Source organism: Pseudoalteromonas sp. CO109Y (genome assembly GCF_004208935.1).
GTDB lineage: Bacteria > Pseudomonadota > Gammaproteobacteria > Enterobacterales > Alteromonadaceae > Pseudoalteromonas > Pseudoalteromonas shioyasakiensis.
The window spans coordinates 57,672-115,342 of record NZ_SGPD01000032.1 but is presented as its reverse complement, the minus strand read 5'-3'; the positions used below and the strand labels follow the sequence as shown (position 1 = coordinate 115,342).

General features: G+C 41.9%; 53 protein-coding genes and 1 tRNA gene (2 of these 54 cut by a window edge). 19 read left to right on the top strand and 35 right to left on the bottom strand.

Translation table 11 applies throughout. The features are described 5' to 3' along the window. From secF to queA, 5 genes are all read right to left on the bottom strand, one after another. Nucleotides 1-11, bottom strand: the 5' portion of a protein-coding gene (gene secF, locus EXT43_RS13910) for a protein translocase subunit SecF (RefSeq protein WP_063528501.1). Its footprint begins 937 nt before the window's first position; the window shows 11 of its 948 coding nt (coding positions 1-11); the start codon lies at nucleotides 9-11; its stop codon lies off the left edge, out of view. An 8-nt stretch (nucleotides 12-19) separates the two neighbouring features. Continuing rightward, the gene (gene secD, locus EXT43_RS13905) at nucleotides 20-1,879 is read right to left on the bottom strand and encodes a protein translocase subunit SecD (RefSeq protein WP_130167227.1); all 1,860 of its coding nucleotides are present in this window, start codon (nucleotides 1,877-1,879) and stop codon (nucleotides 20-22) included. A 22-nt stretch (nucleotides 1,880-1,901) separates the two neighbouring features. Further along, entirely contained in the window at nucleotides 1,902-2,240 is a 339-nt protein-coding gene (yajC, locus tag EXT43_RS13900; RefSeq protein WP_036973302.1) for a preprotein translocase subunit YajC, read from the bottom strand. Between the two features lie 29 nt (nucleotides 2,241-2,269). After that, nucleotides 2,270-3,397: a tRNA guanosine(34) transglycosylase Tgt gene (gene tgt, locus EXT43_RS13895; protein WP_058583935.1), complete on the bottom strand. Its 1,128-nt coding sequence runs from the start codon at nucleotides 3,395-3,397 to the stop codon at nucleotides 2,270-2,272. Between the two features lie 410 nt (nucleotides 3,398-3,807). Continuing rightward, complete coding sequence (gene queA / locus EXT43_RS13890; protein WP_054563537.1) at nucleotides 3,808-4,839, bottom strand: tRNA preQ1(34) S-adenosylmethionine ribosyltransferase-isomerase QueA; 1,032 nt, start codon at nucleotides 4,837-4,839, stop codon at nucleotides 3,808-3,810. Between the two features lie 214 nt (nucleotides 4,840-5,053). Here queA and EXT43_RS13885 point away from each other — a divergent pair, with 214 nt between their 5' ends. Further along, entirely contained in the window at nucleotides 5,054-7,564 is a 2,511-nt protein-coding gene (locus tag EXT43_RS13885; RefSeq protein WP_130167226.1) for an EAL domain-containing protein, read from the top strand. Nucleotides 7,565-7,797: 233 nt separating this feature from the next. Then, the gene (locus EXT43_RS13880; RefSeq protein WP_054563535.1) at nucleotides 7,798-8,001 is read left to right on the top strand and encodes a hypothetical protein; all 204 of its coding nucleotides are present in this window, start codon (nucleotides 7,798-7,800) and stop codon (nucleotides 7,999-8,001) included. A 22-nt stretch (nucleotides 8,002-8,023) separates the two neighbouring features. Here EXT43_RS13880 and EXT43_RS13875 read toward each other — a convergent pair whose 3' ends face one another. The 10 genes from EXT43_RS13875 to EXT43_RS13830 all read right to left on the bottom strand — a co-directional run bounded on the left by EXT43_RS13875 (nucleotide 8,024) and on the right by EXT43_RS13830 (nucleotide 18,857). Further along, nucleotides 8,024-8,932 (bottom strand): hypothetical protein, encoded by a 909-nt coding sequence (locus EXT43_RS13875; RefSeq protein ID WP_063528176.1) that lies wholly within the window; start codon nucleotides 8,930-8,932, stop codon nucleotides 8,024-8,026. Nucleotide 8,933: 1 nt separating this feature from the next. Further along, nucleotides 8,934-9,533, bottom strand: a complete 600-nt coding sequence (locus EXT43_RS13870) for a hypothetical protein (protein WP_062566612.1) — start codon at nucleotides 9,531-9,533, stop codon at nucleotides 8,934-8,936. Further along, entirely contained in the window at nucleotides 9,526-10,068 is a 543-nt protein-coding gene (locus EXT43_RS13865) for an RNA polymerase sigma factor (protein WP_063528174.1), read from the bottom strand. Before EXT43_RS13865 ends, EXT43_RS13870 begins: the two co-directional genes overlap by 8 nt. A gap of 140 nt (nucleotides 10,069-10,208) precedes the next feature. Beyond that, complete coding sequence (locus EXT43_RS13860; RefSeq protein ID WP_063528173.1) at nucleotides 10,209-11,138, bottom strand: hydrogen peroxide-inducible genes activator; 930 nt, start codon at nucleotides 11,136-11,138, stop codon at nucleotides 10,209-10,211. A gap of 76 nt (nucleotides 11,139-11,214) precedes the next feature. Beyond that, nucleotides 11,215-12,483: an inorganic phosphate transporter gene (locus EXT43_RS13855; protein ID WP_058583939.1), complete on the bottom strand. Its 1,269-nt coding sequence runs from the start codon at nucleotides 12,481-12,483 to the stop codon at nucleotides 11,215-11,217. Nucleotides 12,484-12,526: 43 nt separating this feature from the next. Further along, nucleotides 12,527-13,204 carry a TIGR00153 family protein gene (locus EXT43_RS13850; protein ID WP_054552477.1) on the bottom strand — a complete coding sequence of 226 codons (678 nt, stop codon included), beginning with the start codon at nucleotides 13,202-13,204 and terminating at the stop codon, nucleotides 12,527-12,529. Between the two features lie 150 nt (nucleotides 13,205-13,354). After that, nucleotides 13,355-14,056 (bottom strand): phosphate signaling complex protein PhoU, encoded by a 702-nt coding sequence (gene phoU, locus EXT43_RS13845; protein WP_054563528.1) that lies wholly within the window; start codon nucleotides 14,054-14,056, stop codon nucleotides 13,355-13,357. Between the two features lie 47 nt (nucleotides 14,057-14,103). Then, nucleotides 14,104-14,931 carry a phosphate ABC transporter ATP-binding protein PstB gene (gene pstB, locus EXT43_RS13840; RefSeq protein ID WP_062566615.1) on the bottom strand — a complete coding sequence of 276 codons (828 nt, stop codon included), beginning with the start codon at nucleotides 14,929-14,931 and terminating at the stop codon, nucleotides 14,104-14,106. A gap of 26 nt (nucleotides 14,932-14,957) precedes the next feature. Beyond that, nucleotides 14,958-16,607 (bottom strand): phosphate ABC transporter permease PstA, encoded by a 1,650-nt coding sequence (pstA, locus tag EXT43_RS13835; protein ID WP_130167225.1) that lies wholly within the window; start codon nucleotides 16,605-16,607, stop codon nucleotides 14,958-14,960. Between the two features lie 15 nt (nucleotides 16,608-16,622). Continuing rightward, a complete protein-coding gene (locus tag EXT43_RS13830) occupies nucleotides 16,623-18,857 on the bottom strand; it encodes an ABC transporter permease subunit (RefSeq protein ID WP_063528170.1) in 2,235 nt (744 codons plus the stop codon). Between the two features lie 348 nt (nucleotides 18,858-19,205). Between EXT43_RS13830 and EXT43_RS13825 the strand changes: the two genes are divergently transcribed. From EXT43_RS13825 to ppx, 3 genes are all read left to right on the top strand, one after another. Beyond that, nucleotides 19,206-19,712 carry an ACT domain-containing protein gene (locus EXT43_RS13825; RefSeq protein WP_054563525.1) on the top strand — a complete coding sequence of 169 codons (507 nt, stop codon included), beginning with the start codon at nucleotides 19,206-19,208 and terminating at the stop codon, nucleotides 19,710-19,712. Nucleotides 19,713-19,872: 160 nt separating this feature from the next. Beyond that, nucleotides 19,873-21,954 carry a polyphosphate kinase 1 gene (gene ppk1 / locus EXT43_RS13820; RefSeq protein ID WP_054563524.1) on the top strand — a complete coding sequence of 694 codons (2,082 nt, stop codon included), beginning with the start codon at nucleotides 19,873-19,875 and terminating at the stop codon, nucleotides 21,952-21,954. Further along, complete coding sequence (gene ppx, locus EXT43_RS13815; RefSeq protein ID WP_054563523.1) at nucleotides 21,947-23,434, top strand: exopolyphosphatase; 1,488 nt, start codon at nucleotides 21,947-21,949, stop codon at nucleotides 23,432-23,434. The genes ppk1 and ppx overlap by 8 nt, the downstream gene beginning before the upstream one ends. Nucleotides 23,435-23,710: 276 nt before the next feature. Here ppx and EXT43_RS13810 read toward each other — a convergent pair whose 3' ends face one another. From EXT43_RS13810 to EXT43_RS13780, 7 genes are all read right to left on the bottom strand, one after another. Next, nucleotides 23,711-24,166 carry a hypothetical protein gene (locus EXT43_RS13810; RefSeq protein WP_054563522.1) on the bottom strand — a complete coding sequence of 152 codons (456 nt, stop codon included), beginning with the start codon at nucleotides 24,164-24,166 and terminating at the stop codon, nucleotides 23,711-23,713. A gap of 142 nt (nucleotides 24,167-24,308) precedes the next feature. After that, nucleotides 24,309-27,413 carry an efflux RND transporter permease subunit gene (locus tag EXT43_RS13805; RefSeq protein ID WP_130167224.1) on the bottom strand — a complete coding sequence of 1,035 codons (3,105 nt, stop codon included), beginning with the start codon at nucleotides 27,411-27,413 and terminating at the stop codon, nucleotides 24,309-24,311. Continuing rightward, entirely contained in the window at nucleotides 27,410-28,867 is a 1,458-nt protein-coding gene (locus tag EXT43_RS13800) for an efflux RND transporter periplasmic adaptor subunit (RefSeq protein WP_130167223.1), read from the bottom strand. Before EXT43_RS13800 ends, EXT43_RS13805 begins: the two co-directional genes overlap by 4 nt. After that, nucleotides 28,860-30,182, bottom strand: coding sequence for a TolC family protein (locus EXT43_RS13795; RefSeq protein ID WP_130167222.1), 1,323 nt, complete (start codon nucleotides 30,180-30,182; stop codon nucleotides 28,860-28,862). Before EXT43_RS13795 ends, EXT43_RS13800 begins: the two co-directional genes overlap by 8 nt. A 104-nt stretch (nucleotides 30,183-30,286) precedes the next feature. Next, on the bottom strand, nucleotides 30,287-30,640 hold the full coding sequence (locus tag EXT43_RS13790; RefSeq protein ID WP_062566622.1) for a hypothetical protein: 354 nt from the start codon (nucleotides 30,638-30,640) through the stop codon (nucleotides 30,287-30,289). Between the two features lie 43 nt (nucleotides 30,641-30,683). After that, nucleotides 30,684-31,298 carry a paraquat-inducible protein A gene (locus EXT43_RS13785; RefSeq protein ID WP_130167221.1) on the bottom strand — a complete coding sequence of 205 codons (615 nt, stop codon included), beginning with the start codon at nucleotides 31,296-31,298 and terminating at the stop codon, nucleotides 30,684-30,686. Between the two features lie 54 nt (nucleotides 31,299-31,352). Next, on the bottom strand, nucleotides 31,353-32,630 hold the full coding sequence (locus EXT43_RS13780; protein ID WP_240701504.1) for an HDOD domain-containing protein: 1,278 nt from the start codon (nucleotides 32,628-32,630) through the stop codon (nucleotides 31,353-31,355). A gap of 183 nt (nucleotides 32,631-32,813) precedes the next feature. On the opposite strand from EXT43_RS13780, the gene EXT43_RS13775 reads away from it, so the two are divergent. Then, nucleotides 32,814-33,380, top strand: coding sequence for an alkylphosphonate utilization protein (locus tag EXT43_RS13775; protein WP_058583950.1), 567 nt, complete (start codon nucleotides 32,814-32,816; stop codon nucleotides 33,378-33,380). A 150-nt stretch (nucleotides 33,381-33,530) separates the two neighbouring features. After that, nucleotides 33,531-34,340, top strand: a complete 810-nt coding sequence (locus EXT43_RS13770; RefSeq protein WP_130167220.1) for an META domain-containing protein — start codon at nucleotides 33,531-33,533, stop codon at nucleotides 34,338-34,340. 57 nt (nucleotides 34,341-34,397) lie between these two features. Here the strand turns inward: EXT43_RS13770 and rlmJ are convergent, their stop codons facing one another. Next, on the bottom strand, nucleotides 34,398-35,237 hold the full coding sequence (rlmJ, locus tag EXT43_RS13765) for a 23S rRNA (adenine(2030)-N(6))-methyltransferase RlmJ (RefSeq protein ID WP_055020897.1): 840 nt from the start codon (nucleotides 35,235-35,237) through the stop codon (nucleotides 34,398-34,400). Nucleotides 35,238-35,477: 240 nt separating this feature from the next. Here rlmJ and zapB point away from each other — a divergent pair, with 240 nt between their 5' ends. The 9 genes from zapB (at nucleotide 35,478) to EXT43_RS13720 (ending at nucleotide 42,676) form a co-directional block, all read left to right on the top strand. Next, nucleotides 35,478-35,708: a cell division protein ZapB gene (gene zapB, locus EXT43_RS13760; RefSeq protein ID WP_054563591.1), complete on the top strand. Its 231-nt coding sequence runs from the start codon at nucleotides 35,478-35,480 to the stop codon at nucleotides 35,706-35,708. Next, a complete protein-coding gene (locus EXT43_RS13755; protein ID WP_054563511.1) occupies nucleotides 35,708-35,995 on the top strand; it encodes a cell division protein ZapA in 288 nt (95 codons plus the stop codon). Before zapB ends, EXT43_RS13755 begins: the two co-directional genes overlap by 1 nt. A gap of 68 nt (nucleotides 35,996-36,063) precedes the next feature. Next, nucleotides 36,064-37,050 (top strand): MBL fold metallo-hydrolase, encoded by a 987-nt coding sequence (locus EXT43_RS13750; protein ID WP_130167219.1) that lies wholly within the window; start codon nucleotides 36,064-36,066, stop codon nucleotides 37,048-37,050. Nucleotides 37,051-37,078: 28 nt separating this feature from the next. After that, on the top strand, nucleotides 37,079-38,575 hold the full coding sequence (locus EXT43_RS13745) for a LysM peptidoglycan-binding domain-containing protein (RefSeq protein WP_130167218.1): 1,497 nt from the start codon (nucleotides 37,079-37,081) through the stop codon (nucleotides 38,573-38,575). Nucleotides 38,576-38,638: 63 nt separating this feature from the next. After that, entirely contained in the window at nucleotides 38,639-39,127 is a 489-nt protein-coding gene (locus EXT43_RS13740) for a peptidylprolyl isomerase (RefSeq protein ID WP_054563509.1), read from the top strand. Nucleotides 39,128-39,136: 9 nt separating this feature from the next. Beyond that, nucleotides 39,137-39,862, top strand: coding sequence for an SDR family oxidoreductase (locus EXT43_RS13735; protein ID WP_130167217.1), 726 nt, complete (start codon nucleotides 39,137-39,139; stop codon nucleotides 39,860-39,862). After that, the gene (locus EXT43_RS13730; protein WP_130167216.1) at nucleotides 39,859-40,701 is read left to right on the top strand and encodes an amidohydrolase family protein; all 843 of its coding nucleotides are present in this window, start codon (nucleotides 39,859-39,861) and stop codon (nucleotides 40,699-40,701) included. The genes EXT43_RS13735 and EXT43_RS13730 overlap by 4 nt, the downstream gene beginning before the upstream one ends. 44 nt (nucleotides 40,702-40,745) lie before the next feature. Beyond that, on the top strand, nucleotides 40,746-42,293 hold the full coding sequence (locus EXT43_RS13725) for a S41 family peptidase (RefSeq protein WP_130167215.1): 1,548 nt from the start codon (nucleotides 40,746-40,748) through the stop codon (nucleotides 42,291-42,293). An 8-nt stretch (nucleotides 42,294-42,301) separates the two neighbouring features. Next, nucleotides 42,302-42,676 (top strand): hypothetical protein, encoded by a 375-nt coding sequence (locus EXT43_RS13720; protein ID WP_130167214.1) that lies wholly within the window; start codon nucleotides 42,302-42,304, stop codon nucleotides 42,674-42,676. Between the two features lie 66 nt (nucleotides 42,677-42,742). Here EXT43_RS13720 and EXT43_RS13715 read toward each other — a convergent pair whose 3' ends face one another. From EXT43_RS13715 to EXT43_RS13700, 4 genes are all read right to left on the bottom strand, one after another. After that, nucleotides 42,743-43,918: a mandelate racemase/muconate lactonizing enzyme family protein gene (locus EXT43_RS13715; protein WP_054552450.1), complete on the bottom strand. Its 1,176-nt coding sequence runs from the start codon at nucleotides 43,916-43,918 to the stop codon at nucleotides 42,743-42,745. A 9-nt stretch (nucleotides 43,919-43,927) separates the two neighbouring features. Further along, entirely contained in the window at nucleotides 43,928-44,695 is a 768-nt protein-coding gene (locus EXT43_RS13710; RefSeq protein WP_054552449.1) for a class II aldolase/adducin family protein, read from the bottom strand. Between the two features lie 129 nt (nucleotides 44,696-44,824). Further along, the gene (locus tag EXT43_RS13705; RefSeq protein ID WP_058583960.1) at nucleotides 44,825-45,148 is read right to left on the bottom strand and encodes a c-type cytochrome; all 324 of its coding nucleotides are present in this window, start codon (nucleotides 45,146-45,148) and stop codon (nucleotides 44,825-44,827) included. A gap of 103 nt (nucleotides 45,149-45,251) precedes the next feature. Further along, nucleotides 45,252-45,791 (bottom strand): DUF2058 domain-containing protein, encoded by a 540-nt coding sequence (locus EXT43_RS13700; protein ID WP_063529912.1) that lies wholly within the window; start codon nucleotides 45,789-45,791, stop codon nucleotides 45,252-45,254. Between the two features lie 232 nt (nucleotides 45,792-46,023). Here EXT43_RS13700 and EXT43_RS13695 point away from each other — a divergent pair, with 232 nt between their 5' ends. Further along, a complete protein-coding gene (locus tag EXT43_RS13695) occupies nucleotides 46,024-47,160 on the top strand; it encodes an MFS transporter (RefSeq protein WP_054563500.1) in 1,137 nt (378 codons plus the stop codon). Here the strand turns inward: EXT43_RS13695 and EXT43_RS13690 are convergent. Next, entirely contained in the window at nucleotides 47,127-47,627 is a 501-nt protein-coding gene (locus tag EXT43_RS13690; protein WP_058583962.1) for a prolyl-tRNA synthetase associated domain-containing protein, read from the bottom strand. The genes EXT43_RS13695 and EXT43_RS13690 overlap by 34 nt on opposite strands. Beyond that, complete coding sequence (locus EXT43_RS13685) at nucleotides 47,628-48,014, bottom strand: hypothetical protein (RefSeq protein ID WP_054563498.1); 387 nt, start codon at nucleotides 48,012-48,014, stop codon at nucleotides 47,628-47,630. Nucleotides 48,015-48,179: 165 nt separating this feature from the next. Here EXT43_RS13685 and EXT43_RS13680 point away from each other — a divergent pair. Continuing rightward, nucleotides 48,180-48,255: transfer RNA gene (locus EXT43_RS13680), tRNA-Ala, on the top strand. Between the two features lie 158 nt (nucleotides 48,256-48,413). Here EXT43_RS13680 and EXT43_RS13675 read toward each other — a convergent pair. After that, the gene (locus EXT43_RS13675; RefSeq protein ID WP_058583963.1) at nucleotides 48,414-49,661 is read right to left on the bottom strand and encodes a glutamate-5-semialdehyde dehydrogenase; all 1,248 of its coding nucleotides are present in this window, start codon (nucleotides 49,659-49,661) and stop codon (nucleotides 48,414-48,416) included. Then, on the bottom strand, nucleotides 49,658-50,764 hold the full coding sequence (proB, locus tag EXT43_RS13670) for a glutamate 5-kinase (RefSeq protein WP_130167213.1): 1,107 nt from the start codon (nucleotides 50,762-50,764) through the stop codon (nucleotides 49,658-49,660). Before proB ends, EXT43_RS13675 begins: the two co-directional genes overlap by 4 nt. A gap of 909 nt (nucleotides 50,765-51,673) precedes the next feature. Between proB and EXT43_RS13665 the strand changes: the two genes are divergently transcribed. Continuing rightward, complete coding sequence (locus EXT43_RS13665; protein WP_130167212.1) at nucleotides 51,674-53,533, top strand: sodium:proton antiporter; 1,860 nt, start codon at nucleotides 51,674-51,676, stop codon at nucleotides 53,531-53,533. Nucleotides 53,534-53,583: 50 nt separating this feature from the next. Here the strand turns inward: EXT43_RS13665 and EXT43_RS13660 are convergent, their stop codons facing one another. The 4 genes from EXT43_RS13660 to hflK form a co-directional block, all read right to left on the bottom strand. Further along, the gene (locus EXT43_RS13660) at nucleotides 53,584-54,192 is read right to left on the bottom strand and encodes a tetratricopeptide repeat protein (protein WP_054563494.1); all 609 of its coding nucleotides are present in this window, start codon (nucleotides 54,190-54,192) and stop codon (nucleotides 53,584-53,586) included. A 116-nt stretch (nucleotides 54,193-54,308) separates the two neighbouring features. Next, entirely contained in the window at nucleotides 54,309-55,622 is a 1,314-nt protein-coding gene (locus EXT43_RS13655) for an adenylosuccinate synthase (RefSeq protein ID WP_054552439.1), read from the bottom strand. A 225-nt stretch (nucleotides 55,623-55,847) separates the two neighbouring features. Next, nucleotides 55,848-56,726 (bottom strand): protease modulator HflC, encoded by an 879-nt coding sequence (gene hflC / locus EXT43_RS13650; protein ID WP_062566639.1) that lies wholly within the window; start codon nucleotides 56,724-56,726, stop codon nucleotides 55,848-55,850. A gap of 5 nt (nucleotides 56,727-56,731) precedes the next feature. Further along, on the bottom strand, nucleotides 56,732-57,671 hold the 3' portion of the coding sequence (hflK, locus tag EXT43_RS13645; RefSeq protein ID WP_054563492.1) for an FtsH protease activity modulator HflK. 227 nt of this gene lie beyond the right edge of the window; 940 of the gene's 1,167 nt are visible here — the last part of the coding sequence; the start codon falls outside the window, past its right edge — the gene reads right to left on this strand; the stop codon is at nucleotides 56,732-56,734.

Below are 57,671 nucleotides of genomic sequence, written 5' to 3'. Positions count from 1 at the left end.
AAAATTTGCATGCTGACTCCTAAATCGACAACTTATCAATACGTTTACCGCCAATGAATAAGTTGATTACCGCTCGGGTACCAACAATAGCTGTAAACATAGAGGTGATAATACCAATCGCTAGTGTTACTGCGAAACCAGCAATAGGACCAGTACCCACTGCAAATAGGATCACTGCTGCGATAAGCGTTGTGATGTTAGCATCTAAAATTGTGCTAAACGCGCTGTCGTAACCAAAGTGAACGGCTTGTTGTGGACTACGGCCATCAGCAAGTTCTTCACGAATGCGCTCGAAGATAAGTACGTTGGCATCAACGGCCATACCGACGGTTAATACGATACCAGCAATACCCGGTAGCGTTAACGCTGCACCAGGAATAAGCGACATCACACCGACGATTAATACTAAGTTTGCGCCCAGTGCCAAATTTGCCACCATGCCGAAACCTTTGTAATAGAAAAGCATAAATACAAGAACAAACACAAAACCAAGCACAACCGCTGTCATACCTGCTTCAATGTTTTCTTGACCTAAGCTTGGACCTACTGTGCGCTCTTCAACGATTTGAATTGGCGCCACAAGTGCACCGGCACGAAGTAATAGGCTTAGGTTATGTGCTTCAGCTGGGTTATCGATACCAGTAATACGGAATGAACGGTCAAGACGTGCTTGAATCGTCGCTACGTTAATCACTTCTTCAACTTTAATTGGTGGAAGTGCTTTTCCGTTTTCATCTGTTTTACCTGATGGCTTGTATTCAATGAATACCGTTGCCATGCGTTTACCGATAGCACGCTTAGTGAACGCATTCATTTTTGCGCCACCTTTGCTGTCTAGCGTAATGCTAACTTGTGGACGTTGATACTCATCCATACCTGATTGCGCGCCAGTGATGTGGCTACCTTCAAGAATGATGCGCTGCTTAAGTACCACAGGGTAACCTTCACGCGCCATGATCATTTCTGTACCTGGCGGTAAACGGCCTTGCAGGGCTGCACTAGCATCTGCATTTTCGTCAACTTCGCGGAATTCTAGTGTTGCTGTTGCACCCAGAATCTCTTTAGCACGCGCTGTATCTTGTACGCCCGGAAGCTGCACGATGATACGCTCAGCACCTTGACGCTGTACGTTAGGCTCTGCAACACCGATTTGGTTAATACGGTTACGGATAATCGTTTCGTTTTGTTTGATAGCGTAGTCACGAATCTCTTTAAGCTTTTGCTCGCTCATGCTGGCAAAAAAAGCATTGTCGCTGCTGCTATCATCAACGTAAACGTTTAATGGGTAACGAGTTGATAAGAAACGCTCTGCTGCATCTTTATCTTCTTCGTTACGCATTTCAACACGTAATCGCTCACTGTTCGCTACACGGCGAATAGTACGATAACGCAATTTTTCTTCACGTAAGTCACTTTTGAAATCTTGTTCCATTTGCTCAAGCTGAGTATCAACCGCCGTCGCCATGTCGATTTCCATAGTAAAGTGAACACCACCGCTTAAATCTAGGCCTAGTTTCATTGGGTTACCACCCAATGACTTTAACCACTCTGGTTGAGCAGGCGCCATATTGATTGCAGAGATATAATCTTCACTAAGGGAATCACGCAGTAGATCTTGCGCTTTTAGTTGGTCTTCAACATTCTTAAAACGAACGAGGATTTGTCCGTCTTCAAGTTTGCTTGATTTAACAGTAACGTTATGTTCTTTGAGAGTCGCATTTACTTTATCGAGTACGCTGAGGTCAGCATCAGTACCTTTAGTGCCCGATACTTGTATGGCCGGATCTCGGCCATACAAATTTGGAGAGGCATATAAAATACCAACGACTAACACTACAAGAACAAGTAAATACTTCCATAATGGAAACTTGTTTAACACGTGTGAGTCCTTATTTTTATTGTTATAGCGACTTCATAGTGCCTTTTGGCAATACTGCAGAAACAGCTGATTTTTGTACTGTTACTTCTGCTTGGTCGTTTAATGAAATCACGATGAAGTCTTTGTCATCAGCGATTTTAGCAATCTTACCTACTAAACCACCTTGCGTTAGTACTTCGTCGCCTTTCGCCATTGCGCTCATTAGGGCTTTATGCTCTTTTACACGCTTAGCTTGTGGACGGTAGATTAAGAAATAAAATACCAGACCGAAAATACCCAACATGATTAGCATTTCCATGCCACCACCTGCTGGTGCTGCACCTGCCGCACTTGCGTGGGCGTTTGAGATGAATAAACTCATTTCACTTCCTCTTTAATTTTTCTAAAAATTTAATCTGATGTATCTGCAAGCTCTGGCACTTCTTGACCACGGCGTGCATAAAAATCTGCAACAAATTCGTCTAGTTTGCCATTACTGATGGCATTACGTAAGCCTTCCATCACGCGTTGATAATAACGTAAGTTGTGAATCGTGTTTAGACGTGCGCCTAAGATTTCATTACATTTATCAAGATGATGCAAGTATGCACGTGAATAGTTTTTACACGTATGACAATCACACTCAGGATCCAGTGGACCGGTGTCTGTTTTATGTACTGCATTACGGATTTTAACAATGCCGCCAGTTACAAATAAATGACCGTTACGGGCATTACGCGTAGGCATTACACAGTCAAACATATCGATACCACGGCGAACGGCTTCAACTAAGTCTTCTGGTTTACCAACACCCATTAAGTAACGAGGCTTGTCTTCTGGCATTTTGTAAGCACAGTGATCAAGAATATTGATCATCTCGTTTTTCGGCTCACCAACCGATAAACCACCTAATGCATAACCATCAAAGCCAATTTCTTCTAGGCCTTTTTGTGATTGTGCACGAAGCTCAGGGTACATACCACCTTGGATAATACCAAACAGCGCAGCTGGGTTATCACCATGACCTTCTTTTGAGCGTTTAGCCCAACGAAGTGATAACTCCATAGAATCTTTAGCTTCTTTTTCTGTCGCAGGGTATGGCGTACATTCGTCAAAGATCATCACGATGTCAGAACCTAAATCACGCTGAACTTGCATCGCTTTTTCTGGCGAAAGCATGATTTTTTCACCGTTAACTGGTGAACTGAACATCACGCCTTCTTCAGTGATTTTACGCATTGCGCCTAAGCTGAATACTTGGAAACCGCCTGAATCAGTTAGAATTGGACGATCCCAATTCATGAAGTCGTGTAAATCACCGTGCTGCTTAATGATTTCTGTACCAGGACGTAACATTAAGTGGAAAGTGTTACCTAGGCAGATTTGTGCACCAGTATCTTTCACTTCGTCAGGCGTCATACCTTTAACAGTACCGTAAGTACCTACAGGCATAAATGCTGGTGTTTCTACAACACCACGTTCAAAAATCAAGCGGCCGCGGCGCGCTTTACCGTCAGTGCGGTCTAATTCAAATTTCATATTATCCTCAGTGTCGGAAAAACAGTCCAACAAGCTATAATTTAACCGCTCGATTCTACCCTGTTTGCGGGTTTATTACTATAAATTGGGCTAAATTCGAAAATAAAAAGCCCAGTTAAAAAACTGGGCTCTATATACCCAAACCACCTCAAGATGCGAGTTTCAGTTGGAATTAAAAGCGATTTAGGCAAGGCATTGATTGCAAGTAATAGTGGTTCTATTATTAAAATCAATAACGCAGTATAAATCGCTTTTAAACCAACCCTTTGGGCGCTTCACAGGCACTCACTCTCATCGTTGTTACTTCTTAAAAGGGACTGCCATTCTTGCAAAGTAACGCCTTGATATTAAGCACCTGTGAAACGCTGAATTCTGCACTTTGAGGAGGCTTGGGTATAAACTATTTGTTGTTATTTGCGCGTTAAGAACATCGCATCACCATAACTAAAGAAGCGATACTGCTGCTCAATAGCCGTGTGGTAAGCACCCATTATGTTCTCTTGACCTGCAAAGGCACTGACTAACATGATTAACGTTGATTCAGGTAAGTGGAAATTTGTCACCATGGCATCAACCACATTGAACTGATAACCCGGGTAAATAAAGATATCGGTATCGCCAAAGTAAGTATCTAGTTTGCCGCCATGCACTTTAGCAGCTGACTCTAATGAGCGAACTGATGTAGTACCTACAGCAATGACACGACCACCTTTTGCTTTCGTTTCGGCTACCGCTTTAACCACTTCATCTGGTACTTCGATGTACTCTGAATGCATAACATGCTCATCAACTGAGTCAACGCGCACAGGCTGGAAGGTACCTGCACCTACGTGCAAGGTCACAAAGGCCATGTTAATGCCCTTGTCTTTTAAGGCTGCCATTAATTTATCATCAAAATGCAGGCCTGCCGTTGGCGCTGCAACTGCACCTGGTTTTTCACCGTATACAGTTTGATAGCGCTCACGATCTGACTCGTTATCAGGACGGTCAATATAAGGTGGTAATGGCATGTGACCGATGTCGTTTAGGATATCTAATACATTTTCGTCTTTGGCAAATTCAAGCTCAAAAAGTTCGCCATGACGCGCAACCATGATTGCTTCGGCTTTACCTTCAAGAATGATTTTTGAGCCTGGTTTTGGCGATTTACTAGCTCGCACATGCGCAAGAACACGGTGTTCGTCGAGTACACGTTCTACTAACACTTCAAGCTTACCGCCTGACTCTTTTTGCCCGAACATGCGAGCAGGGATCACTTTGGTGTTATTGAAAATTAATAGGTCATTTTCATTAACGAGCGATAAAATATCACTAAATACTTTATGCTCAACTTGGCCTGATGGGCCATCAAGCGTCAGTAAACGACTGCTAGTTCGATCTGCTTTAGGAAAACGAGCAATTAATTCATCAGGAAGGTCAAAGCTAAAATCAGCTACGCGCATAGAGCATATCTCTCATTAATAAAAACGCGCCAAGTTTACTCTGATACGCCCACCACCTCAAGCAAAGCCCTGCGTCAACTTGGTACTAGCTTAAAGGATTACAAACTTAAGTACTTATTAACCGCTTTTGGGTAAAGTTTGCTTGTAGATTAGGCAAAATGTCATTATTCTAGCTTATTCACTAAACATGGGTTAAGTAAGAGGTAGTAGCGCCATGGCAAAGCAGTTAAAGCTGCTAATTTTGAACGCGAGCGTTGCTGAGCGTGAAACAATTAAGACCACATTAAACAAGCTTAATGTCTTCACGTTTATCGAAGCCAGTGACTCTCAAGATGCGCTTAAAATTCTTAAAAGCCACCCGGTGGATATTATCATTACAGGCCTTGAGGTCGGTAAGATTGATGGTTGGCGCTTTTCGCGCATGATCCGTTCAGGGTTATTAAAAACACCAAAAAACACACCAATTTTACTTACTCCACCAATCTATTGTGAACGCATAGCCGAAACCACAGCGCGCAGCTATGGCATTGATGCAGTATTGCCATTTGAGCGCCAAGATATGCTGCCGCAAGTGCTTGCCAACGTATTATCAACTCACCTTGAAAAAAGTAGTCGTCTTAATTTATTACTACTTGAAACCGATAACCGTAAAGCAAAAGATATCAGCGAACAGTTAAAACTTAGCTTCGCGATAACCCATACCACTTCAACAAAAGCGACACTTGCGACCTATCTGCAGCAAAAATTTGCCATTGTATTGATTGACGCCACCGAATCTCATTCTGATACCGCAGCTGGGTTAATTAGCGAAATATTACAACACAACCCAAAGCAAGCGATTGTAACTATCATTGATAACAATGATGCAGATTATGCTGAGCAGTTGTTACTCTCTGGCGTTACTGATTTTATTCGCGCCCCTTACGATCACTCGTTATTGAGTAAAGTGTGTGACCACGCTGCCCGTCGTGAAGATTTCATGGTGAGCTATGCAGAGTTTGCGCAAAAAGTAGAGCAACTAAGCCAAAGTCAAAGCCGCTATAAAGAGCTGTTTTCTGCCCACCAACGTATTTTATTACATCTAAATACTGTGGTACTTGAGTTTAACCAAGAGGGTAATATTCGCTTTATTAACCCTGCCTGGGAGCACCTAACAGGCTATGGCATTAAGTCTAGTTTAGCAAAGTCATTAACTGACTTTTGTTTACCTGAGTGTAAAACAAAGCTACAAGATACCATTCAGCGTATTCTGCATGGTGGTGAGCAACAGCAACAGGTAGAGATCCAGCTAAAACATAAAAATGGCAATGCCATTTGGGTTGAGTGTCGCTTACAGCTGATTAAAAACAGCCAAAACTCAGCGACTATTACCGCCACCATAGATAACATTCATGAGCGTAAGCAGGCAGAGTTACAACTTCGTCATTTAGCCTTGCACGATACGCTCACAGAGCTCCATAACCGTTACTACTTTGACCAACAATTACAACGTATTTGTAAAGCACAATACACCAGTAACGATACAGAGCACGCGCTGATTTATATCGATTTAGATCACTTTAAAATCATCAATGACAGTAAAGGTCACCAACAAGGTGACATCGTTTTAAAAGAAGTTGCCCAGTTATTCACTGCGAATATTAGTGATGAGCACTTAGTGTGCCGCATCGGTGGTGATGAATTTGCCGTGATCTTAAAAAATACTAACTTACTCGATGCACACTTGGTGGCAGAAAGTATTTGTATGGCGATTGAAAAGCACCGCTTTCATTCAGAAGGTCAAGAGTACTCAATTAGCTGTTCAATTGGTTTAACACAAATCACCGAGCAAAATAACGACCCAAGTGAGTGTTTAAAACAAGCTGATATCGCCCTTTATGTAGCAAAAAGCTTAGGCCGTAACTTAGTACACTGTTATTCAAAAGAAGATAGTCATCACAATAGTTTACAAGCCGGTCTTGAATGGGGTCATAGTATTCGCCAAGCATTACAACATGATGCTATCGAACTGCACTATCAACCGATTTGGGACTTTAAACGCGGCCACGTCGCCTACTTTGAAGCGCTATTACGCTTAAAGCTTGATAATGAACTCATCTACCCTAATCAGTTTATTCCTGCTTTAGAGCTTCTAAACGATACTTTCTTGATGGACCAATGTGTTATTCGTAATGCTATTAAGAGCGTTGCCGAGTACCCAGAGCTTAACCAAGTCGCAATTAACTTATCAGCACAGTCGTTTTTAGATGAACGTTTACTGCCGCACATTGAATCGAGCTTAAAAGAATACAATGTTGAACCAACACGCATTATTTTTGAGATCACCGAGTCTGCGAGTATTAACAACCTAGTTGCAACCCGTGCCATGATCGAGCGTTTGAACGGCTTAGGCTGTCACTTCTCTATTGATGACTTTGGTACTGGCTTTAGTACCTTCAATTACCTTAAACAGTTACCGGCTCAACACGTAAAAATTGATGGTTCATTTGTTCGCGACATGTTGAACGACCCAATCGATTTAGCGCTTGTAAAAGCGATTAATGATATTAGCCGTTCGCTTGATAAGCGCTCTGTTGCTGAATATGTTGAAAACAAAGAAATATTCTTAGCACTAAAAGAAATTGGTATCGACTATGGTCAAGGCTACTTTATTGCCCGCCCAGTACCGGTTGAAAAAATTAGCGACGAGCTGAAAAAAATATCTGAAAATAATCTTTTTAACTAACAAATATCTAGCCTTAAAAAGCCTAAATTTAATACATTTTTAAACATTTTTTCTTAGTTTTTAAACTTCCATACTGACAATACTCATCTATACTTAAATCCACAGCAAGATAAAATGTCGTGTTTTTATAGTGATTATCTATAATAAACATGACATTGCTTATTACATTAAACATACTGAGTATGACTTAACATCGTTAAGTCCATCTATTGGCGGTATAAAGGAGAAAAGTGATGACACAACTAATCGTTTTGTTGCTGATTGTGAATCTAGGGATAGCGTATCAATGTTACCGTAATGCGACCTTTAAGGGGTATCCGGTAAAAACATTTACAGGGCTAGGTTTAGTACCTTACTTTAACTTAGTCGTGTGGGTTTACTTGTTGTTTTTACCCGATTTAAAACCATTTTCAATGAATGAAAAGCAGCCACTTTAGGCTGCTTTTTAGTTGGGAGAATTTAAAAACTATAAGTTGATGCTTTTTCGAGTAATTGCGCGGCTTTTATATCGCCAACCACACACTTTTTAATGTCTGACTTTTTAAATACTTTTACTTGCTCAGTTTTACCTTCGCTAACACCACGGATGATAAAGCTCACATGTTCATCGTTAGGCAGGTTTCTTAAACCGCTACCATAATCACATAAAGTCAGTGATAAGCTCTTATCTACTTGCTTAGCTAAAGAAGCCAGCTGTTGCTTTTGCTCTTTTACACGAGCTTGTTTTTTCTCGGCTAACTCTTTGCGCATTTGTTGCTGCTTTTGTGATAACTTTTGCTGCTGCTTTTCAAGCTCTTTAATCGATGCTTGCAATGCTTGTTTACGCTTCTCGAGCTCTTGCTCTTTGGCATCTTTATCGTGGCGACGGTCAAATTCAAGGTCACGCTTTTCACGTTCAAGATCACGGATTTCACGGCTCACATCGCGCTCTTGCTCAGCAACTTCACGTACTCGCTCTGCGCTTTCGCGCATCACTTCCATGGCTTGCTGATAGGCTTCTTGCGTTTTCACGACTACTGCATCGCTGATCACTTGCACATGTTCGCCTAACACTTCGATTTCAGTTAGTTCTTCAAAGTCGATATCTGGCATAGGTGGCAGCGGCGCATCGGGTACAGAGGCAAACACTGTAGACCAGCGCGAACTGCCTCGTACATCAAAGCTAAACACCACACCTTGATGCTGCAAATAACTCGAAGACACATTTCTTACCTTGTTATCGGTATCTTGTTTTAACGCCGCTGAGAGGATTTTTTCCATGATCCCGACTTCACGCTGAATTTTATCTAATTCATCACTTGCTTGTGCCGGTAAGCTTACTGCTGTGCAAAGCAATAAGGCTGCCGTAGTTGATTTGTATTTTGACATCTTAATACTCCAAATTGTTGGCAACGGTTGGCAATGGTCCGCCATCCACTTGCTCTGCTAAATCATTTAACTGCATACGTAAGTACGCTTGGTCTTGGGCGCGCTGCGTCTTTATATATGCAAGTACGCTGGCAATATCTTCTTGGCGCTCGACTCGCCCAGTTTTTATTGCTTCTTTGGCCAGTTGGTACATCTGTTGTTGCTGCACTTCGTTTTGCGCAGTAATGATGTTTTGCAACTGATCAATTTGCTTTTGTTGTGACTCTAGTAAATTGGTTTGCTTGGCCACTTGCTCAAGTAACTGCTGATTTCCTTGCTGTGGATTACTAACAAAAACCCATGCGCAAAATACTATTGAAGCAGCCACTGCCCACATTCCAGCACCAAAAAACAGACTTTGTTTTTGCACTTTCGGCATCGTAGACTCTCGATCCCAATTTGGTACGGGCACTGTTTCATAATGTTGACTTTGCTGTTGCCACTGCATTGCATTGTTCATCATTGATGCATACTCAGCATTGGCTTGTAACAACGCAATTTGCTCATCAGTGAGGCTTTCGCCCTCTAACCATGCGGTAAATAATGAATCTAAATTAGCCATCTACGGCCTCCAAATGCACTTTTAACTTACCAAGCGCACTGTATAGTCTTGATTTAGCTGTATTGGTCGAAATACCTAATTGCTCAGCGATTTCTTCAAATGTACAGTGCTGAAAAAACTTTAACTCCACCACCAAGCGTTGCTCCCAGGGTAAATTGTTCATCATTGCTTTGAGTTCATGATGCTGCTCAGATTGCAGTTGATTGGTTTCTAACTCACTATGCTCGCAGCTTTCTTCTGGTATACCATCTAAACCTTGATGCAGCTTACGGCGGCGGTAATATTCAACACTACGCCGGTGCACAATTTGATAGAGCCAAGTATTAAAACTCGATTCACCACGAAAACTCGGCAAGCTTTTATAAACAGAAATAAACACTTCTTGCATTAAATCCATTGCATCATCAGGGTGACTTAACATCCTTAGGCAATAGTTATATACCTGTGTTTCGTGCTGCTTGACTAATTTCAACCAGGCCCGTTTATTGCCCTGTTGCGCTTTAGCAATTAGTGTCTCAAGTGATTGAAAAAACACGCTAGCCTCGTCATCTGATCTGCCTTTAATGGTTTTGTTATTATGTTAGTCGAGGGAAGGAAAAAAATAGTTTGCTTAAATAATAAAAAACCCCAAATATTTTTATTTGGGGTTTTATTTAGAGGTTTTATTTAGAGGTTTTATTCGTTGTCACACTGACCGTCTAAGCTACACTGCTTATTAAGAAACAGCTCTAGTTGCTGACTAAACAGCCTAAAGTCTCTGATCCGGCCTGTGGTTTTACGCCACACAATGCCAATATCTCGGTATGCATCGCCTTGTGATGGCGTAGCAACCATATCTTTTTTATCTAAAATACCGGCATTGATAGCCATTTGCGGTAAGAAGGTAACACCAAGCTGGTGTTCAACCATACTTAATAAGGTATGTAAGCTTGCCGCTTCAAAAGGGTTAATACAGCTTGAGCGATTCAAATGGCAGGCACTTAACGCGTGGCCTGTCATACAGTGCTCACGCTCTAGTAAGAACACACTCGCATCTGGTAATAGGTTAAAGTCTTCCACGCCATCTGCTGGTGTATAATCTTTATGGTGCACTAGGCTGAACTGATCTTTAGCGAGTACTTGGGTATGAAACTTTTCAGTGTCATACGGTAAAGCAAGTAATGCCATATCAATTTGGCCATGCTCAAGTTTATCGAGTAGCTTGTCACTGGTGTCTTCAACCAAGACTAGCTCTAACTCGGTAAAGGTCTGTTTGCAGAAATGATATAAAGGCGCAGCAATAAAGCTGGCAATCGTCGGGATCACACCAAGCGTTAGTGTGCCACTTAAAGGCGTTAAAAAGCTTTTTGTCAGCTCTTTAAGGCTAAGGGTGTCGTCAATAATCTTACGTGCTTTTTCGACAACCTCTTCACCAATTGCGGTAAACATTAAGCTGCGGTTTTCACGCTCTATAAGCTGGCAACCTAAGGTTTCTTCTAAGTTTTGAATTGCACTACTTAAGGTTGATTGACCGATAAAACAGGCGCTTGCTGCGCGGCCAAAGTGTTGATGTTGGTGGACTGCTAATAAATACTGTAGTTGTTTAATACTTGGTAAGTTATTCATTCTCTACCTGCAAATAAAAAGACCCCAATACCTAAGGCATTGAGATCTTTTCAAGCTAAAAGTCTTTTAGTACTTTTTATACCCCGAAGGCAGTTCTCAGTACATAGAAAATAACAATAGCAAGGGCTGCGCCAACTGGCAATGTAATTACCCAAGAAACTACAATGTTTCTTACAACACCCATGTTAAGTGCTGCAATACCGCGTGCCATACCTACACCTAAAACCGCACCTACAAGTGTTTGCGTAGTAGAAATAGGTAAACCAGTACCTGATGCGATAACAACTGTAGAAGCAGCAGCAAGCTCAGCAGCAAAACCACGGCTTGGTGTTAAGTGCGTGATACCTTCACCGATTGTTTTAATTACTTTCTTACCTAAAATAGCAAGACCAGCAACAATACCTAAACCACCTAGTGGTAAAATCCACCATGCGATAGCCGCTTTCTTAGCGATTTCACCGTTGTGCTCAACAATGTTTACAACAGCAGCTAGTGGACCGATTGCGTTAGCAACGTCGTTTGAACCGTGTGCGAAAGCCATACAACATGCCGTTAGTACCATTAGTACTGCGAACACTTTCTCAACGTTGTTGAATTGCATTGCTTTGTCAGCTTTAGGGTCAATTTTAAGGCGAGCAATCGCAATCTTACCGATGATTGCAACTACAACAGCAATCGCGATAGAAAGGGCATAGCCTTCAACAGCACCTAAGTTGATACCAATGTGCTTTAAGCCTTTCTTGATTGTTACAAGCGACATGATGAAGCCCGCTAGACCCATATAGATAGGTACGAAACGCTTAGCATTTTTAAGTGGTGTCTCAGTGTCAAAAATAAGTTTTTGCGCACTCATGAAAATCAAATAAGCAATAAAACCAGAGATAGCAGGGGTAACAATCCAGCTACCTACGATACCCATTACCTTGTTCCATTGGATTGCTTCGCTACCTACTGCAACTAATGCGAAACCAATGATGGCACCGATGATTGAGTGAGTGGTAGATACTGGCCAGCCTAAGAAAGAGGCAATTAATAACCAGCTACCTGCAGCGAATAACGCGGCAATCATACCGAGTATCATTAACTCAGGTATGTCCATAAACGGCGTGGCATCGATAATCCCTTTACGGATTGTAGATGTAACCTCACCACCGGCAAGGTATGCGCCAGCGAATTCAAACACCATCGCGATGATGATTGCTTGTTTAATTGTAAGTGCTTTTGAGCCTACTGATGTACCCATCGCATTGGCAACGTCATTTGCACCAATACCATAAGCCATGAAGAAACCGACTGCGGCGGCAGTTAAAACCAATAACGTGCCGTAATTTGCAATGATATCCATTGTGTGAACCTTTAATTTTTTTCGTGTTTGAACTGATTTTTAATTAACGAGCTAACATCAGCTCAAGACGAGAACCTACGCGCTCTGCAATATCTGCAAGCTCGCCTACCCACTCAATGATCTTGTATAAGAACATAACGTCAACAGGGTTAAGTTCATTTTCGATGGCGCGCAATTGACGGCGAATTTTGATCTGCATGTCATCCGTGTCTTGTTCAATAGCGTCCAATTCAACGAGCATTTTTTCAACTAAAGTCACTTCGCGACCTTTGAAGCCCGTTTCAAGCAGCTCATCTAGCTCATTGATTGCTTTTGACGCTTGTTTAGTCGCATCAACACAACGAGTTACATAAGCAAGGAAATCTGTTTGGATTTCGGTAGGTATGATCATCTCACGACCAACTACACGACCTGCGATATCTTTTGCTTTGTTAGCAATTTTGTCTTGTTGAGTAACAAGCTCTAGCAAATCGGTACGCTCAACTGGCATGAATAAGCCACGAGGTAGTTGAAGGCGGATGTTACGTTTCATTTCATCAGCTTCACGCTCTAAATTTCGAATGTTTAGACGGATTTCTTCCGCTTCTTGCCATTCTTCTTTAAACACGTGATTAAAGAAAGGGATCAATGCTTTACTTGCTTGATGTACTTTCTTAATGTGATCTTCCATAGGCTTAATAGGTGATTTAGCAAAAACCCCTAAAAATGCATTTGTAGGCATAACTGACCCTTTATAAATTAGTATGCTTTGGCAGCTGCGAATTTTACAGCATTGTGTTCGATTGTGAACGCTTTTTCTGCCTTACATCACCAATAATAGACAAAGCGGCCAAAGGCCGCTCGTTTTAATAATGAAAAGTTGCGGTTAAATTTACAGCGACTTTTCGATATCTTCTTGAGATGTATGACGAATATCTTTGCCGTTAACAAAATAGATGATGTATTCAGCAATATTCTGGCAACGGTCGCCAATACGCTCTAATGAACGAACTGACCACACTAAATCCATAATTTTCGGGATTGAGCGTGGATCTTCCATCATATATGTCATGATTTGACGGGTAATTGCTTCGTATTCGCGATCAACTTTGGCGTCTTCTTTATGTACTTCAAACGCACATTGCACATCCATACGTGCAAATGCATCAAGTACATCATGAAGCATTTTCGATACTTGGCGACCCATGTTTTCAATGTTCACCAGTAGGTCTTGCTGATCTTTTGTGAATGAGTCCAGCGCAACTTTAGCAATACGCTCAGCTTCATCACCAATACGCTCTAAATCGGCAATTGTTTTTGCAATAGCAATTACAAGACGTAAGTCACTCGCTGCCGGCTGACGGCGAGCGATAATGCGTGTACATTCTTCGTCGATGTTCACTTCCATTGCATTTACTTTGTAGTCGTTTTCACGAACTTTTTGTGCAAGATCGGCATCACCATTACTAACAGCATCCAGTGCACTGTTTAGTTGTTGCTCAACTAAACCACCCATGTTTAATACATGGTTACGCACATTTTCAAGCTCTTCATTAAAGCGGCCCGAAATGTGTTTATTGATATTATGTTCCATTGTCTACCTCTATAAATTTCGTTTACGGTACCAAGTGACTTTATTAACTAACCGTAGCGGCCTGTAATGTAGTCTTCTGTTTTCTTCTTGCTTGGTGTTGTAAATAACGTATTGGTATCTGAATACTCAATCAACTCACCCATGTACATAAACGCAGTTTGGTCTGATACACGAGCAGCCTGTTGCATGTTGTGAGTAACAATTACCACGGTAAACTTATTCTTTAAGTCGTTAATTAGCTCTTCGATAACTAAAGTAGAAATTGGATCTAGTGCCGATGTAGGCTCATCCAGAAGTAGTACTTCAGGCTCGATAGCAATTGAGCGAGCAATAACAAGACGCTGTTGCTGACCACCCGATAGGCCAAATGCACTATCGTGTAAACGGTCTTTAACTTCATCCCATAATGCCGCGCCACGTAAAGATTGTTCAACCACTTCGTCTAGTTTACGCTTTTCTTTAATACCTTGTAAGCGTAGGCCATAAACGACATTTTCGTAGATTGATTTTGGAAATGGATTAGGACGTTGGAATACCATCCCGACATTTCTTCGTAGTGCAGCAACATCTACATTCTTATCATAGATATTGTGACCATGTAGTAAGATCTCACCATCGATACGACAGCTATCAACAAGGTCGTTCATACGGTTGATACAACGTAAAAGTGTTGATTTACCACAACCCGATGGACCGATAAATGCTGTTACCTGACCTTTTGGGATGTTCATATTTACGCCGCTAAGCGCTTGTTTATCACCGTAGTATAGATCTAAGTCTTTAATCTCTAACGCTGTTTGTTCTGCAGTTAGGTTATCTAAATCTAGCTTTGCCGCGCTTTTCGCTTGGTTTACTTGTGGTGCAACTGTAATCATCTCTGTCTACCTATAAAAATTCTGTATTAATGCTCAAGAGCTCTAAACTTTTCGCGTAAGTGGTTACGAATACCAATCGCGGTGATATTCAGGGCGATAATTACTGATACCAGTAAGAATGCCGTGGCATATACCAGCGGACGTGCCGCTTCTACGTTAGGGCTTTGGAAACCAACATCGTAAATGTGGAAACCTAAGTGCATAAATTTTCTATCTAAATGTATGTATGGGAAGTTACCGTCAAGTGGCAGTGTTGGCGCCATCTTAACAACACCAACAAGCATTAGTGGTGCTACTTCACCGGCTGCACGTGCAACCGCTAAGATTAAACCTGTCATAATCGCTGGGCTTGCCATCGGAATGATGATACGCCATAGCGTTTCTGCTTTTGTTGCGCCAAGTGCTAATGAACCATGACGAACCGTACTTGGAATACGTGATAAACCTTCTTCAGTCGAAACAATAACAACAGGCAGCGTTAAAATTGCTAGCGTTAATGCAGACCAAATCACACCAGGCGTACCAAATACTGGGCTTGGCGATGACTCTGGGTAGAACAATTGGTCAATGCTGCCACCTAGCATGTATACAAAGAAACCTAGACCAAATACACCGTATACAATCGATGGTACACCCGCAAGGTTGATTACCGCGATACGGATCATCTTAGTCACGGCATTTTTTGCCGCGTATTCATGTAAGTAAATCGCTGCAACCACACCAAACGGCGTCACAATCACTGCCATTAGTAATACCATGAACACGGTACCGAAAATCGCTGGGAATACACCGCCTTCAGTGTTTGCTTCACGTGGGTCATCTGCTACAAACTTACCAAGCTGTACAAAGTAGTGACCAAGCTTAGCAAAGAAGCCCATGTCATTAGGGAACCACACATCAAGAACTTGATACAGAGGTAAAGTAACCACTTCACCACGCATGTCTCTTACAGTTACTTGGTCACGCTTTGCTTGTTTACGAAGCGCAAATAACTGCTTTTCTAACACTGTGTACTCTGCACGTAGCTCAGCACGCGCTTGTGCAAGCTCAGCAACACGCTCATCGGTTAGTTCGTTATCAAGCTGGTATGCCTTTTCTCTTAAGCGTAAACGCTCAAGTTCATAGTTAATATGACCAATATCACCATTTTGTAAGTCTAACGCTTGGTCATTCAGGTCAACAGCACGGTCTACAAGATCATAAAGCACGTCGATTTTGTTATCAGTGATAACTTCACCGTCTTTAATAACCTGTTCTACATAACCGTAGAAGTTACCGTTTTTACTACGCTCGAATACAGCAAGCTCAGCTGGCGCAGTACGCGATGTGATGTCTGTCTCTAGTACCCAACGGAAATCTAGAGCTACGTACTCACGGTTACCTGTTTTAATCAATAAACGCTCTAGTTGCTCTTTATCGTAATGAGATAAATCAACGCCCGTCGCCTCAATACGTGATTTTGCAACTAGTTCACGGTCATAAATTTCACCGATAACAGTTTGTTTTTCAACTGAGCCTTGCAGCTCAAATTGCACTACTTCTGATGGCCAGAAAAAGCTTAAACCTTTCCAAGCAATCATGGCTAGTAAGCCAAGAACCGAGATTAAACTGATGCTTACCGCACCGCCGGTCATCCAAATCCAAGGAGAACCAGACTTAAACCACTGCTTTACCATGTCGTGTCTCTCCACCTACATTGAACTGTATTTATCACGCAGTTGCTGTCGAACAAACTCAGCCACTGTGTTGAAAATGAATGTGAATATGAATAATACAAATGCTGCTAAGAATAGAATGCGATAATGCGAGCTACCTACCTCAGACTCAGGCATTTCTACCGCGATATTCGCTGCAAGTGTTCTCATACCCTGGAAGATACTCCAGTCCATAATAGGTGTATTACCTGTTGCCATTAGTACAATCATTGTTTCACCTACAGCACGGCCTAGACCCATCATTACTGCTGAGAAGATACCTGGGCTTGCTGTTAGTAATACTACGCGAACCAATGTTTGCCATTGCGTTGCACCTAGTGCTAATGAACCGTTTGATAAGTGCTTAGGAACACTGAATACCGCATCTTCAGCAATTGAGAAGATAGTCGGGATAACAGCAAAGCCCATCGCAATACCAACAACTAGTGAGTTACGTTGGTCAAACGTCATACCCAACTCATTGGTTAAGTACTGACGCACATTGCCGTCAAACATCCAAAGCTCAATTGAGTTACTCATCGCAAACGATAACCAACCAATAAAGATAACCACTGGAATAAGTAAAATTGAGTGCGAACCTTCAGGAATACGGTGACGAATTGACGCCGGTAGCTTATTCCAACCAAATGCCGTTAATAAAATAGCGATTGGTAGCAACACCAATAATCCGATAATCGCAGGTAAATGCTCTTCAATTAATGGTGCTAACCAAAGACCCGCTAAGAAACCTAGGATTACCGTTGGTAATGCTTCCATGATTTCTACAGTCGGCTTAACCACTTTACGTAATTCACTCGACATAAAGTACGCCGTGTAAATTGCCGCTGAAAGCGCAATTGGTACCGCAAATAACATTGCGTACATTGCCGCTTTAATTGTACCGAATGAAATTGGCACTAATGAGAACTTAGATTCAAAGTCATCACTTGCAGACGTTGACTGCCAAATGTAGCCCGGCTCTGGGTAACCTTCGTACCATACTTCTTGCCACAAAGCAGACCAAGTTACTTCTGGGTGCTCGTTATGAATTTCAATTACTTTTAGCGCGTCATCAGCAAGAATAAGTGCCGCATTTGAACGTGGCGCAATTGCAAAGTTTTGAATTGGACCTTCGCTTACTTTACCTTGCCACAGTTTTGCATCACTGGTTGTGTAATAAATACCTAGCTCACCGTTAGCACCTGCTGTGAAGAAGGTACGACGATAGAACTCTGTAAAAATGTTTAGTTTCGATTGCTTGCTGGTTTCAAATGCACGAATCTTTTGGAACTCACGGCCATTTTCAGTGTTTACTTCAAACCACTGTGATACTTCGCCATTATCGTTAGCAAGCATTAGTGAGTTTGCACCCGCTAATAGCTGAGTTGAAACTAGGTTCGCGTTTTCTTCATTAGCTGCAAGCAGTTGAATTTGCTCAACTTCAGAAGGGTAACGGGTATCATATACGTAAATTTGATTTGCTGAACGCACGAATGTACGTGTTGTATCTGGTGAGATTAATAGCTCATCAACACGACCTTCGATATCAAGCTCAGTACGCTCAACAACCCACTCTACTTCGCCGGTGAACATGTTTTCTTCACCCACAAAGCTGCTGAATATAACGCGCTTGTCAGCCGTTAAAGCAACAACAGCTGTTTTATCTTCGTAGTGGCTAAATGCAAATTTAGTGATTGCCGCACCTTGCTCATCAACTTCAAGCGCCATATCACCCAGCGGGTAATCTAAACGTGGAGTTAATTGGCGTTGATTGTTCGGGAATGTCACTAAGAATTTTGGCGCAACCACAACCACAGAGCCATTTTCTAGGCCGTATGCGTATTGCCCCTGAAACGGTGCAGAGCTTGCGAAGCTGCTTACATCGCTTGGTAATTCTGTATTAAGAGTGGTGATCTTTTTACCAAATTGCTCTTTTTCAACATTGTAAAAGTCCACATTACCTTTTTCACCAAGTAAAAAGGCAATTTCTGTTTGTTCTTCAATGCCAAGACCCACAACTTCTGACGCATTTTGTAGTTTTACACTGTTACGTGTATCTACTTTTGCTGACTCAAAAATAGGTTGAACAACATAAAGAAGGTAAAAGAATATAAGTAGCAGTGCTACTAGCACCATTACGCCACCTGCGGAAATACCCCACTTGGCAAACCTGTCTTTAAATAGACGGCTTCTATCCGTATGAAAGGTAGGTTTATTCGGATTGGAAGTCATCAAAACACCCTTAAATCTTAACGTTGCGCGCATTATATTTCACCAAGATGACAGTAATGTTACAAACGTCATAATTCAGTGTAATAAAGCGAGTATTTCAGGGACGTATTTTAAAGTTAAAAAATGACCAAATTGCGACATTGCTCTGCGTATTTATAACGACCAAATTGACAAGCTAACAAACTGTTATAACTAATTTTTTATAACTATATGGAAAAAATTGGACAAACAATAAAACAGCATCAATACTCAAGATGACTTATTTTTTTCGACAATAAGAATCATTTTTAACCAACGCCTCCTTCCTTTTATTGCATTTTTCAGAGGCATTTTTATAGAGATATAAGTATGAAGCAGTTAGTAATTACTATTTTGGGGCCAGATAAACCCGGCCTAGTTGAAGACCTTTCAGCCACAATTTTAAACCATCATGGTAACTGGTTAAGCAGTAATTTGAGCCACCTTGCAGGTCACTTTGCAGGGATCATTGAGGCAGCAGTACCTGAAGAGCACCTGCAAGAGCTGCAAGACGCATTGCATAGTTTGCCGTATTTAGAAATCAGAATTGAACGCGGCGCCGAAACACTTTCAGAAGAAAAATCTGAACAAATCAATTTTGTCATTACTGGCAACGACAGACCTGGCATTGTGCAAGAGCTTGCCAGCGTTATTCGTCACAAAGGGGCGAATATCACTCACCTAAATTCAAAACAACAAAGTGCACCTAACTGGGGTGTGCCAATTTTTAGTGCTGTTGCCACCGTCGCTTTGCCAATAGGCATGAACAAGGACGAAGTAATCACGGCACTCGAGTCTATTACCACAGACTTAATTGTTGATATTGAGGACGCATAACAAGCAAGTTTATAGGGATATTTAAACTTAAACTAAGCTTTAAAATTAATGACATACATGTCACATAACTGACATGTATGTCATAAAAGTGATAAATACGTCATATAAACGTCATCTGCATCCTCTATATTCTAACTAGCTATAAACGTTGGAAAACCAGATGAACGCATCACATTCTTCTTCTCAAGCCGTTAATTACTTTGCCAAAGAGCTAAGTTGGCTGTCTTTTAATGAACGCGTGCTGCAAGAAGCCAAAGATAAATCGAACCCGATTATTGAGCGCATGCGCTTTTTAGGTATTTACTCAAACAACATGGATGAGTTTTTCCGTGTTCGTGTTGCTGATGTAAAGCGCCGCATATTACTTAATAAAATTCCTGATGCGAACTTTGAAGAAGACGAAATATTACTTCATCAGATCCAAAGTAAAGTGCTGCAGCTTGGTAAAAAGTTTAACCAAATTCATAAAGACATTTTAAATGACTTAAACGAGCACAATATTCACGTTGAGTTACCTGAGGAGCTATCTGAATTTCACTTGAGTTGGCTGAAAAAATTCTTCCACGACAATGTGCTGCAACACATATTGCCGATTTTACTCTCTGAAAAGAAAGACTACTCAGATCAAATCAACGACACCATGACCTATTTGTTTGTCGAGATGACCAACCAAAAAAGTCATTATGCCATGATGGAAGTGCCAACCGACCGCGTATCTCGTTTTGTTATTTTACCACCAGAGAAAACGCGCCGTCACAAAACCATTGTGATGCTTGATGATATCATCGCCTACTTTATTCGCGATGTGTTTAGCAGCTTTTTTAGCTTTGATGATATTCAATGTTATGCCATCAAATTAACCCGTGATGCCGAATACAATTTAGATGACGAGCTTGAAGAAGGCTTGCTCGATAAAATGTCAAAAGGTCTAAAACAACGTATTTCTGCAGAGCCTGTGCGCCTTGTTTATGACGAGAGCATGCCAGCTGAAATGCTTAAAGTGATGAAAAAGCGCCTTAATATAAGCCAACATGATGCGTTGATCCCCGGCGGTCGCTATCGTAATTTCCGCGACTTTATTGCGTTTCCGAATGTTGGCCGTCAGTACTTAGAAAACAAACCACTGCCTGCATTACAAAGCACGGCTTTTAACAATCACTCAAGTGTGTTTGATGCCATTTCAGAACAAGATATTTTACTGTATTACCCTTATCACACCTTTAACCATTTACTTGAATTTGTACGCCAAGCAGCATTTGACCCAGATGTAACCCAAATTAAGGTCAATATTTATCGCGTTGCGAGTCAGTCTCGACTTGTCTCTACGCTTATTAATGCAGCAAAAAATGGCAAACACGTAACCGTTATGGTTGAGCTGAAAGCGCGCTTTGATGAACAAAACAATATTGAATGGGCAAAAACCCTAAGCAATGCTGGTGTTAAAGTGATCTTTGGTATTCCTGCGTTGAAAGTTCACAGTAAGTTATGCGTTATTCACCGTAAAGAAAAGAACAACATAGTGAAATATGCCCATATAGGCACGGGTAACTTCCACGAAAAAACCGCCAAAATCTACACTGACTTTAGCTTATTCACCAAGTTTGAGGGCATTAGTGAAGAGTGCGATAGTGTGTTTAAGTTTATCGAAAGCAGCTATAAACCATTTCAATTTGATCATTTGATGATTTCGCCAGTCAACGCACGACAAACTATTATGTCGCTAATTGATGCTGAAATAACAAATGTAGAACATGGTAAGGCTGGTAGAATTACGCTCAAAATAAACAACCTTGTTGATAAAGAGCTGGTTGATCACCTCTACTTTGCCGCAAGACGCGGTGTGAAAATTCGTATTATTGTGCGTGGCATGTGTTCGTTAGTGCCCTCTGCCGTTAACGAAAATATTCGCATTATTAGCATTGTTGACCGCTTTTTAGAGCACCCTCGGGTGATGGTGTTTCATAATAATGGCGACGAAAAAGTGTATATTTCATCGGCAGACTGGATGACCCGAAATCTTGATCACCGTGTTGAAGTAGCCGCACCGATTTATGATGAAAAATTAAAACAGCTTATTATTGATATTCTTGAGCTACAGTTTAAAGATAGAACAAAAGCACGCATAATCGATAGCGAACAAAAAAACAGCTATGTGCGCCGCGGCAATCGTAAGAAAATTCGCTCGCAAATTGCCATTTATGACCACCTTAAGAAATGGGAAAGTAACTATAATAATGAATGATTATCCCTCAATTGCTGCCGTTGATTTAGGCTCAAATAGTTTTCATTTAGTGGTGGCAAGAGAGGTCGATGGCTCTTTGCAAATCTTACACAAAGAAAAACAGCGCGTTTACTTAGCTGACGGTTTAGATGATAAAAATCATTTAAGCCAAGAAGCAATCGAACGCGCGCTGGCGATTCTTAAGCAGTTTGCTACTACCTTGCAGGACTTCCCCCTTGAGAATGTCAAAGTGGCGGCAACTTACACATTACGCCGCGCTAAAAATATTCATTCGTTCTTAACCCAAGCAAGTAAAGTGTTTCCTTACCCAATCGAAGTAATATCGGGGCAGGAGGAAGCGCGCTTAATTTACCAAGGTGTTGCCCATTACATTCATCACGATGAAAACCGCTTAGTCATTGATATCGGCGGCGGCAGTACCGAACTCATCATTGGCAAACACTTTAAGCACAAGCTACTTACTAGCCGCAATATGGGCTGTGTTAGTTACACCAAGCAGTTTTTTGCAGATGGACAAATCACTGCTAAGCGCTTTGCCAAAGCTGAAGTTCGCGCAGAGCAAGAACTCGAAGTGATTTTCGCCAACTACTTATCGGCTGGCTGGCAATCTGTGGTGGGAACATCAGGCACTATTAAATCTATCCTTGCCATGATCAATGCTAACGATGCAGAGCAAGAGCTGATTACATTAGAGCGATTATTAGAACTAAAAACTCAGTTTATTGCAGCTAAACAAATAAAAGCGCTACAAATTGAAGGTCTTACACCTGAGCGGCAAGTGAGTATTTGTGGTGGTTTAGCTATTTTAATTGCGATATTTAGGTTGTTTAAAATCGAAGCGTTGCAATACAGCGACTTTTCACTTCGTGAAGGCCTGCTACATGAAATGCAGCAAAAGCTCGCCCACAAAGATATTCGCACTAATACCATAGCGAACCTATCTGAGCGTAACGCCATAGATAAAGAGCATGCTAACCGCGTCTCGACAACTGCAAAGTGGCTGTTTGAACAAGTAAAAGAGGCATGGCAACTTACCGATCCTGACTACATCAACTTGCTGGATTGGGCCGCGCAGCTGCATGAAATTGGCTTAGGGGTTAATTCATCAGGGATACATAAGCACAGTGCGTATATCGTTGCGAATAGCCAATTACCTGGCTTTACGCAGCAACAACAAACCTTGCTTAGTTGCATGATCCGTTTTTATCGTAAAAAAATTCGTTTAGAAGAGTTTCCGGCATTGCATACCATGCAGCATTATGAAATATTGCAACTTATTGTGATTTTGCGCTTAGCGGTACTACTGAATCAAAAGCGTATTACCGATCAAGGTTTTAAACTTGAGGTAACAGCCAAGCAAAATAGTATGTTCTTAAAGTTTCACAATAAGTGGCTTAAAGAACATACCTTGCTTTTAGCTGACTTACAGCAAGAGCAAAAATACCTTAAAAAAGTCGGCTTCTTACTCGATTTTCATTAAGCTGATTAATATATACCCAAACCACCTCAAGATGTGAGTTTCAGTTGGAATTAAAAGCGATTTAGACAAGGCATTGATTGCAAGTAATAGTGGTTCTATTGTTAAGATCAATAACGCAGTATAAATCGCTTTTAAACCAACCCGTTGGGCGCTTCACAGGCACTTACTCTCATCGTTGTTACTTCTTAAAAGGGACTGCCATTCTTACAAAGTAACGCCTTGATATTAAGCACCTGTGAAACGCTGAATTCTGCATCTTGAGGTGGTTTGGGTATACTACATATCCATATGACGGTTTGAGCTTTGCATCATTTGCTTAAGGCCTTGATGCTCAAGCTCAAGTAAACGTTCGAGCTTTTCTTTGCTTTGTTCTGTATCAGCTCGCGATACCAAGTACTCGTATAAGTCGATTACTTTTTGGTGTTGCGTGGTTAAGTAAACCTGAATCGCCTTTTCATCAATTTGCTGATCTGTGCTGATATCGTTAAAAGTAATTAGCTCTGGGTTTTCAGCAAAATACTCATAGCAATAGGTATCAAGCGTGTTTATTTCTGTAATAGCTTTAAAGCCAACGAGATCTTCTGCCAGTTTCTTCTCATATTGCAGGTAATAATCCACCAGCATTTGATTATGCTCGTCCAGTAAGTCTTTAACACTGTGGAAGTTAGCTGCCATTTGAGTATGAAATAACACGGTCCAATCATAAACTTGTTGTATTGTTTTAACTTGCATGTGCATTCCTTATCAAAATCAATTTAATATGACTTTGCATAAATCACACCAGAAATAAACTCATTAATTTTCAATATCTTAAAAATAAAGTGTGTAACTTGCAGCAAGTTAAAGCGTACAAGTTACACACTGACTGTAAAATTTATAGGTAACGTTTACGCCATAGAAAATAAAGCGCAGGTAACACAAGTAGCGTTAAAACTATGGCACTTAGCATCCCACCGACCATAGGCGCGGCTATTCTGCTCATCACTTCACTGCCCGTTCCAGTGCCATAAAGCACTGGCAGTAACCCTATGATAATAGTGGCAACTGTCATCATCACAGGTCTAACCCGAAGGCCTGCGCCATTGATGATTGCTTGGCGCAGCTCTGTAACCGTAAACTGCGCTGATTGCGCTTTAGCATCTTGATAAGCTTGGTTGAGATAAACCAGCATGATCACGCCAATTTCCACAGCAACCCCAGCCAGGGCAATAAAACCAACCCCAACAGCAACCGAGAAGTTAAAGCCTTCAAGGTACATCAGCCAAATACCGCCTATCATAGCAAGCGGTAAGGTCAGCATAATCATTGCCACCTCAATAAAGCTTCTAAAATTGAGGTATAACAGCACCACAATAATTGCCAAGGTGAGTGGCAATACGTAACTGAGTTTAGCTTTTGCGCGCTCCATATATTCATATTGCCCCGCCCACGTAATTGAGTAACCAGCAGGTAGCTCGAGTTGCTCATGCAGCGCTTGTTGCGCACGCTCAACATAACTGCCAATATCACTGCCTTCAATGTCGATTAAGCTCCAGCCATTAATGCGGGCATTTTCACTTTTAATACCCGGCGGGCCATCTTCGATAAAGACATGAGCTACATCGGCCAATGCGATACGCTGTCCGTTTGGTGTCACTATCGGTAACAACTTAAGCTCTTCTGGCGAGTCGCGATAATCTTGCGGGTAACGTAAGTTAACTGGGTAACGCTCTTGCCCTTCAACAGTTTCGGTCACATTCATACCACCGATAGCAGTAGCAACAACCTGTTGTACATCAGCAATGTTTAAACCGTACCGTGCTGCTTTTTCACGGTTGATATCAACTTTGATGTAACGGCCGCCGGCAACACGCTCTGAGTAAACAGAAGCCGTGCCCGGTAAATCTTTTAAGATGACTTCAATTTGCTCACCGATTTTTTGAATTTCACTCAGCTTTGGCCCTGCAACTTTGATCCCCACAGGCGTTTTAATACCAGTGGCAAGCATGTCGATTCGTGTTTTGATTGGCATAACCCACGCATTGGTAAGCCCTGGGAACTTAACCAGATTATCGAGCTCTTTTTTCAGTTTCTCGGTTGTCATACCCTCGCGCCACTGTGACTTTGGCTTTAACTGAATAAAGGTTTCGATCATGGTAAGCGGCGCAGGATCTGTGGCAGTGTCTGCACGACCTACCTTACCAAATACCGACTCAACTTCTGGCACACTGGCAATTAACTTATCGGTCTGCTGTAAGATTTCACGGGCCTTACCTATTGAAATACCCGGGTAAGTAGTTGGCATATACATTAAGTCGCCCTCATCAAGGGGAGGAATAAACTCACTACCAATTTTATTAACTGGGTAAAAACCAATAGCAGCCAAAACTACAGCGAGTAACAGAGTTGTTTTCGGCGCTTTTAAAACCGCATTTAATAAGGGTTTATACGCTGCCACCAATAAGCGATTAACAGGGTTTTTCTGCTCCGAAATAACCTTACCGCGAATAAAGTAGCCCATTAATACCGGCACCAGTGTAATCGCTAAACCAGCCGAAGCTGCCATCGCATAAGTCTTTGTATAAGCCAGTGGCGAGAACATGCGCCCTTCTTGTGCTTCAAGAATAAACACAGGCATAAAGCTAACAGTGATGATCAATAAACTAAAGAATAACGCGGGCCCGACTTCTGCGGCTGAGTCCATCACGACTTGCCAGCGGTTCTCATCGGTCAGAGGGGTTTTCTCCATATGCTTGTGCATATTTTCTATCATCACGATAGCACCATCGGTCATTGCACCAATGGCAATCGCTATCCCGCCAAGCGACATGATATTGGCGTTTATACCTTGCCAATACATCACCACAAAAGCCGTTAAAATGCCCGTTGGCAGCGTGATAATGGCTACGATCGATGAGCGTATATGGAATAAAAACACCACACACACTAAGGCCACGACGATTAATTCTTCAATTAACTTTGAGCTTAAGTTATCAAGCGCTTGGGTAATAAGGTTTGAACGGTCGTACACAGGGATGATTTCAACGCCCTCAGGCAGGCCTTTTTTGAGCGACTCTAGCTTTTCTTTTACGAGTTTAATGGTCGCTTCGGCATTTTCTCCAAAGCGCATCACCACTACACCACCAGTTACTTCACCCTCGCCGTTTAGTTCGGCAATACCACGGCGCATTTGCGGCCCAAGTTTTATATCAGCCACATCACGTAATTGCAGTGGCGTGCCATTGGCATTAGTACCCAGCGGAATGGCTTCTAAATCTGCGACACTTTTAATATAACCTGTGCTCGATACCATGTATTCGGCTTCTGCCATTTCGACCACTGAAGCACCACGCTCTTGGTTACCTTGCTTAATCGCTGTTTGAATTAAACTTAGCGGAATACCATAAGCACGCAATTTATCCGGGTCGACATTCACCTGATACTGCTTAACCATACCGCCAACAGACGCTACTTCTGATACGCCCGGCACAGTTTGCAGCTCAAACTTTAAAAACCAATCTTGCAGGCTGCGTAGCTGGCTAATATCGTGCTTACCGGTTTTATCCACCAGCGCATACAAGTAAATCCAACCCACACCTGTTGCATCAGGGCCAAGTTCAGGCCTTGCTGAATCTGGTAAGCGAGCACTTACTTGACTCAAATACTCTTGCACCCGACTACGGGCCCAATAAAGGTCGGTGTCTTCGTTAAAAATAACGTATACATAAGAGTCACCAAAAAACGAAAAGCCCCTTACGGTTTCAGCTCCTGGCACCGACAACATGGCTGTAGTGATAGGAAACGTTACTTGGTCTTGCACCACTTGTGGCGCTTGTCCTGGGTAAGACGTTTTTACAATAACCTGTACATCAGATAAGTCAGGCAAGGCATCAACTGGGGTATTCTTTAAAGAAAAAACCCCAAAGCCTGCCAACATTAAAGACAGCAGTAATACAAAGAAGCGATTACCGACTGACCAACGGATCACGGCAGCTATCATTGCATTTCTCCTTGCATAGGGTGGCTCATGGTCATGATGTCAAAAATCACAAACTCACCGCCTACCAACTTAAAGGTAAAATGCACTTCATCATCGCTTTGCAAACTAGACATATCGATGCGCGGCGAAAAATGAAATTCCATTGTTGCAGCCTCGCGTCCCCACTTAGGGATAGCCTCACGACTGATCACAGCAGTGCGAGCTTCACGGTCAATGCTGTTGATCACGCCATTCACCATTGCGCTCTCACTATCCGGTTCTTGCATACGCATAAAGTCAGAACTCTTACTTGATTCGGAATCTATTAAGAACTGCGCTGAAACCACTACGTTATCGTCTTTCAATAAGCCTGATAAAATTTCGACATCATGATTATCACTACGACCTAGCGTCACAGCCACTGATTTAAAGCGACCTTCACCTAAATCAATCACGACACGGTCTTGGCTACCTGTGCGGATCACCGCTTCTTTGGCTATCACTAATTGTGGCTCAGTTGGCTTCGTAGTAATACTCACTTCAGCAAACATATTCGGTTTTAATAAGCCATCTTGGTTGGCAAAACGTAAGCGGACGCGCAGGGTACGGTTTTTCTCATCAAGGGTTGGGTAAATATAATCGACCTTGCCTTGCCAGCGCTTACCCGGTAAGTAATCTAAGCTCATAGTAACTGGCAAGCCTTTATGAATAAGCCCCGCTTGACGCTCAAAAACTTCAGCCTCGACCCATACTTCTTCTAAGTGAGCAATACTCATCATGGTTGTGCCCGGTTTCACAAAGAAGCCTTCGCGGATATTTAGCTCATCCAATACGCCACTTTGCTTGGCATAAAAGGTAATGTTTTGTCTGACTTTTTGGCTTTGCTCTAATCGCGCAATAAAATCGTCAGAAACATTCAGTGAGGCTAAGCGTGCTTTTGCCGCACGTATAAGCACTGCATTGTTACGCTTAAGGGCAAGCAGTAACTCTTCTTGTGCGTTTACTAATTGTGGAGAATACAAGGTATAAAGTGGCTCGCCTTGCTTAACTTGGTCACCTGCAGCTTTAACATATAAGGTTTCTATCCAACCTTCGACACGAGGGTGAATATGCACGAGTTGGTCTTGGTCGTATTGCACATAACCAACCGTATCAACGGTCGTTTGTAATGATTTAAAGCGTACGGGCGCTGTTCTTACCCCTAAGTTATTAACGACTGCTGGTGAGATTCTCACTGTACCTGGGCTGTCTTCAGCGCTACTTTGCTCCTCATAAACGGGGACTAATTCCATACCCATTGGTGATAAACCCGGTTCATCACGGCGGTAATTACTGTCCATAGGCGCCACCCAATATAGCGGCTTTTTCTCAGCGCTTGGCATAGCTCCATGATCTGGCTCAGCCAATTTATTTACAGCTGTTGCCAATGCCGCACCTACCGCCAAGGCGATAACTAATTTCACTGTATTATTCATTGATAGCTCCTTGGCTTTGTGCTGCATTTATTTGGTTATCTTTTGCTGCTGCGTAATAGTTAAGGCGAGCGAGGGTTATTTGTTTGTCTATTTCGATATTCAACGCATCAATTTTTGCGTTAAGTTCGCTGATGCGTGCACGCATCACTTCTGAAAAGTCACCATCATCGTTGGTGTAAGCATTTAACGTCGCCTCAGCCTGCTCTGCCATTTGCGGTAAAAGCTGCTGTTGATACAACGCTTTGCGCTGAGCAAGTCGGCTCAACTGGCTAAGCTCTTTAAAATACTGACCTTGCAGTTTTTGTAGAGTAATAAGTTTGTTGGTCTTTACCGCCTCGGCATTAGCTATTGCCGCATTAACTTGTTGGTCTTGACGGTTATCAGTAAACAGCGGTAAATCAACACTCACCCCAATAGAGAGTAAATCAGCGCGAGAGTCCCCCATAGGGGTATCATCACGATAGCCATAGCCTAGGTTCATACCAAATTGCGGTTTATACGCTTCTTTCGCCACTTGCACTTGAGTGTTTTTAGCACGCATTGCATGATCAATGGCGATAATTGCCGGGTGGCTCATCAGCACTTCAGTCACCCCCGATGGTGCAAGCTCTTGATAAGACATTAGTGCAGCCACCTTGGTATTTTCATCGCTCACGGCACCGTTTAGCATTTCAATAGGTAGCCATTGAGCTAGTCGCTTTTTGGCACTATCAAACTGTTGCTCTAACATCACCAGCTTATCTTCAAGACGAGTCAGCTCTAGCTGAGCGCGAATAATATCCTGCTGGCGAGTCGCACCAAGTGTATTGGCATAGCTTGCCTCTGTAATATCAATAAGTTGATTAAATAAGGCTTTATCTTGGTTGATCAGTTGAATACTTTTTTGTGCACGGTAGGCATTTAGCCAAGCTTCGCTAACAATGGCTTTAACCTGTGCTTGGCGGTCAGCTCTAAGCCAAGGATATTGCTCAGCCGATTGTTTTAAAGCTTGTTGCTGTAAGGCAAGGCTATCACCTCGGCTAAATTGTTGTGACAAGCCTACTTTGAATTGCGTCATACCCTCTTGATCAAAGGCAAAGCCATCGGTTGGTAAATTCATTAGCCCAACGGTTAATACTGGATCTGGCAAGGTACCGGCCGCAATGCTTTGCGCTTCTATCGCCTGTTGCTGGTATTTATTTGCTTGTAACCAAGGCTCGTGAGTCAATGCATAATCAATCACCTGATTGAGTGCCAACGGCTCTGCTTTCACTAAACTTGAGGTTATTAATACTGCGCCTAGAGAAAGCGCCTTAATCAATTTGCTGTGAATCATCACATGCTCCAAAAATCTTAAAAATGGTTAAAAAACAATAGACTTTGGGTGCAGAATAAGGAGTATTTCAGCGTTTTACTGAATTTTAGACAGACCTATCCTGCTTAAGCAGTAATAGGTGGACGATATAAAGAACTTGCGTGGAAACTAAGCTGGCTGGCGCCTAACACGGTGACTTTTTCTGATTGCTTAATTGATTTAACAACTAAATCATTTAACGGCAGGAGTGAGTGAGCTGTACAGGCATTAAACGGACACGCACAATCGCTGTTATCCATTACGTCTTCATGGCAACAATCCATATCACTCATGTCGCTGTCAGCACTCATGTTAGCATGATGTTCCATTTGCATGCTGGCATGTGGCATATCACATACCATAGCAACAGACGCAACTGACTGACCCACAAAAGTGAGCAGCATCATAGCTATCAATAAGTAGCTTGAAAGTCGCGTCATCATCATACCTTAAAAATTAATTGCCCAAATTGTAGCCCGAAATTTACGCGCTCGACAAGGGTTTATCTATTTTAATGCTACTGCTGGCGGCAATAGCAAACAGGCAATAGCCAGTAAAATACCAAAATCCATCCCCCAATTCGGCATGCATTTTGATTAGCTCGCCCATTTGCCCATCGGCATTACCTGCTAAATAAGACACGATCAATGCAATCACAAACACATCGACCATACTCCATTTACTTAGGCCTTGTATGAGTTGACCGAGCAAATGCTTAAATCTATTCACAGGTAAGAAACAATAAAGCAATTGCATTAGGAGTTTTAAAGTGGGAATAACAATCGAGAACACTGCAACAAGCGCTGCGACAAGGTAGTTTTTGTTATTGGCAAGCTCATTCACGGTGCCCCAAATACTGCGTGTTTTTTTGTAGGCATCTATTTCACCTTCAAGCTTATCAAGCCCCAACATGCTTGATGCCATCATTAACACACTACGGGTATTGCGATCGCCTTCATCGGCAATCATTTCAATACCTGTTTTGGCAAGCTTAGATTTATCAATTTTTCCTTCTAGGGTGAGCACAGGCTGGGTTACACCGGGAATTAGTAACGCCAAGGCAATTAAAATAGCCAGTACTGGAAAAACAACACGCATTAGTTACAAACCTTTTTAATACTCAGAGCCCGCATCATAACGAACTCTACGCTTTTAGTCTGTAACCGATGATAAGCTTGCGAACACTTCATCGGCATAAGCACGGGCATCGTACATAGCTTGAAAAACCACATCCATTTTTGACGCAGGGCGGATCATCATTAGTAGCTCATGGGCTGTGTGCCATTGCTCTTCTTCCATCGCCTTAACAAGTTGTAAGCTCGCACCTTGCATGCCATTAAAGTTTAACAATGCGCTCGAAAGCTCACTACCCAGTGAAAACTCTTTGGCAATGATATCAAGCTCCATATCTAAAATTGCATCTAAAACAGAGAGTAAGCCAACTAAATAACCTTGCTCAGCTAGGTCTTTACCACCAGGTTCAAGCATCAGCGCAATAAATTTAGCTCTTGTTAAGCCCAGTTTAGTTAGCTCTTGCGGTTTATCATTGCCTAACTCGCTCAGCGCTAATACCCGTACAAATTGTCTAATCGCGTCTTCACCAAGGTAAATAACCGCTTGTGAAATAGAACGAATTGTTTGCTGACTATTGCTGATACGCGCATTAACTAATTTTAAAATGCGTGCTGTAAGGCCTATATCTTTAGCAACCCGTTGTTGAATTGCGTCAAAATTTAAATCTGTTTGCGCAGTACAGTTAAGTAATTCAAGCACGGCAACTTTTGATGGTTCAACATTACCAAAACTTAAAAGCTCTGGCTTGGCAAAAAAGTAGCCTTGAAACAGGTCGCAACCAGCCGCTTTTAGTTGCTTAAAATCTTCATAAGTTTCAATGCGCTCCACTATGATAGTGGTTTCTGGGAGGCTGCGTTTAAGCTTTTTGATCATCATGTTGGTTTTGATAATCGGCTGCGTGACTTCAAGCTTAATAAAATCCATCAAAGGCAAAATATCTTGCCATTTCTCAGTGCCATCATAATCATCAAGCGCGAACAAATAGCCTTCTTGTTTTAATTGCTTAACGCGGTTCACAACTTTGGGAATGCTAGTAGCCCGCTCTACTATTTCGATAACTGCACTGCGTGGTTGTAGCAACTTAGGGAAGTCATCCAAAATAGCGTCAGTCGATAGGTTGATAAACGCAGGTTGAAAACCCGTTAGCTTCTCGAGTCCCATCAACATTAACGCGTTAAAAAACAGTCGCCCCGTTGCTTGGCCATCACTCGTGCCTACCGGAAAAACATTATCGCTCGATTCCCTATACAATAATTCGTAAGCATATAAACTTCTATCAGCATTAAATATTGGCTGCCGGGCTATATACTGAGTCACGCTCTGACTTTTGTTACCTTCCATACTTAATTCTGACATTCTACTTCTCACTTAGATGCGGCTAACTCCACATTACTATTGTTGTAAGTATAGTGAAAGATGTTTGCCTTGCTAAATCATTATATTCATACCCCTACAATGACTAGGGATATTCCGCTTTGGACCTGCTTTTGCTATAATGCGCGCTGTTTTTCTTACCTTGTTAACTAAAAAGAGCCTCCTATGAGCATTGAACAAGCCCTAATCGAACGCAGTAATAACCAATGTGAACTTTGTGCCGCTACAGATAACCTGTCTGTATACGAAGTGCCGCCTGTTACAGAGGCTCATTCTGATAAATGCATTTATGTTTGCCAAACTTGTAAAGATCAAATCGAAAACAATGCTGATTTGACTGCAAACCACTGGCACTGCTTAAATGACAGCATGTGGAGTCAAACTCCTGCTGTACAAGTTGTGGCTTATCGCATGTTAAAGCGCTTAGCTGCTGATAACGGCTGGGCACAAGATGCACTAGATATGATTTATCTTGAAGAAGACACGTTAAAATGGGCGCAAACAGCCCTAGCTGAAGATGACGATATTAAGCACATCGACAGTAATGGTGTTGTACTTCAAGCGGGTGACACTGTGACACTTATTAAAGATCTTGATGTGAAAGGCAGCAGCCTTGTTGCTAAGCGTGGCACAGCAGTAAGAAACATTGGCTTAACGAGCAACCCAGAACATATTGAAGGCCGTGTTGATGGTCAACGCATTGTTATTCTAACCAAATACGTGAAAAAATAACGAGCACTCAATTTGCTTTTTAAAGCGAATCCGTAATTAAGAAAATGGGCCTAGTGCCCATTTTTTGTTAATTAAGCTATGATTAAGTCAGCGAACTTTATGCTTATTCAATTACAAAGACGCATAACCCTAAAACGCAAGGAAACAATCATGGCTTCGGATACCATCTCATCTTTCAAACGCGCTTCTCTATGCAGTTTAATGATCTTAGGGAGCAGCTTAGTATTAACAGGTTGTGGTGAAGACTCTGCCGCACCACAAGCTGAGCAATCAACAATGAAAACCCTCAATACTCAGGTTATTTATTTAGACCGCAGCATGCTGCCACCGGGTTCAGTATTAAAAGTACAACTTGCTGATGTATCAAAAATGGATGCCAAAGCAGAGGTTATCAGCGAACAAGAAATTGAATTAAATGGTGCACCACCATACAACGTGGCACTTGAGTATGACGAAAGCAAAATTGCTGACCGTCACCGCTACAGTGTGAGTGCACGCATTGAGAATCAAGGTAAATTACTTTACATCAGCACCACTCATAATAATCCATTTGCCGAAGATGCCTCTGGTGATGTGTACAAGGTGACAGTGACAAAAGTATCAGCGAAAAAGCCAGACGTGACATTGACCAATACGTATTGGAAAGCAGTTATAATCAGCGGTGAGGCTATCACCGTTGAAAATAAAGAACCTTTCGTACAGTTTAAAGACGATGGTTCAACCAATGGTCACTTAGGATGTAATAACTTCTCAGGTAGTTACGAGGTTAACGAGCAGACGCTTACATTCAACCCATTAGCAAGCACCAAAAAAATGTGTGTATCACAAATGGATATTGAAGCGGCCATGTCTGCAGCGCTTGCGGCAACAGCTAAGTACTCTATCAATGGTGAACAGTTAACCTTGTTAGATGATAGTGATGAGCCACTTGCGACCTTCGCAGCGACTTATATGAATTAACAACAGTTAAATAAAAAAAACGCCCAGCAATTGCTGGGCGTTTTTGTATTGAAGAAATTATTCTTCAACTAACTGTTCACTGCGATAAAAACCACTGCTGTCGCTTAGTAATGAAACAAGCTCTGGTAATACCGCATCCATTGTTTGCTTTAGTTTCCATGGCGGGTTGATCACTATCATACCCGATGCTGTCATACCGTGAACGTCGGTGTCTGCCTCTGTTGCAAGCTCGAAAAGCTGAATGTTACGCATACCCGATGCGATTAAACCCGCTTCCATTCTGTCAATTCGCTCACGATCTACAACCGGATACCAAATCATGTACGTTCCAGTTGCAAAGCGTTTATGCGCCTTAACAAGAGTGTTAACAACCGTATCGTAATCGTTTTTAATTTCGTATGGAGGGTCAATAAGCACACAAGCTCGACGTGATGCTGGTGGTAATAAACCAATTAAGCCTTGAAAGCCGTTTTCACCACGTACGCGAATAGAACGCTTACCTTTCATGTTGTCTTGCAGTAACTCTAAGTCACGTGGATGCAACTCAAAGAACCAACCGTTATCTTGGCGACGTAAAAAGTGCTCTGCAATTTTTGGCGAACCAGGGTAAAAATCTAAATTACCATTTGAGTTAAATGATTTAATCAGCTCAATGTACTCATTAAGTGCATTGTGTTCACTGTTATGCTGCCAAAGCTTAGCAATCCCATCTAAATACTCTTGTGTTTTTTGTGCATCACTGCCTGCAAGTTCAAAAAAGCCAGCACCTGAGTGGGTGTCCACATAATCAAGTGGTTTGTCTTTAATTGTTTGGTATTTAAGAACTTCAGCTAGAACAAGATGTTTTAGCACATCAGCAGGGTTGCCTGCATGAAAAGAGTGTCGATAACTAAGCATATTTATAAATCGCCAAATGCAAATCTGCATTAAAAATGAATAGCCATATTGTACATGATAAACAGAAAATGATCCTAGCATCTGCCGCTTTGGTGAATCATAAATGAATAAAAAAGCCGCTACGCTGAATTACACCTTAATAATAAATAAAAATCCTCTAAAACGGCCGTAAATGCTGGCATATCAAGACACTTTCCTTTACATTTGCATGACAATAATCACAGTTTTATGAGCGCATTTATGAATAACGAAACTCTTTCCCAACTCGAACAACTGATCGACAAGTTAATTCTTCGCAACAGTGAACTTGAAAGCGAAGTTAAAAGCTTACAAGAGCAAAACTCTAAGCTTTTAGATGAGAACGAAACTCTGCAACTAGAAGTACTAGAAAACGAAGAGAAACAAAAAGATACAAGCAGCACACTAACTGGCCTGCTTGAGAAATTACAAAGCGTTCAACAGGCTAGCTAATGAGCGGCCCACAAAGTCAGCGGGTCACCGTAGAGCTACTAGGTAAAGAACATGAGTTCTCTTGCCCACCTGGGCAAGAACACGCCCTAGTTGCTGCTGCACAAAATTTGAATGACTTAGTGGAGCAAATGAAACAACGCTCATCGGTTCGCAATGACCAAAAAGCGTTGCTGATGGCAGCATTACATTTAAGTCATGAATTGCTTGAAGTTAAATCTCAACAAGCAGAACAAGAGCAACAACATGACAGCTTAATAGATAAGCTCAGCCAGCACCTTAGTATTTAGAAAAAAGCGCATCCTGCGCTTTTTTTGTTTACAATCAATTCTACTAACCACTATCAGAGCGAAACACTATGCGATTTTGTGCTTTTTTGATCTGTCTTTTCGTAAGCTATAGCGCCCAAGCAAGCGTTAGCTGGCATAGCATCACTCCCGAAATCCAATTTCTACAACAACAAAATAAACTGCGTTTTTACGATTCGAATCAAGTGCTGATTGAAGGTAAAGAATGCGCATTAATGTTTGATGCCAGTGGTAACTTTGCCGAAGTAGAAAAGCTCGCAGTGCAGTTAAAAAAACGCTTAAAAACACCATTATGTTATTTAGTAGCGAGCCATTATCATGATGATCATCTGCTAGGCTTGGCCGTTTTACAGGCTGAGTTCCCTGAAACTAAACTTATTGTGCATCAGCAAGTAGCGACTGAGTTTTCAGCAATGCAGCAAGCATTGACAGATAAATTAGATGGTTATGAAAAAAGTATTGAATTGAGCTATCAACGCCTTGCCAATCAACCTGAAGATCAACAAGCTATTTGGCGCGACAAACTAGAACTTGCTAAAAAACGCTTATTTCGCTGGCGAGAGCTCACCTTAAAGCCACCGGCGATTAGCATTACTGAATCAACAAAGCTAGACCTTGGTAATTACCCTATCGTTATTACACCGTATCAAGCGCACACTAAAGGCGATCTTACTTTAAGTGCAGATCAAGGTCGCGTGCTGTTAGGTGGCGATATAGTCGACAGCTTACCCTATCCTGGGCATGGTACATTCACTCGCTGGATAACCACGCTGCAAGGTATCCAAAAAAATACCACACTGACAACTATTTTACCGGGTCACGGTAAGCCACTGACACCTGCTGAACTTGCACTCCCTTTAAGGTTTTTAAAAACCATTCAAGAGATGACAAATTCCTTGCCAGATAAACCAGTGAGTGAATTAATTCCGCTTTTTCCTGCAGAGGTTAAACAGCAATACCAGCTTGATGAAGTGGGCGAAAGAGCGTTTTCTATGTTTCTAGAAGCTGGACTTAAACAAAGCAAATTGTCAAAATAGGGCTAAAATAGTAAAAGGATTTTATTATATGGCTCAAGTAAGTTTGAAATATTTACTTTTGCTGAGCTTGTTTATTGGCTTACAAGGATGCCAAGTAACTCAGCAAGAAACAGAACAACAACGGGCAAGGCCGGAGATTTTTAGCCATTATGAGCCCGATTTAACAACCCAACAAGCACCTAGTGAGTTTGTCGATTCAACAGCTGTTGAACCACGTCCTGTTGCTGCGCCCATAGCAGTCAATAATACCCCGTTAGCAAAGCCTCGTTCGAAAGATCTATGGCAGCATATCGCCAACAATTTAACGCTGGTATTTCAAACCAATAAACATACATCTGCACGAGTAAAATGGTATTTAAAACAGCCCAATTACCTGATTAAAGTAAATAAACGTGCGGCACCTTATTTGTATCATATCGTCACACGTATCGAGCAACAGAAGCTACCGATGGAGCTGGCCCTATTACCCTTTGTTGAAAGTGATTTTAGACCAACAATACGATCATCAGAGCAAGCCGTTGGTGTTTGGCAGTTAGTCGGCGCAACGGCTTATCATTTTGGTGTGCAAAGCGACCAATGGTATGACGGTCGCCAAGACATACTCGCTTCAACCGATGCCGCTTTAGCTTATTTAAGTTACTTACATAAACGCTTTGATGGTGACTGGCTGCATGCCCTTGCTGCCTATAACAGTGGTGAAGGACGCGTTAAAAAAGCCATCGAAAAAAATAAAAAGCTTGGCAAGAAAACTGACTATTGGTCATTATCATTACCAAAAGAAACCGCTGAATATATACCTAAACTTTTGGCACTTAGCTATTTACTAAAGCATCCTGAACAAGGCTTAAAGCGCCCTAAATTAGCGAATAAAGCACTCACCACAGAATTTGATGTTGGCCAGCAATTTGATTTTTCGGTGATCGCTAACTTATCTGGCGTGGGGCATAATCAGCTCCACAAATTAAACCCAGGATATTTAAAAAACCAAAGCTCGCCAAATGGTCCACATACTCTGCTTTTACCTATGGAGCGCCGCACCTTGTTGCAAAGTAAGCTGTTTCGCAACAACTTTGCCGGTGAGTATATAGTGCAAAAAGACGATACCCTTTATGGCATTGCCAGACGCTTTAATATGTCTGTAAAGGATCTGAAAGCGCTTAATAGCAAAACAAGTAACCTGATTAAGGTCGGTGAACAATTGCGCTTATCACAGCCCCAAACCATGCCGGAATCACTTATGGTTGATTACAATATCAGCCCTTACCTTGAACAGCATGAGGAAGTTATCGCAACCATTGCGGTTGATTACCTAGTCAAACCAGGTGATTCAATTTGGAGTATCAGTCAGCTATACGACGTGCCTCATAAAGACGTTGCAACGTGGAATAAACTCAGTGCCACCAGCATTTTAAAACCAGGCACCATTTTGACATTGCACCTACCGCAAGCAAAACCCGCTGAGCCGCAAGTACCAGCCAGCGAAGCCATGTTGTCAGGCATCGAAAGCTCTTTGAAAAAGCCTTGATTGCTCACTCTTTGTGGTTAGCGTAAAATCAGCGCCTATATTTAAATTCTAAAGAGAAATAACATGCAGATCAGTAAAGACGCAGCGGTTGAGTTTCACTACACACTTAGTGAAGCAGGCGAGCAAATCGAATCAAGTAAAGATGGCGAGCCACTTTCATATATCCATGGCACTGAAGGCATGCTTCCTGGTCTTGAAAAAGCCCTTGAAGGTAAATCGGCTGGCGATAACTTTAGCGTAACACTTGAGCCTAGCGAGTCTTACGGCGAGCGCGTTGATAACCTTATTCAACGTATTCCACTTAAGCATTTACAAGGCAACACAAAAGTGTGGAAGCCTGGTATGACTGCAATCGTTCATTCAAACCAAGGTCGCCACCAAGTGACTATCGTTAAAGTGGGCCGTTTCAATGCAGATTGTGATTTAAACCACCCATTTGCTGGTAAAACACTAACGTTTGATGTTGAGGTGATTAATGTTCGCCAAGCAACTGCCGAAGAATTATCACACGGCCACGTGCACGGTGAAGGCGGTTGTGGCCACAGCCATTAAGGGTAAATGATGACAAACGTTGCAATTGTCACTGGTGGCAGTAAAGGTATTGGCAAAGCTATTGTTGAGCGTTTAGAGCGTGAAGACTACACAGTATATAACTTAGATATCACCCCGTCTGAGGGCAACTATCGCCACTGTGATGTTAGTGATGTTCAGCAGGTGAAGTCAGTTATCGCCGAAATTATTGCCGAGACGGGTCGCGTTGATGCCTTAATTTCTAATGCGGGTCGTCATTTAAGTGCCAACATTGAAAATACCGATGAAGCAACGTTTGATGCCCTGTTTGCGCTCAATGTGAAAGGTGCCTATGCAGCAATTCAAGCTGTATTACCTAGCATGAAAAGCCTGCAAGGCGGCAGTATCGTATTGGTTGCCTCTGATCAGGCAATCATTGGCAAACCAAACTCGTTTGCTTATAACCTCACCAAGCACGCGCTAGCTTCCATGGCAAAAACGACAGCACTCGATTATGCGGCGTTTAACATTCGTGCAAACGCAGTGTGTCCGGGTACGATAGAAACGCCACTGTTTCATAATGCGATTGATGCATATTGTCAGCGCAGTGGTGCCGATAAAGCAGAGATTGTTGCTGAAGAAGCCGCGCTGCAACCGCTAGGCCGTTTAGGGCAACCAGAAGAAATTGCTGCCTTGGTGAACTTTTTAATAAGCCCAGAAGCGAGCTTTATTACTGGCAGCTTACAAAGCATTGATGGTGGATACACCACGCAATGAGCGACAAAATTATTGACCCCCATGTGCACTTTTTTAACCTCACGGAGGGTCAATACACTTGGCTACAAGGTAGCAATCCCCCCTCTTGGCCAAATTTAGATAAAATCAAAAAGCAAATTACTACCTCAGAACTTAAAGCCGCTTGTCCATTTCAACTAGAAGCCTTGGTGCATATTGAAGCTGGCTTTGATAATCAAGCGCCTGTGAATGAGCTTAATTGGCTTGCAACACATTTAAATGACATACCCTATCGCGCAATCAGCTACAGCGCGATTGACGCATCTAGCAAACACTTTGAAACGTCACTCAATGAGTTAGATCATCCATCTTTGGTTGGTATTCGCGATATAACCGAAGGTGATGAAGCCAAGCGCTTATTAACTCCTCACTGCCAAGATAACCTAGCCATGCTCGCAAGCGAAAACTTACACTTTGAAGCACAGTTTGAAATTGAAAACATGCAGGTAACCGAGCAGCTTATTAAGTATTGCAGAGCACTGCCGTCATTACGTGTGGTGATAAACCATCTAGGCTTTATTAGTAATGAGCAAATATGGCTTGAAGCAATCATTAAACTCAGCCGCTGCGATAATATCGCGATAAAGTTCTCAGGGTTAGAATTCACGCAAATAGCTGTAAACAAACACCTTTGGCTGGTTAATAATTTAGTTAAGTACTTTGGTGAGCATCGCGTGATGTTTGCCAGTAATTTCCCTGTTTGCCAAATAAATACCAGTTACACAAACTGCTGGCAGCACTATCACTCATTGTGCTCGCAGTCGAGTTTATGGCATAAACTAAGCTATAAAAACGCCCGCGAAATCTATCTAATTGCTTAAAAACTAGCTATATTCAGGTCAGTAAAGCTGTTTAGGTTGGTGTTATGTTTGTTCATTTTAAAAAGCCTTTAGCTGCTGTAGCAGTTACGTGTTCGCTTATCATTGCAGGCTGTGGTGGTTCTGGTAGCTCAGAGTCAGGGACTATCGATGCTGCTGATATCACATGGACTGAAGGTGTATTTGAGCCATCAAGTAAGTTTGACCAACAATGCCAAGCACTTAATGAAAAGCACTGGCTACGCGCTTGGAGTCACGAAACCTACCTTTGGTATGACGAAATTGTTGATCGCGACCCTGCATTGACTGACGGTGTTTTAAATTACTTTGCCTTATTAAAAACCCAAAACACCACTGATTCAGGTGCAAATAAAGATAACTTTCATGCCAGCTTGCCAACTGACGAGTGGCAAGCTCAGAGCCAATCGGGTCAGTCTTTTGGTTATGGCTTTAAACTTAAGTTAATCAGTGCCAGCGCCCCTCGCCAAGGGGTTATCAGCTACACAGAACCTAACTCACCGGCTGCAAACCTCAACCTGAGCCGAGGCTTAGAAGTCATTGAAGTGGATGGCGTTGACTTTGTTAATGCCAGCACCCAAGCTGAGGTTGATGTATTAAATGCAGGCCTCTTTCCATCAGAGTCTGGCAAGGTGACCTCTTTTGTATTCAAAGACATTAATACCAGCGAAATTCGCGAAGTCACTATGACTGCACAAACTATTACAAGCCAAGCAGTTAGCAACATAAAGACCTTCGCCAATGGTGAAGTAGGCTACTTTCAGTTTAATCGCCATAATGCTGTAGCAGAAAAACCCTTATATGATGCCTTTAATGATTTAGCTGCAAGTAACGTTAAAGATTTAATTATTGATATGCGCTATAACCCAGGTGGATTCCTGCAAATGGCCAGCCAAGTTGCTTACATGGTAGCTGGCGAAAGCAACACCACAGGTAAAATCTTCGAGCGCACTATTTTTAATGATCAGCATCCGACGTTTAACCCAATCACTGGCGATCGCTTAGAGCCTGTTTATTTTACTGATGAGTTTTTAGGCTTTGCCGAAAACCCAGCTGTCAGCCCAGGAACCCCATTGCCTTCGTTGAACCTAGAACGTGTTTTTGTGCTGACAACGGGTAACACCTGCTCAGCTAGTGAGGCAGTGATTAATGGCCTACGCGGTGCCGACATCGAGGTAATTCAAATAGGCGAAACAACCTGTGGCAAACCCTATGGTTACTACCCTACTGATAACTGTGATACTACGTATTTCAGCATTCAGTTTACTGGCGTCAATAATAAGGAATTTGGTGAATATGCAGATGGCTTTGCACCACAAAACAGCAACGATAGCGAGTTTCAACCTGTAATGATCCCAGGCTGCGCTGTTGCTGACGACTTCACTCATCAATTAGGCGATGAAAGTGAAGCTATGCTAAGTACAGCGCTTAGCTATCGTGAGACTGGCCGCTGCCCTGCCGCCACTTCAACGATTAGTGAACAAGGGTTTGCACCGGCTATTTTTACAGACACACCGAAAGTGCTTGATACCCGTACTTCTACCTTGCTTCAGCAAAGTAAAATTTTAGAGCAGTAGGAACCTTAATGAGAGCCCAACTAACTAGTCTATTACTGATATCAACGCTGCTAGGCTGTAGTGCTCAAAGCCAAGAGCCAACACCGAAATTACAACATGCGCGGTTAACTGAGCCACAAAGTGAGCTAATAGCAAAAGGGATAGCAAGACTAATGCATAGCAAGCCTATCGCTGTAGCCGATGATGCGTTTATAAATAGCAGTATATTAGTGACTGATAGTATGAATGTACTGGATGCTCAGGGTAACCCGATGATGGGTAAACAGCTAGCTATGCCTGAGCGCTTTGAATTATTAATCAAAAATAAAATGTGTTTTGTGCGCCATTTAGATAGTAAAGCGACCGAGCCACTGCCTTTGGTAAAATGTAAACCGATAAACTAACCCAAACTAAAAAGCAGATATAAAAAAAGCCCTTACGGGCTTTTTTTTAAAATATATTAGTGAGTATTACTTAATCTCAACACGTTGTGAGCGCATAACGACTTCATCATTTAATTCAATACCGATACCTGGCTCTTCTGATACTTGGAAGAAACCATTTTTAGGTTGTGGATCTTGAATACATAACTCACGGTTCCATTTTTTAATCGCATAGGTGTGATGTTCGTGAATTAAGAAGTTAGGAATTGCGGTTTCTAGGTGTAACGAAGCTGCAGTTGCTACTGGGCCGCCACACACGTGAGCTTGAATACGCACATCAAAGATATCAGCATAATCACACACTTTTTTAGTTTCAGTGAAACCACCACATAGGCCTAAGTCTGGCTGTAATACATCAATACTTTGATCTTCTAAGTAAGGACGCACACCCCAGCGGTTATACAAACGTTCACCACCTGCAATTGGCACCGCTACTTTGTCAGCAACTTTTGCATGTAATGAATGATTTAAGTAATTCACAGGCTCTTCGTAATACATACAATCGAACTCTTCAGCAATTTCACCAATTTGAATTGCTGATGTTGCGCCAGGTAAACTGTGACACTCAAAAATAATGTCAACTTCGTCACCGACTGCTTCACGAATAGCCTGCATACGCGCGCGATATAATTTCATTTCTGCACGAGAAATAATGTTAGTGCGATCGTAATAAGTATTGCCATTTTTATCGTACTGGATTGGGTCAACTTTTACCGCATCATACCCTTCAGCCATCGCCTTAAGCGCTGCTTCTGCGTATTCTTCTGGGTGAACAAGCGCTTTAAATTCGCTGTCCCAGTCAAACTGTAATTGTGATGCATAAGTACGCAGCTTATCGTTAACTTTACCACCTAATAGCTGGTAAACAGGCAAGCCTAATGCTTTACCTTTAATATCCCAAAGTGCAGTATCAATGGCGCTCATTGCTGCATATACAACAGGACCACCACCTAAACCCCAAAAGCTTTCGCGTAGCATTCGAGACCACAGTTTTTCTGTTTGAAATGGGTCATGACCAATTAAAAAGGCATCAGCCATTTCTTTAATCATTGCCGCAGCTGCACTATGACCTAAATCATAAGCCAGACCCGCTTCACCCACACCGCTAATACCTTCATCGGTGTGAATACGCACAAAAACAGGTGTCCAAGCAGGTCTGTCTGGACAATGAATATCGAACACTTCGACGCGATTAACTTTCATGGTTACTCCTTACTGAGCAAAACTAGGATCAAGACGATAAGCTTTACGCAACATGGCTGGCCAAGCTAACTGGCCACCGGTGCTGCCGCTATGCACGACATTCGCTTGATTATAAATATTATCGATAATAGGTTGTGGTACTGGAATTGCCGTTTGACCACTGGCTTGAATAGCCAATTGAATTTCACAGGCACGCTGCAAATCATAAAATCGCATAAAGGCATCTCCCACTGTTGGGCCAACAGTTAAGCCACCGTGGTTAACCAATAGCATGTGATTAGTAGTGCCTAAATCATCTTGCAAGCGCTTTTTCTCATCACTGTTTACCGCTAAACCTTCGTAGCCATGATAAGACAATGATGGCAATGAGAACATTGAGTATTGGCTAAGTGGTAACAGGCCTTTTTCTTGCGTTGCAACGGCGATGGTTTCTTTTGTGTGTAAATGAATAACACAGTGAGCGTCATCACGAACTTCATGAATAGCGCTGTGAATAGTGAAACCAGCCGGATTAATTTTAAATGGCGTGTCATCAAGAATATTGCCAGCTAAATCGACCTTCACAAGATTAGATGCCGTCACTTCATCAAAACTAAGACCAAATGCATTAACTAAATAGTGATCTGTGCCCGGTAAACGTGCCGATAGGTGGGTATAAATTAAATCCCCCCATCTAAAGTGCTCAACTAAACGGTAACATGCAGCTAAATCAACACGAAGCTGCCATTCTTGTTCAGATACTTTATTTTTTAAATCGAGTTTTGGTAAGTCAAACATGGAAAACCTTGTATATGTGACACTGCACAAATAGATGTATAGAAGTCTAAATTACTATTAATAGATGATCAATAGGTGATACAAAAAGGCCACATCAATTGATGTGGCCTTTTCACGCTAAAATGGTGTTTATTTTACTTGTGATAAGTAATCAGCAATTGCAGCCATTTCTTCTTCAGATACGTTTGCAACCATTGCTTTCATCGCAGCAGCCATACCGTTGCTACGCGCACCTGACTTAATGTCTTTCATTTGTGCTAGTAAGTACTCTTTATTTTGACCATTTAATTTAGGGTACTGAGCCATGATAGGCGCTTTACCTTCTGCACCGTGACAAGTTTGGCAAAGCTTAGCTGTGTATAGTGTTGCACCATCCGCAGCCATAGTGTTGAAAGATAGGCTTGCAGCCATTGCAATGCCAGCCCCACATAAAATTTTCGTGATCTTGCTCATTTGTATCTTCTCTTTTTTGACGGGTTATTAAACATTTTCTTTAGTGTAGACCATGATTTAACAATATTGCACCCGAAAATTGTAACGGCAATAGAAACAGTCACTACCAAATTAAATCATCAGGTACTTCAAAATCAGCATATGGATCATCTTCATCCTTTTGCTTATCTTCAGGCTCAACATGGAACACTATGTAATCTTCGCTGACTTCAGCGACTTTTCGTGCTGGTTCGTCTTCCAGTACAAAAAATTGACCTTCTAAAACACAAATTGCTAAACGGCCACCAGCTAGGGCCTTTTGTGTTTTTTCGTTTACTTCGAGCTCTTTCACTTTATTTTCATAAGTGAAGTTAAATGTACGATCACCACGAATTTCATCTTGATTGTGATGCTCTAAAATCTGCTTAACGCGCGCTACTTGCTCACGTTGCTTTTGCTCTTCTAAACGCGCTTTATTAAGCTCGTCGGCTTTTTTCTGCTGCTCAAGCTTAGTTTGTTCAATATGTTTTTGCAGATCGCTAGGATTACTCGTGGCGCCTTTCTTTTTCTTCTTTTGCTGTTTGCGCTTTTCAGATTTGGCTACTTTAGCTTTATGTGCCGTAGTAAGACCAGCCTTAAGTAATTGATCTTGTAATGAACCCATGACGAAATTCCAATTTATTAATGCGTATTAGGGTTATTTTAATCAGCTCTGCCAACAAATAACAGTACTGAGCCCACTTGATTCACAGCAATCGAGTATATTGATGTGAGATTAACACGCGATGAAATCATGACATATTGATTTAACGCAAGATTTATCATTTTAGTCGCCTTTGAACTTGTAAAAAAACCTGTACCCGATAAGCTAGGGCTTTTCCTCTTGGGAGCTAAAAATGCAGCTGCGACATTTGTTACTTTGCTCTGTGTTTATTTTCTTTGTTTTATACGCCCCACAACCCTTACTTGGATTATTTGCTAGTCATTTTTCTGTGTCACCTGCCACTGCTGGTAGCTTAATGACCGCTACTATGTTGCCACTAGCCATTGCTCCTTTAGTGTATGGCTTGTTTTTAGCTAAGCGAAACCCACTAACAATTCTAAAGATTGCCATGTTTGTGTTAGCAATCAGCTGTATCGCTTTTACTTTAGCACCAAGCTTTGAGCTGCTATTACTGGTTCGTTTTATACAAGGGATCACCCTACCTGCGGCTCTCACCGCTATGACCAGTTATATTGGTGTGACTTTTCAGGCTGACCAATTACAACGTAATATGACACTTTACATTGGCAGCACCATTGTTGGTGGCTACTTCGGACGTATGCTCGCCGCCTTGTTTACTGACTTTTTAAGCTGGCAAAGTTTTTATTATGTGATTGCGCTTGGGTTAGTACTGTTTGCACTCGCCATTCCTAAATCAAACAAAGGTGCGAGTATTCATGCTGCAAAGTCGCCGCTATTGTATCTAAAGCAATTAAAAGATCCGTTGGTATTAAAGCTCTACGGAGCGGTGTTTTGTATGTTCTTTTGTTTTGCGGCACTGTTAAATTATTTACCTTTCATTCTGCAAGACAGTTTTGCTATCACTAACACCCGAGACATCGGACTGGTTTACAGCGGTTATTTGCTTGGTGCACTAGCTTCTATAGCCACACCTTGGCTGTTACGAAAGTCATCAACACCTTGGCGTTTACTGACCTGGGTTTTTGTATTTTATAGCCTGACGATGGTGCTATTGATGAGCCAACAGTTATTACTTTTTGTTATTGCTTTTACTGGCTTTTGTGGCGCAATGTTTGTGATCCACTCAAGTGCCGCTCCACTGGTAAATAAAATCAGCAGTGCACCTGCAAGTGTCACCAATGGCGGTTATGTATCGTTTTATTATAGCGGTGGGGCATTAGGTTCGTTATTGCCTGGGCTTGTATATCAGCAACACGGCCAAGTTGCCTTTATGACCGTGCTACTTTTAGTCTGCTTAGTAGGTTTAAGCTTAGTTTATTTGGCAGGTAGAAATACGATACGCGGTTGATGCCCGGTACTTTCAAAAAACAGCTCTAAATCCTCTTTTTTCATCAGCCAAGTGGCGGTATTTTCAAAAGGGTGACAATGAAAAAGCTCGTTAAACCAAATTTCTTGGTCTAGCCAAAGAGTGACATTATTTTGCTTATCGTTTAACAGTGCCAACATAGAAACACAGCCCGGTGGCACTTTAAGATAACGCGCTAATCGCTCATCAGATGCAAACCCTAAACGCGATAACCCCTGCTGCTGAGCAATGGCTTTTAAGTCGAGTTGTTTGTCGTGAGCGGTGATCACTAAAAAGTGGCGCTTACCTTCGTTATCTCGTAAAAACAGGTTTTTTAAACGTGTGCCCGGTCTATCGAGCATAAACTTATCGGCATCTAAGCTGCCGTGTAATGGTGGATGCTCAATCACATCATAATTAATATCTAATTGAGCTAGCGTAGCAGCTAACTTGCTTTTATCTGCATACATTTACAAACAACGTCCTCGTAATTGCACACTTAAATCACGCCATAATACTTCGTCAATAACGTGTTTATCGTCGCAGTATTGTCGCTCTTTAAGCTCTTCATTTAATAATTCAACCGCTTGGTCTTCGAGCATAAGTTTTAAGTTGCTCGACTCTTCAAATACTTCTTGCTCGGCAAAATCTTTAAACTGCCTGCGTGTCATTGGCTTATCAAGATTAATCGGGCGTCTGCCCTGTGCTTTAACTGACACCACATAGGCAAAGATTTTATTGCCTTGCTCATCATTTTTTTCGTAAAACTGCTTATTATTGATTTCAAAAGGAGGCGCTTCTTGTTGGCTTGCGCAACCGGCAAGTAAAACAACCAAAAGCCATGCTATTTTTTTCATTATTGGATAAGCCTTGAACAGTGAATGCGCTTTAGTCTACCAAAAATAAAACAACAGAGTAAAAAATCGAACATTTTAAAAAAAATACTTGACCACAAATGCAAAAATATTTAAAGTTCACCCCGCTTGGGACGCAAGACTTAAGCATCCTGTATTTAGGAATGTGGGGCTATAGCTCAGCTGGGAGAGCGCCTGCCTTGCACGCAGGAGGTCAGCAGTTCGATCCTGCTTAGCTCCACCACTTTCCTACCTCTCTTTAGGCAATCTGCCAAATACTTAATAAAAACCAATAAATTCTAAATTAAAGCGACTTTATTAGTCTTTCTGCCGTCTTGGTTTTATTTTAAACACAAAAAAACCGAGCAAAGCCCGGCTTTTTAAGCAATTACTTTTTAGTGATTATTCACGAATTTGGCCTTCGCCATTCACTAAGTATTTTTCAGTTGTAAGTGACTCTAGACCCATTGGACCATAAGCATGTAGCTTAGTTGTCGCAATACCAATCTCAGCACCTAAACCTAACTGTGAACCATCAGAAAAACGCGATGACGCATTAACCATTACCACAGATGCATCCACACTGCGTTGGAATAACTCAGCTGCAGCTTGGTCTTTAGTACAAATCACTTCAGTGTGGTTTGAACCAAATTTAGCAATATGATCAATGGCACCAGCAAAGTCAGGCACAACCTTAATTGCGATTTCTAAATCTAAGTACTCTTCACCAAACTCGTCGTCAGCAAGTACTGTTGCATTATCAAAGTACTCGGCAGCTTTCGCATCTGCATTTACTTTTACGCCTTCTTGACGAAGAACAACTGCACACAGGTTTAAAAACTCATCAGCGATATCTTGGTGAACCACTAAGCCTTCTAGGGCATTACACACACCAGTTCGCTGAGTTTTACCATTTAATAGTAAATTGATTGCAACGTTTAAATCAGCGTCTTTATCTACATAAAGGTGGCATACACCTTTAAAGTGCTGAATCACTGGAATAGTGCTGTTTTCTGTTACAAAATTAATTAAACCTTCACCACCACGCGGAATGATTAAATCAATTGTTTCACGCTGTTGCATCAGCTCCATGAGTAGACCACGGTCTGGATCTGGGATCACTGAAATCAACGCAGCAGGTAAACCATGCTTTTCAAGTACTTTATGCATTACACTTGCGATTGCTTGCGAGCTACGTAGTGCTTCTTTACCACCACGTAAAATAACACCATTACCCGATTTAAAGCATAACGCACCGGCATCAGCCGTCACATTTGGACGTGCTTCATAAATCATACACACAACACCAAGTGGTACGCGCATCTTGCTGATCTTAATACCATTTGGACGCTCTGAAATTTCACGTAATTGACCTACAGGATCATCAAGGCTAACAATTACTTCGATACCTTCGGCCATTGCTTCAATACGCTCATCGTTAAGCGTTAAACGGTCAATCATCGATGCTGCAAGGTTGTTATCACGTGCTGCCGCTAAATCGCTTTCGTTCTCTTTGATGATAAAGGCTTTGCTTTCGCGTAGCGCCTCTGCCATCTCAGTTAACACTTGATTCTTAGTAGCAGTATCAAGTAAAGCTAACTGGGTTGCAGCTTTTGCAGCTTGACTCGAAATATCCGTAATTAAACTCATGACTTCTCCAATAATGCGATATCTTTCTCTGAAACAACTGGGCCGATTGAATCTTGCATTTTTTCGCTAAATTCACTTTGCTCGTTGTCAGCAATAAAATTCAATAAACAGCTACTATAATTCGCTGTTGCTTTTGCCAGGCGCGTACCATCATCACTACGAACTAAAATGGTATCGCCTACGCCAAATTCTCCGTGTACTGCAACGATTTCATCGCTACGAATACAACCGTCTTCATCTTTTAATGATTCATCAAATGAACCTTCAACGACAACCTCACCTTGCTCATTTGCTGTGTGAGTCATCCAATGCACTGCTTCTTGCATTGGTTTTTCATATGGTGTGAAGATAGTACCTGGGTTGTCACCCGCAAGCAGTCGGTTAAATGTCTCTTCTTTAAAACCATTTAAAATAAAGGTTGTAATACCATGTGAAGTGGCTTTTTCAGCCGCTTCAATTTTCGTTTTCATACCACCTGTACCAACGGCACTGGTTGCACAACCGGCCATGGCGTAAATTGATTCATCGATGCTATCAATTTCAGGTAATAGAACTGCATCTTCATGCAAATTCGGGTTTTTGTCATATAGACCATCAACATCCGAAAAAATCATCAATGCATCGGCATCCGCAGCTGCGGCTACCATTGCCGACAAGTTATCATTGTCGCCAACTTTTAAATCGTCGGTTGTTACCGTGTCATTCTCATTGATGATAGGTAACACACCATGCTCAAGTAAGGTGAAAACAGTTTCACGAATACTTGTGTAACGCTCACGGTCACGTAGGTCACCATGAGTTAATAAAATCTGTGCTGATGGGAAATCAAAGAAACGATCCCACATCGCCATCATTTCTGTCTGACCGGCAGCAGCCATTGCTTTTTTCATCGTCACTGAACGCTTTTCTTTTTCAGGGAATAAATGCGAACCAGCAGCTACCGAACCCGATGATACTAAAATAACTTCGATACCTTGCGCTCGACAGCGAACGATGAACTGTGCAATGGTCAGTAAATAACGTGAGCGACACCCGTCTTGTTCGGGTGCGATTAATGCGCTACCTACTTTTAGTACTATACGTCGCCAATTTAACTTTTGCATAACTGTTCAACTTTCCATTTTACTATCTGTTCAGTGCCAATTTGCCACTGATTAAAAGACTCGCGCTTAGCTTTACTAAACGCACTGACTATTATCACTTTGCCAAACCACTTATCTATGCACACGACTACGCCACGCAAGTACTGCGATTAGATATAGCACAACTTTTATTCAGTCAGTAGACCAAACGGTTATAAACCATAAGTTGATAAAAAAAGATAAGTGTTGTTTATGTATCGCTGTAAAAAGCTGTGTGCGGCTTTTATTAATAACAACATACATAGAGCCTATACAATCTGGTACACCAACAGATAGGGTGTAGATTGTATGACCGAGATTTAGCTGCCACGATGGGAGCTAAACATTGACCAGATAATGAACTTATATTCTATTCAACACGTAATAAATATGTACTGAACAACTTAGAGCTCATTTCTATTTAATTAGAAAACAAAGTGTATAAAACACTAATAATGTCGCAAACAAGTATCTTTTCAGAAAGCTAAGCTATAAAGAGTGTCTCTAAAGCTAATAACTATTTAGATATCAAATTGTTTGAACACGAACTATAATACGGGAAATCAGGGGCAAAGATCAAGTGCAAAAAGTAGTCATAACTTTTATACTTACCATAAACATAGAAAATATACATTTATTAACAGTACCTTAGGCGCGCAATTTTATTGTGTAATAATTTTTAACGAGCCTAGCAGGGTTTAATTTCATAAACACACCCAAAAAGTATTAATAACGACTAAAATCGTATTTGAAGCAACGAGTTTGCTTGTATCCATGACGGTGAGTAGGCTTTAATAGGCAAGCATTATTTTAATAATGTCAGCAACTAATGACGCGATTATCTAAGGCGTTGGCATTTTAAATTGTAGTAACTAAAGGATAATTCATTCTATGTCAGCAATTTTTATAGCAGGGATCGCCTTGTGCTCAGTATTAGCACAATGGGTAGCTTGGGCGTTTCGTGTACCGGCTATTTTATTTTTACTACTAACAGGTTTAATTCTCGGGCCTTTTAGTGGCGTACTAGAACCAGATGCATTGTTGGGAGATTTATTATTCCCAGTGGTTTCTTTAAGTGTGGCAGTGATTTTATTCGAAGGTTCACTCACTCTGCACTTTCGAGAACTTAAAGGGATTGGCAAGGTAGTTCGTAACCTTTGTTCAATCGGAATGATCACAACTTGTTTGGTGATAAGTTTAAGTGCCTATTGGATTCTAGAACTTAATTGGCGTGTAGCCGCTGTACTTGGTGCGGTACTTGTTGTAACAGGCCCTACGGTTATTGCACCGTTATTAAACTCTATGAGACCAAACCAAGACATAGACCGCATTTTACGCTGGGAAGGCATAGTAATAGACCCTATTGGTGCCTTGTTTGCTGTATTGGTTTTTGAAGCTGTCATGCTGGTAGGTCAAGGCGAAGTACTAAGTCATACCATTATCGCGTTATTTAAAACTCTCGGTGTAGGTTTAACCATTGGTGTGGTTGCAGGCTGGCTTACAACGCTGCTTATTCGTAGAGAATGGCTGCCGTTTGAGTTACACAAGTTTGGTATTCTTGCCTTAGTACTCATCAGTTTTACGGTTTCAAACCATCTAAGCCATGAATCTGGTCTACTCGCTGTTACCGTGTTTGGTATTTGGCTTGCCAACCAAGACGAACTTGAAATTGACTCTGTACTTGAGTTTAAAGAAGACCTTTCGATGATCTTGATTTCATCGTTATTCATCTTACTTGCAGCCCGCCTACAGCTATCAGATTTAATGATGTTACATAGCGATGTGTTTATTTTCTTAGCCATCGTGCTTTTTGTGGCTCGCCCAGCGTGTATTGCAATATCGACTTTTAAAACCGACTTGCCTATCAAGTCTCGTTTAGTGCTGGCTTGGATTGCTCCGCGAGGTATTGTTGCAGCTGCGGTAGGCTCTGTATTCGCGTTAAGTATGGTGGAAGCTGGCATTGCCGATGCTGAAAAAATGGTACCACTCATATTCACAGTGATCATTGTCACTGTAGTACTACAAAGCTTAACGGCAACACCATTGGCAAAGCTGTTAAAAGTGCGCCAACCTGCACCAAATACAATTTTGATTATTGGTGCCAACCATGTAGCAAGAGCCATCGCACGCGGCTTAAAAGATCAAAACATTCCGGTGCACTTGTCTGATCCTGCATGGGAGAACTGCAAAATGGCACGCATGGACGGCTTACCTTGTTACTATGGTAATCCGCAGTCAGAGCATGCTGAGCGCTATTTACCGTTAACGACGATTCGTAGCGTACTCGCGCTTTCGCCTAACCGCCACCACAACGCATTAGGCGTTCAGTACTTCTCGCATTTCCTCGACGAGAAAGATGTGTTTTCACTGCGTTCTTCAACAAACCACGCTAAAGCAAATAAAGACAGTGCGACCTTCTTATCGCGACAAATTTTGTTTGGCGACAATGGCGCCTATGCGCGCTTAAGTAGCTTAATTGCCAAAGGCGGCAAGGTAAGTGCAACACGTATTTCTGAAGAGTTTAGTTGGGAGCAATACAAAGACGTTAATAGCGAAGCTATCCCGCTGTTTATTTTAAATGGTGAGAAAAGTGATGATGACGATTCACCTATTAAAATTCGCCCGTTCACTACAAATATGGAAAAAACACCGCAAGTAGGTGAGCGTATTGTGGCACTACAGCCACCTAAATTATCGGTACTAAAAGACCCGAACAACGGCAAACCAAAAGAAACTAAAGAAGAGAAATAAAAAAAGGCCAGCATTAGCTGGCCTTTTTATTTGCATGTATTTTTATTTGCTTACATAGGTAAACGGGCGCGTGCAACGACGCTGTCTGGCATTTTTTCGGCAAGCTTAGCGAGTAAATTTTCGACTTTCTTGTGAGTTGCTTTATCGGCAACCATTGAATGAAATAACCAACGGTAGGCATCTTCATAATCGCGCGGGCTGCCATAACCTTGATTAAATAGGTTAACCAGTCGCATTTGTGCCTTTAAGTTGCCTTGGGCTGATGCTTCTCGTAAATAGGTTACCGCCATCGCTTTATCTTGCTGCACTAACTGGCCTACATCGTAGTAGCGACCAAGTTGCTCTAATGCCGCGCCTAGCCCTTGTTGAGCAGCCTGACGCATGTAATAGACCCCTAACTCTACATTACGGTCTACACACACAGCATAAGCTAGCATATCGCCATACAGGAACTGATATGATGGCAGTGCCATTTTATTGGCTCGTGCCTCGATATCTTGCACTAACTGGCAATCATCAGCCTTTACACGTGCTAGGTGTGCATTTTTATTGATCAAGCCAATTAACTCGCTCTCTGTGTACAGAGGCACAGCTGTTATAGGCTCTTCAGCCATGCTTAGGCTTGAGAAGAGTAATGTTAAAGGCAATAAAACACGCATCAAAATCACTTAAATAAAGTCAGTCTTAGCAAATAATATACAATTATCATTCCAGAGTGAATTTTGGGCACAAAAAAAGCTGCCGAGGCAGCTTCTTTTTTCAGTCACTATGACGATTATGCAAACGGGCTGCGTAATACCATAGTTTCTACACGGTCTGGGCCAGTAGAGATGATATCAACTGGAACACCAGTGATTTCTTCAATACGTTTGATGTAATCAAGTGCCGCTTGTGGTAATTGATCAACTGACGTAGCACCTACTGTGTTTTCTGACCAGCCTGGCATCTCTTCATATACTGGTGTTACTTTCTCATAACCTTCAGCTGCTAATGGTGTAACGTTCGTTACTGTGCCATCTTCTAACTGGTAACCTGTACAGATTTTTAGTGTTTCTAAACCGTCTAAAACGTCTAGTTTAGTTAAACAGAAACCTGAGATGCTGTTGATTTGCACTGCGCGGCGCATTGCCACTGCATCTAACCAACCTGTACGGCGTAAACGACCTGTCGTTGCACCGAACTCATGACCTTTGTCACCTAAGTGCTTACCAACTGGATCTTGCTTATCAAGACCGTCGTAAAGCTCTGTAGGGAATGGACCAGAACCTACACGTGTAGTGTAAGCTTTAATAATACCTAGCACGTAATCAAGGTGTAATGGACCAAAACCAGCACCTGTTGCTACACCACCAGCTGTAGTGTTTGATGATGTTACGTACGGGTAAGTACCGTGGTCGATATCAAGTAATGTACCTTGCGCACCTTCAAATAAGATGTTGTCGCCCGCTAAACGCGTTTGATCAAGAAGCTCAGTAACATCAACAACCATTGCTTTTAAGATATCTGCGATAGCCATTGCATCGTCAAATGTCTTTTGGAAGTCAACTGGTTCAGCTTTGTAGTAATGCTCTAATGTGAAGTTATGGTATTCCAATACTTCTTTAAGCTTGCTAGCAAACTGTTCAGGGTTGAATAAGTCACCTACACGTAAACCACGACGTGCTACTTTATCTTCATAAGCTGGACCGATACCACGACCTGTAGTACCAATTGGCTTATCGCCACGTGCTTTTTCACGGGCTAAATCTAATGCAATGTGGAAAGGTAAAATTAATGGACATGCTTCGCTGATTAATAAGCGCTCACGTACTGGTACGCCACGCTCTTCTAGCATGCCGATTTCTTTCATTAATGCTTCTGGTGATAAAACAACACCGTTACCGATCACACACTTAACATTGTCACGTAATACACCCGATGGAATAAGGTGTAAAACCGTCTTTTCACCGTTGATTACCAGAGTATGGCCTGCGTTATGACCACCTTGATAACGAACTACTAAAGATGCTTTGTCTGTAAGGAGGTCAACTACCTTACCCTTACCTTCGTCACCCCATTGGGTGCCTAGTACAACAACGTTTTTACCCATTGCAAATTCACTTAGAAAAAATTAGGACGAGATTTTATCAGAAAACGAGGTGAAAGATCACCCCGTTTAGCTTATTTTTTCTGCGCATGAATTTTTACCTTCTTAATTACTTAAACAACTACATGCAGAACAGGGGTTTATAAAATAGTTCAGGATAAAAATTAATCACGCGCAAAAACAAAAAAGCCCTACATAAAGCAGGGCTTTTCATCACACAAATATTAATTACTGTGCTTTTGTACCTTTCATATAATTAAAGAAGTCGCTATCAGGTGAAATCACCATCACGTCTTGCTTATTTTTAAAGGTGTTTTTGTAAGCTTCTAGGCTACGCACAAAACCGAAGAACTCAGCGTCTTTGTTATAAGCGTTAGCATAGATAGCGGCTGCATCGGCATCACCTTGACCACGTACTGTTCGTGCATTACGCTCAGCGTCTGCAAGCATTACTGTTACACGACGGTCGACTTCTGCACGAATTGTTTCAGCTTTTTCTTGACCTTCAGAACGGTGCTCTTTTGCAACCGCAGTACGCTCAGCACGCATACGTTGGAAGATTGAACTACTCACTTCTTGTGGTAAGTTAATTTGCTTAACGCGTACATCAAGTACTTCAATACCTAGCTCTTGTGCACTTTCAGACGCTTGAACTAATGCTTCTTCCATCAGCTCACTACGCTCACCAGAAACGATCTCTCTGATAGTACGAGAACCGAAATTAGTACGCAGACCGTTGTTCACCTTTTGCTTGAGTAGTGTTTCAGCGTATTGCTTATCACCACGGGCACGCAGGTAGAATGCACTAAAGTCATTAATGCGCCACTTAACATAAGAATCAACGATTAAGTCTTTTTTCTCACTTGTTACGAAACGGTCAGGTGCACCATCTAGCGTTTGAATACGTGCATCTAAACGACGTACTTGGCTAAAGAAAGGCACTTTTAGGTGTAAACCTGGGCCGTATACTACAGCCTTGTCGTCACTGTCTTTTTCAACTTTGCTGAATAACAGTACGATTGCCTTCTCGCCTTCTTGCACAACAAAAATCGCTGAGAAAGACAGCACAACTGCAAGGGCAAGTATTACTAAACTAAAATTTTTCATCTTGCTTATCTCCCCTCATTAAAACGGTCAGTTGCGAAACGGTCATTGCTTGAATTTACCGTACTGTTACGCGACGTGTTTATTTTATTGCGAAGGTCTTTGATATCACTTGAGCTTGGTAATGCAACACGCGTTGCTGTACCTTGCTTTTCCATGATTTTATCAAGCGGTAAATACATCATGTTATTACCACCTTCAACATCAACTAACACTTTAGAGCTGTTACCTAGCACTTCTTCCATCGCATCGATGTAAAGACGCTTACGAGTTACCTCTTTAGCAGCTTGGTACTCAGGTAATAGCTTTTCAAAACGCGCTACCTCACCTTGTGCTTCTAATGTAATACGTTCACGGTACGCTTCTGCTTCTTGCGTCATACGAGTAACTTGACCACGGGCACGAGGTTCAATTTCACGAGCATAGGCTTCTGCTTCACGGATGAAACGCTCTTCATCTTCTTGTGCAGCAATAGCGTCATCAAACGCGTCTTTTACTTCACCCGGCGGACGTGAATCTTTAAAGTTCACATCGCTTACAATAATACCTAGATTGTATGGCTCGATGATTTTGTTAAGTTCATCCCACGTTTGTTGACGCACTAACTCACGACCTGTTGTTAGTACTTGGTCCATTTTTACGTGGCCAATTACATAACGTAATGCACTATCAAGTGCTTGTTGTAAGCTGTGGTCAGCATCAGTAACACTGAACTTGTAAAGATGTGGGTCGATAACACGGTACTGTACTTCAAACTCTACATTTACCACGTTTTCGTCTTCGGTAAGCATAAAACCTTTAGCAGATAACGAGCGTACCGCTTCGATATCAACAGGGATCACGCGTTCAATGAAGGTCATTTTCCAACGTAAGCCAGGTTCTGCAATGCGATCGTATTGCCCAAATTGTAAAACAATACCGCGCTCAGCTTCTTTTACCGTGTAAATA

Bases quoted from the DNA above. Each gene is read 5' to 3' on its own strand.
- yajC (WP_036973302.1), bottom strand. From the start codon at position 2,240: ATGAGTTTATTCATCTCAAACGCCCACGCAAGTGCGGCAGGTGCAGCA.
- tgt (WP_058583935.1), bottom strand. From the start codon at position 3,397: ATGAAATTTGAATTAGACCGCACTGACGGTAAAGCGCGCCGCGGCCGC.
- queA (WP_054563537.1), bottom strand. From the start codon at position 4,839: ATGCGCGTAGCTGATTTTAGCTTTGACCTTCCTGATGAATTAATTGCT.
- EXT43_RS13885 (WP_130167226.1), top strand. From the start codon at position 5,054: ATGGCAAAGCAGTTAAAGCTGCTAATTTTGAACGCGAGCGTTGCTGAG.
- EXT43_RS13880 (WP_054563535.1), top strand. From the start codon at position 7,798: ATGACACAACTAATCGTTTTGTTGCTGATTGTGAATCTAGGGATAGCG.
- EXT43_RS13875 (WP_063528176.1), bottom strand. From the start codon at position 8,932: ATGTCAAAATACAAATCAACTACGGCAGCCTTATTGCTTTGCACAGCA.
- EXT43_RS13870 (WP_062566612.1), bottom strand. From the start codon at position 9,533: ATGGCTAATTTAGATTCATTATTTACCGCATGGTTAGAGGGCGAAAGC.
- EXT43_RS13860 (WP_063528173.1), bottom strand. From the start codon at position 11,138: ATGAATAACTTACCAAGTATTAAACAACTACAGTATTTATTAGCAGTC.
- EXT43_RS13855 (WP_058583939.1), bottom strand. From the start codon at position 12,483: ATGGATATCATTGCAAATTACGGCACGTTATTGGTTTTAACTGCCGCC.
- EXT43_RS13850 (WP_054552477.1), bottom strand. From the start codon at position 13,204: ATGCCTACAAATGCATTTTTAGGGGTTTTTGCTAAATCACCTATTAAG.
- phoU (WP_054563528.1), bottom strand. From the start codon at position 14,056: ATGGAACATAATATCAATAAACACATTTCGGGCCGCTTTAATGAAGAG.
- pstB (WP_062566615.1), bottom strand. From the start codon at position 14,931: ATGATTACAGTTGCACCACAAGTAAACCAAGCGAAAAGCGCGGCAAAG.
- pstA (WP_130167225.1), bottom strand. From the start codon at position 16,607: ATGGTAAAGCAGTGGTTTAAGTCTGGTTCTCCTTGGATTTGGATGACC.
- EXT43_RS13830 (WP_063528170.1), bottom strand. From the start codon at position 18,857: ATGACTTCCAATCCGAATAAACCTACCTTTCATACGGATAGAAGCCGT.
- EXT43_RS13825 (WP_054563525.1), top strand. From the start codon at position 19,206: ATGAAGCAGTTAGTAATTACTATTTTGGGGCCAGATAAACCCGGCCTA.
- ppk1 (WP_054563524.1), top strand. From the start codon at position 19,873: ATGAACGCATCACATTCTTCTTCTCAAGCCGTTAATTACTTTGCCAAA.
- ppx (WP_054563523.1), top strand. From the start codon at position 21,947: ATGAATGATTATCCCTCAATTGCTGCCGTTGATTTAGGCTCAAATAGT.
- EXT43_RS13810 (WP_054563522.1), bottom strand. From the start codon at position 24,166: ATGCAAGTTAAAACAATACAACAAGTTTATGATTGGACCGTGTTATTT.
- EXT43_RS13805 (WP_130167224.1), bottom strand. From the start codon at position 27,413: ATGATAGCTGCCGTGATCCGTTGGTCAGTCGGTAATCGCTTCTTTGTA.
- EXT43_RS13800 (WP_130167223.1), bottom strand. From the start codon at position 28,867: ATGAATAATACAGTGAAATTAGTTATCGCCTTGGCGGTAGGTGCGGCA.
- EXT43_RS13795 (WP_130167222.1), bottom strand. From the start codon at position 30,182: ATGATTCACAGCAAATTGATTAAGGCGCTTTCTCTAGGCGCAGTATTA.
- EXT43_RS13790 (WP_062566622.1), bottom strand. From the start codon at position 30,640: ATGACGCGACTTTCAAGCTACTTATTGATAGCTATGATGCTGCTCACT.
- EXT43_RS13785 (WP_130167221.1), bottom strand. From the start codon at position 31,298: ATGCGTGTTGTTTTTCCAGTACTGGCTATTTTAATTGCCTTGGCGTTA.
- EXT43_RS13780 (WP_240701504.1), bottom strand. From the start codon at position 32,630: ATGTCAGAATTAAGTATGGAAGGTAACAAAAGTCAGAGCGTGACTCAG.
- EXT43_RS13775 (WP_058583950.1), top strand. From the start codon at position 32,814: ATGAGCATTGAACAAGCCCTAATCGAACGCAGTAATAACCAATGTGAA.
- EXT43_RS13770 (WP_130167220.1), top strand. From the start codon at position 33,531: ATGGCTTCGGATACCATCTCATCTTTCAAACGCGCTTCTCTATGCAGT.
- rlmJ (WP_055020897.1), bottom strand. From the start codon at position 35,237: ATGCTTAGTTATCGACACTCTTTTCATGCAGGCAACCCTGCTGATGTG.
- zapB (WP_054563591.1), top strand. From the start codon at position 35,478: ATGAATAACGAAACTCTTTCCCAACTCGAACAACTGATCGACAAGTTA.
- EXT43_RS13755 (WP_054563511.1), top strand. From the start codon at position 35,708: ATGAGCGGCCCACAAAGTCAGCGGGTCACCGTAGAGCTACTAGGTAAA.
- EXT43_RS13750 (WP_130167219.1), top strand. From the start codon at position 36,064: ATGCGATTTTGTGCTTTTTTGATCTGTCTTTTCGTAAGCTATAGCGCC.
- EXT43_RS13745 (WP_130167218.1), top strand. From the start codon at position 37,079: ATGGCTCAAGTAAGTTTGAAATATTTACTTTTGCTGAGCTTGTTTATT.
- EXT43_RS13740 (WP_054563509.1), top strand. From the start codon at position 38,639: ATGCAGATCAGTAAAGACGCAGCGGTTGAGTTTCACTACACACTTAGT.
- EXT43_RS13735 (WP_130167217.1), top strand. From the start codon at position 39,137: ATGACAAACGTTGCAATTGTCACTGGTGGCAGTAAAGGTATTGGCAAA.
- EXT43_RS13730 (WP_130167216.1), top strand. From the start codon at position 39,859: ATGAGCGACAAAATTATTGACCCCCATGTGCACTTTTTTAACCTCACG.
- EXT43_RS13725 (WP_130167215.1), top strand. From the start codon at position 40,746: ATGTTTGTTCATTTTAAAAAGCCTTTAGCTGCTGTAGCAGTTACGTGT.
- EXT43_RS13720 (WP_130167214.1), top strand. From the start codon at position 42,302: ATGAGAGCCCAACTAACTAGTCTATTACTGATATCAACGCTGCTAGGC.
- EXT43_RS13715 (WP_054552450.1), bottom strand. From the start codon at position 43,918: ATGAAAGTTAATCGCGTCGAAGTGTTCGATATTCATTGTCCAGACAGA.
- EXT43_RS13710 (WP_054552449.1), bottom strand. From the start codon at position 44,695: ATGTTTGACTTACCAAAACTCGATTTAAAAAATAAAGTATCTGAACAA.
- EXT43_RS13705 (WP_058583960.1), bottom strand. From the start codon at position 45,148: ATGAGCAAGATCACGAAAATTTTATGTGGGGCTGGCATTGCAATGGCT.
- EXT43_RS13700 (WP_063529912.1), bottom strand. From the start codon at position 45,791: ATGGGTTCATTACAAGATCAATTACTTAAGGCTGGTCTTACTACGGCA.
- EXT43_RS13695 (WP_054563500.1), top strand. From the start codon at position 46,024: ATGCAGCTGCGACATTTGTTACTTTGCTCTGTGTTTATTTTCTTTGTT.
- EXT43_RS13690 (WP_058583962.1), bottom strand. From the start codon at position 47,627: ATGTATGCAGATAAAAGCAAGTTAGCTGCTACGCTAGCTCAATTAGAT.
- EXT43_RS13685 (WP_054563498.1), bottom strand. From the start codon at position 48,014: ATGAAAAAAATAGCATGGCTTTTGGTTGTTTTACTTGCCGGTTGCGCA.
- EXT43_RS13675 (WP_058583963.1), bottom strand. From the start codon at position 49,661: ATGAGTTTAATTACGGATATTTCGAGTCAAGCTGCAAAAGCTGCAACC.
- proB (WP_130167213.1), bottom strand. From the start codon at position 50,764: ATGCAAAAGTTAAATTGGCGACGTATAGTACTAAAAGTAGGTAGCGCA.
- EXT43_RS13665 (WP_130167212.1), top strand. From the start codon at position 51,674: ATGTCAGCAATTTTTATAGCAGGGATCGCCTTGTGCTCAGTATTAGCA.
- EXT43_RS13660 (WP_054563494.1), bottom strand. From the start codon at position 54,192: ATGCGTGTTTTATTGCCTTTAACATTACTCTTCTCAAGCCTAAGCATG.
- EXT43_RS13655 (WP_054552439.1), bottom strand. From the start codon at position 55,622: ATGGGTAAAAACGTTGTTGTACTAGGCACCCAATGGGGTGACGAAGGT.
- hflC (WP_062566639.1), bottom strand. From the start codon at position 56,726: ATGAAAAATTTTAGTTTAGTAATACTTGCCCTTGCAGTTGTGCTGTCT.